The sequence below is a fragment of the Arthrobacter ipis genome (assembly GCF_014694315.1).
GTDB lineage: Bacteria > Actinomycetota > Actinomycetes > Actinomycetales > Micrococcaceae > Arthrobacter > Arthrobacter ipis.
This window is the reverse complement of sequence record NZ_JAAOXD010000004.1, coordinates 57,672-115,342: the sequence shown is the minus strand read 5'-3', so window position 1 is coordinate 115,342 and position 57,671 is coordinate 57,672. Positions and strand designations below refer to the sequence as shown.

The following is a 57,671-nucleotide window of genomic DNA, read 5'->3' as shown; positions in this document are numbered from 1 at the left end:
CCGGCGCCCCCGATCGGTCAGCTCAGCGCCCGGGGATAGGTCTTGGGTCGCGACTGCGACATCGTCCTCGGGCCGCAGTACCAGCGCGACCTCAGTCAGGTCACGGAGGGTGCTGGGAATGCTCGTCATGGCCAAATCCTTCTTCGGTGAGGGAGCGACGGGAATGAAATCGTTTTCATTGTAAACCGGTGAAACCGTTTTCATCAAGGGATGCTGCGTGAGGGTGAGGCTGGGGTGCGCCGGGAAGCTGCAGCCCCAATGACTGGGGCAGAGCTGTGATGGCCCATCGGGCGACCCTGAGTCGCTTCCCGCAGGGAAGAGAGCAGCCAGCGGCTGCGCTTACTCAGCCAGTGCTTGCGCCAGCGGAGCGCGGACCGACGTGCCGCGGAAGATGAATTCCGTCTTCAGTTCAGCCGGCGCCTCTGGGGCGGGGCCGGTCGCCGTCAGCAGTGCGTTGAGGTAGGACATGGCCAGTGCGCCGGCCTCCTCCCGCGGAACCCGGACGGTGGTCAGCGCAGGGTTGGCCATGGCGGCGAATTCGATGTCGTCGTATCCGACGACGGTCATGTCATTTGGGACCGAGACCCCGTACTGGGCGAGCTGGTTGATCAGCCCCAGGGCCATGACGTCGTTGTAAACCATGACGGCTGTGACATTGGCGAGCAGAACCTTCTCCGCCGCGCTGCGGCCGCCTTCAAAGGAGGGGGCGAAACTGCCCACGGCAACCTCCGTCAGACCCGCAGCGGCCAAATGGCTCGTGACTGCGCCTTGCCGCACCCGGCTGGAGTAGCTCGTTCCGGGGCCAGCGACATACCCGATCCGCACGTGCCCCAAGGCTTTCAGGTGCGTCACCTCCTGCGCGATACCAGCAGCATTGTCGAAGGTAACGGCCGGGACCCCCGGGACCTGGCGGTTAATCAGTACCATCGGGCGTTGCCGCCGGTGGGAAAGCAGGTCCTCGTCCGACATGCGCGCCGCGCACAGGACAAGCCCGTCCACCTGGCGGCCCAGCCTTGTGACCAGCTCCGATTCGCGAACCGGATCCTCGCCGCTGTCGACCAGCAGCACGGGGTACCCCAGCTCCTCGGCCCGGTTCTGAATGCCCCTCACTACGCTGGGGAAGAAAGGGTTGGTGAGGTCCGGAACCACGATCCCGATGTTGCCGGTCAGGCCCGTGATGAGGGACTGCGCCGCCCGGTTAGGGCGGTAGTCCAGCCGGGCGGCGGCGCTCAGCACCCGCTCCCGGGTCACCGCATCAACCTTCTCCGGGCGCACGAAAGTCCGCGAGACCGTGGCAGGAGAGACGTCGGCTGCTTTGGCAACGTCCCGGATCGTCACGGGTACGGACATGGGTTCACCTCCCGGTGGCTTTGTTACGGATTTTATCCCCGGAGTCATGAAGTTCCCTTCCCGCCAAAGTTTCTGAAGATATGAGCTTGGTCTCTCTTGGTCTCAGCTTGTCTCCGCGCTACATTGATAATAACGTTTTCATAGCGAGCTCCCCACCCCCTCGGAACTGGCTTCCAAACCCCTCCAAAATTGAGAGAGACATTGATGTCTGCATCCACCCTCCTGAATCTTGACCGCGTACCCTCAGTTGGCGAACGCCGCCTGGAACTGCATCCGGACCGTGCGCTTCCAGCAGATGAGCGCCAGCGCGCCGTGGCACGCGAGATCTACGAGCAGACTGCGCAGTTGCCGCTCATCTGCATGCACGGGCACGTCGAGGCGGACGTTTTCGCCGTGAACGAGCCTTTCGCGGACCCGGCCCAGCTCCTGGTGGTCCCCGACCACTACGTGACCCGCATGATGGTGTCCCAAGGAATTGCTCCTGAGTCCCTGGGCGTGCCGAGGATCGACGGCGGTCCCGTCGAGACTGACTCGCGGGCCATCTGGCGGAGGTTCTGCCAAAACTGGAAGCTGTTCCGCGGCACGCCGTCGCGCTACTGGATGGAGCATGAGCTTGTCGAGGTCTTCGGGGTTGACCTCATGCCCAGCGCCGAGACTGCCGATGCGATCTACGATCAGATCGCATCGCGCATTGCGGAGCCGGACTTCCGGCCCCGGCAACTGCTGGACCGGTTTTCGATTGAGCTGATTTCCACCACCGACCCTGCAACCAGCGACCTGCGCCACCACACACAGCTGGCCAAGCAGGGCCTGGGCGAGCGGATCATACCGACATTCCGCCCGGACGCCGTGTTCCATCCTGACCGCGCGGGGTGGCGGGCTGAGGTCGCCAAACTGGCAGAGGTCTCAACCGTGGACACCTCCACCTATTCCGGGTTCCTCGACGCGCTGAGAGAGCGCCGCCGCGCCTTCGTTGCCGCCGGCGGGCTGGCTACCGACCATGGCCACCTGAGCGCCGACACCACACCCATGACGGAGTCCGCGGCCGCAGAACTGTACTCCCGCGCCCTGGGCGGCACGGTCAGCCCGGCGGAGGCGCAGGCCTTCGCCGCACACATGCTTTTCGTCACCGCGGGCATGGCCTGCGAAGACGGGCTGGTCATGCAAATCCATCCCGGTGTTCTGCGCGATCACCACAAGGGAGTTTTCGAGCGCCACGGCCAGGACAAGGGCTTCGATATCCCGGTGGCCACCGAGTTCACCCGTTCAATGCAGCCGCTGCTGGAGCGCTACGGCCACGATCCGAGGTTCCGCGCCATCCTCTTCACTGTCGACGAGACTCTTTACAGTCGCGAACTCGCCCCCCTCGCCGGCGCCTATCCGTCGCTCCGGTTGGGTGCTCCCTGGTGGTTCCTCGACTCCCCGGAGGGCATGCGGCGTTTCCGCGAGTCCGCGACCGAGACGGCTGGTTTCTACAACACCTCCGGCTTCGTCGACGACACGCGCGCCTTCGCCTCGATTCCCGCCCGCCACGACCTGTTTCGCCGCATCGACGCCGGCTTCCTGGCCCGCCTGGTCCTTGAGCACCGGCTCAGCCAGGACGAGGCCGTCGAAACCGCCGTCGATCTCGCCTACAACCTCCCGAAAACCGCCTACTCCCGGCGTTCCGCCTGACCCTTAATTTGGTTGACCCCTAATCTGCCTGGATGCAAAGGAGCACCCCGATGGCCAACAAAATCACCACGCCCACCAGTTCCCGGGCGACGAAAACAAGTGGCATTGTGTCACTGAAAGAGAAGATCGCCTACGGCATGGGCGATCTGGGCAACGGCTTCATGTTCGACCTCGGCCAGGCCTACCTGCTGAAGTTCTACACGGATGTGGCGGGATTGCCGCCCGCAGCCGCCGCCTCCGTCTTCGTCATCACGAAGCTTTTCGACGCGTTCATGGACCCGCTCGCCGGCACGGTGATCGACGGACGGCGCAATGTGGGCCGCTTCGGCCGCTTCCGGGGGGTCATGTTCTACTCGTCCATTGCGCTGGCAGTGCTGACGGTCTTTACCTTCCTCACCCCCGGCCAGTCCGAGGGCGTGAACCTGGTCTACGCGTACGTCTCCTACATGGCGTGGGGCGTGTTGTACTCGTTCACCAACATCCCCTACGGCTCGCTGGCCTCGGTGATGACCCAGGAACCCATCGAACGGGCCAAGCTCGCCTCCTTCCGCCAGGCCGGCTCTGTCACAGCCCTGCTGGTCACCGGCGTCGCGTTCATGCCGATTGTGCTGGCCTTCGGTTCCGACCGGGTGGGCTACGCCGTCGCCGCCGGGACCATGGCGGTGGTGGGCGTACTCTGCTTCTTCGCCACGTTCAGGTACACCCGGGAGGCCGTCCCCGTGGTCCGTTCCCGCGAGAAGCTGACTGTCCGGAGCTTCGTCACCACCATCGTCACCAATCGGCCCCTGCTGGTCCTGGTCGTCATGACGATCTTTTCGATCTCGGCTTACAACGTGAAGACGTCCATGATCGTCTACTTCACGCAGTACTACCTGGGCGATGTGCGGCTGCTGCCGTACGTGAACGTGATCAGCATCGGCTCCTCGATCATCGGCATCCTGCTCATCCCTGTGCTGACACGCCTCATCGGCAAGAAGCGTACGGCCCTGTGCGGCTTCCTGCTCGCCATCGTCGCGGACGGACTGAACTTCGTGCTGCCGACCAACCCGGTGCTCTTCACCGTCCTGTTCAGCCTCTCCTTCATTGGGGTGGCCCTGCCCAACGGCATCACCTGGGCGCTGGTCTGCGACGTCATCGACTTCGGCCACTGGCGCACCGGAGTTCGCCGCGAAGGCATCACCTACTCCATGTTCAACTTCTCCCGCAAGATCGCCCAGTCTGTTGCCGGCGGCCTCGCCGGGTTCGGACTGAGCGCCATCGGCTACGTACCCAACGTGGCGCAGGCCCCGGAGGTACTGGCCGGAATGAAGGGCCTGCAGACCCTCTATCCCTGCCTGGCGCTGGCCGCGGCCGCTATTGTGCTCGGCATGCTTTATCCCCTGACGGACAAGAAGGTGGGAGAGCTTGTCCTCGAGACGCACGCACGGGAAGGGACTCCGGCCCCCTTGGAACGGAGCCCCCAGGCCGGCACCGAATCGAACCCCACCACCCAGGAGAAACCATGATGACAGTCCCCCGCTCACAGCCCTCCGCAACGCTGCTGGCACACCCGGTGGTCGCTGTCCTGAGGACCTCCCACGCCCGTGAGTACGCCCCGGTTGTCGAGGCACTGATCGCCGGAGGCGTCAGGTCCATCGAACTTACACTCACCACCGAGGGCGTTTTCGAGGAGATCGCCGGACTCAAGGCCCGGTTCGCCGGGTCCGCGGAAATCGGAGTTGGCACCGTCGTCGGCCTCCACGAAGCCCAACAGGCGCTCGACGCCGGCGCTGACTACCTCGTTACCCCGGTGACGGTGCCGGAGGTGATCAGTGCCGCCGTCGACCGCGGCGTCCCCGTCTTCCCCGGCGCCTACTCGCCCACGGAGATCCACACCGCGTGGTCCCTGGGAGCCACGGCCGTCAAGCTGTTCCCCGCCTCTGTGGTGGGGCCCGGGTACATCGGGCAGCTGCGCGGACCTTTCCCCGATCTGCCGATCATCCCCTCCGGCGGAGTGTCCATCCAGGACGCGCCGAAATGGATCGAGGCCGGGGCCCTGGCCGTGAGCCTGGGCGGGCCCCTCCTGGGCGATGCCTTCAAGGGCGGCGACCTCACCGCGCTCACCGAGCGGGCCACCGAGGTCACCCGCCTCGTCGCCCTCGCCCAGAACAGGATGGCCAACGCATGAGCGAGGTGGTCACCATGGGAGAAACGATGGGGCTGATGAAGGCCGACACTCCCGGTCCCTTGGCACACACACGCTCGCTAAGCCTCGGAATGGGCGGAGCAGAGAGCAACTTCGCCATCGCCCTGTCCCGGCTGGGCGTAGCAGTGACCTGGGCCGGGAGGGTGGGCGGCGACAGCATGGGCGAGCTGGTGCTCCGCGAATTGCGCGCCGAGGGCATCGACGTCCACGGCATCGTGGACCCCCAGGCTCCCACCGGGCTGATGATCAAAGAACGGCGCACCTCCGAACAGCTCAAGGTGTGGTACTACCGGTCGGGGAGTGCCGGCTCCCGCCTTGAACCGCAGGACGTCCCGGCGAAGCAGATCCGCGAAGCCCGGCTCCTGCACCTGACCGGGATCACGCCTGCCCTGTCGGCCTCAGCGGCGGCGGCGGCGGACCATGCCATAGCCGTAGCGCGCGACGCCGGAACCCTGGTGTCACTGGACCTGAACTACCGTGCCGCCCTCTGGTCCCCCGAAGAGGCCCGCGAGCTGTACCGGAAACTGCTCCCGCAGGTGGATCTGGTCTTCGCCGGCGATGACGAAGCGATGATCGCCTTGGGGCTGGACAGATCGCAACCGCACGCGCCGCTGGAACTGGCGCACCAGCTGACAGCCGTGGGCCCGCGGCACGCCGTCGTGAAACTCGGGCCACTGGGCGCCGTGGCAGTCGCCGACGGTGCCCAGCTCACCCAGGCGGCCGTGCCGGTCAACGCGGTGGACACGGTCGGAGCCGGGGATGCTTTCGTTGCGGGCTACATCGCCGAGTTCCTGGCTGGAGAGAGCCTGGAACAGCGCTTGAGGACGGCTGTGCGCACGGGAGCCTTCGCCTGCCAGGTACCGGGTGATTGGGAAGGCATGCCGCGCCGAGCCGAACTCGGGCTCCTGGAGTCGAAAGACCCCGTAGCCCGGTAAGCCATGCGATTCATCGTTCGACGGACGACGGCGGCGTGCTGGCCGCCGTCGGACATCTCACCAAAGCGGCGTTTCCGGATCCTGGACCAGCTCCACGCCCCGCTGGTTGAGCCCGTCGAAACCCATCCCCGCTGGTTGAGCTTGTCGAAACCAAGCCTCTGCCGAAACCGAAGCACGATCTCCCTCAGTGAGCAGGACATCGCCTAAAATCACGTCGGCGGAGTCTTATTGGGGAGAGACCACATGTTGGATCTGAAGCGCACCTGTTGGACCCGTCAATCGCTCCGGCTGGCCATGGTCGGCTTGACTGTCTGGATCTTCGCCGCCGCTTTCTTCGCGGTCAGGTCGAATACCCTGAAACCCGCGGTTAGCCCACGGGCCACTACCGTGACCGGGGTATTCAGCCAAATGTTCGACGGCGTCCTGCCCGCGGTCGCGCTTGAGCGCTGTACGCCTCACTTCTCCTGCAACAACAAGGTCGGCACGGCCCCTGGACTGACACCGCTCAGCACGGTTCTGGTTGCTCCGATTGCTACGGAGGCAACTCATGACCACTATCCCCCATCGCGAGCTTCGCAATCAGAGCAACAAGATTCTCGAGCGAGTTAAGAACGGCGAAACGATCGACGTCACTAACAACGGCGAAGTGGCAGCGACATTGATTCCCCCCTGCCGCTTCCCCTTTCGAGCGCCTGCTTCTGGCCGGGAGCGTGCGCCGAGCGAGCGCAAACGTGTCGATTTCCAGATCCTGGCGCGCGTTCAATCTGGTGCCAGTACCGCCGAAATTCTGTCCGACCTGCGCCGCGGCCGTTGATCATTTATGTAGATACGTCCGCACGCAGCTCTCAAGCTGGTGGTGGAGGAACCCGAGTCTGGCGCAGTAGCCGAATATATAGTCACAACGGCTCATGAAGGCGCCACACTGGTCGCCTCCATACTCTTGTACACCGACTGCTATCCGGTTGCAGGCCGATCACGTGATCGCCTACGACGTCGAACTGCTGACGGCTGCAAGGGACGCAGGGCTTGCTGGGCTGTCACCTGGAACATAGCCATTGCCTGGTGAGGCACGCCAGCAAACGGTACTTTTGCAAAGTCTTTGTCCAGATAATGGCTCCCGGAGGTCTCGCAGCGGCCATTATCTGGACAAAAACTCGGGATGGATTTTCGTTTCTTAGACGGCGGGTGTGACTCGTCCTCCACAGTGGATGTCCGTGGCGGCATTTAGAGTGGGTGTGAGCCGCCGCACGAAGGACACGATGGACTACTACGCAATCAACGCGCTGCGTGAGAACCATGCAGGCTGGTCCCTGCTGCGCGCCCAGAACGCCCCGCTCGCCATCTCGTTCTTCATGGCCGCCTTCACGGGGCCCAACCAAAGAAACCTCGGCCGGCAGCAGCTCATCGACAGCCTCGACGACGTCCTCTTCGGCCTGCGGGACGCCCACGGTGAGGACAAGTTCCCCCGCCAGGCGGCCGAATACCTGGACGACTGGGCCGCGCCGGAGAGAGCCTGGCTGCGTAAGTACTACATCCAGGGCCAGGACGAGCCGCGCTACGACCTCACCGCCGCGGCCGAGGACGTGGTCCGCTGGGTGGAGAGCCTGCGCGGCCGGGACTTCGTCGCCACCCAGTCGCGGCTCACCAGCATCTTCGCGGTCCTCGAGCGGCTGGTCCAGCAGTCCGAGACGGACCCCGAAGTACGCCTGAACGAACTCCAAAAACAAAGAGAAAGCATCGACGCCGAAATGCAGCGCATCCGCGACGGCAACATCCGGGTCATGACGGCCCCCGAGGCGCTGGATCACTTCCAACAGCTGCAAGCACTGGCCAAGGACCTCCTCTCGGACTTCCGTGAGGTCGAACAGAACTTCCGCAAGCTGGACCGCCAGGTCCGCGAGCAGATCGCCACCTGGGACGGCACGCAGGGCGAGCTGCTGGAATCGATCTTCGCCAACCAGCAGGACATCAGCAGCTCCCTGCAGGGCCGGACGTTCCAGGGCTTCTGGGACTACCTCATGTCGCCGGAGTTGAGGAGGAAACTGCAGGAGCTTCTCCAGCGCGCCACCCAGATCGAGGCCCTCGCACAAACAGACAACCTGCACGCCATCACCAGCCTCCATCAGGACTGGCTGCCCGCCGTCGAGCAGACCCAGGGCACCGTCCGCCAGCTGTCCCAGCAGATGCGCCGGCTGCTCGATGACAAGGTGTTCCTGGAGAACAAGCGCATCATGCAGCTCATCCGCAGCGTCGAGTCCGGCGCCCTCGCCACCAGGGAGCAGCCCCCGCCAGGGGAGTTCATAGAAATAAGCGGCCCGCACGTGGACATCACCCTCCCCTTCGAACGCCCGCTGTACGAGCCGAGCCGGCGGGTCATGGTGGAGGACCAAATCGAAACCGCCGACGACGCCGACGTGGACGCCGGCGCCCTGTTCAGCCAGTTCCACGTGGACAAGGAACGCCTCAAGGCCAACATCGACGCCGTGCTGGCAGAAGGGGCCGAGCAGGCCACCCTCGCCGAAGTCACAAAGAAGCACCCAGTCGAACAGGGGCTCGCGGAGATCGTGGCCTACTACCAGCTGGCCACGGAGTCGGACTGGGCCACCATCAACCCGGAGGCCGAGCAGCACATAGCCTGGCACCTGGAAGACGGCACCCTCCGCGAAGCCACCCTCGAACAGATCATCTTCGGAAGGCCCGCATGAATCCGGCAGCGAATTTCCCCAGCACAGCGGAAACGGAAAGCCGCACGCCCGAGGAACTTCCCGGCGTCGTCACCCGGCTCTTCAAAGGCGTGCTGTACGCCGAGGGGGACGAGAAGCTCTGGCAGTCGCTGCTGGGCCTGACCTCCCAGGTCCGTGACTACGTCTCTGTGCTGGGCCTGGACCTGATCCTGGACGAATCCGAGGGGTACGCGTTCCTGAAGTCGCGCGAGGACGCGGACGGCACGCTCCCCCGGCTGATCCCGCGGCGCCAGCTCACCTTCCACGTCAGTCTGCTACTGGCCCTTTTGCGCGGCCGGATGCTGGAGTTCGACACCAACAGCAGCGAGCTCCGGCTCATCATGACCGAGCAGGACATCGCGGACATGGTGGCCGTCTTCCTGCCCGAATCCAGCAACGAGGCCCGGATCATGGACCGGCTCGCCACCGACATCAAAAAGGTGGTGGACCTCGGCTTCCTGCGCAGACTCCGCGGCCAGCCCGGCACGTACGAGGTGGCGCGCATCCTGAAAGCGTTCGTGGACGCCCAGTGGCTCGAGGAGTTCGACGCGCGGCTGGCGGACTACCGCGCGACCCTCGCCGGGGCTGGGCCCACCAAAGAGGAGGACGGCAAGTGACCGCGGATCTGCAGGACACGCTGTTCAGCCTGGAGGAAAAGACGGACGACGGCGGGACTCTCCCGGGCTTCCGGCTGCACCGTCTGGAGCTGCTCAACTGGGGCACGTTCCACCAGGGCGTGCGGACGTTCCGGCTGGACGGCGCCAACAGCCTGCTCACCGGGGACATCGGGTCGGGAAAATCGACCGTCGTCGACGCGATCACCACGCTGCTGCTGCCGGCCAACAAAATTGAGTACAACAAGGCGGCCGGCGCGCAGAAGAAGGAACGCTCGCTGATGTCGTACGTGCGCGGGTTCCACAAGAGCACGCGCAGCACCGGCGGCGAGTACTCCAAGCCGGTGGCGCTGCGAAGCACCGGCGCCCTGACCGTGGTGCTCGCCGTCTTCCACAACGCCGTGCTGGGCAAGTCGGTCACGCTGGCCATCACCCTCTGGGCCACGCAGGAGGCGGGACAGCCCAGCCGCTTCTACTCGCTCGCCGAGGCTGACCAGTCCATCGCGGCGGACTTCTCCAACTTCGGCCAGGACCCCGCGAAGCTGAAGAAGAAGCTGCGCGCTGCCGGCGCCGCCGTGCACGACACCTTCGAGCCCTACGCCGCGGCCTTCAAGCGGCAGTTCGGCATCAGCGGCAACCAGGCCATGGAGCTGTTCCACCGCACGGTGTCCATGAAGCAGGTGGAGAACATCACCTCCTTCGTGCGCACCAACATGCTGGAGGAGGACAACGTCGGGGAGCGCATCGGCAACCTCATCCACCACTTCGATGACCTGAAGAAGGCCCACGACGCCGTGCTGCGGGCCAAGGACCAGATCGCCCTGCTGACCCCCATCACGGAGGGCGCCGCCCAGCACGCGAAGCTGGATGGCGAGTACAACCTGGCCAAAAAGCAGCGCGACCAGCTTCACCCGTGGTTCACCGACCGGAAGCTGCAGCTGAGCCTGGAGCATCAGCAGGAGCTGGAACGCACCGGCGAGCGTCTGCAGGAGGACAGCACCAAGCTCCGCACCGACATCACGGAGAAGCGGCACGAGCTGTCCGCCGTGCAGGAGGACATCCGCACCAACGGCGGCGGCCGGCTGGCGGCGATCGACGCCGACATGGCCCGGCTCGCCGTGGAATCACGGACCCAGCGGCAGCGCTTCGACACGTACGCCGCGGCAGCGAAGGACCTGGGGCTCCGGCCGCCCGAGGACAAAGTACTCTTTGACGGCAACCGCGCCCGGCTGGCCGAGGTGGAGGCAGCACTCGGCAAGAGCTCCGATGAGCTGCAGGACCGACGCACCGAGCTAACCATGACGCATACCGTCCTGACCGGCCGGGCGTCGGACATCGGCGCCGAACTGCGCAGCCTGCAGTCCCGACCCAACCTGCTGCCGCTCCCCCAGCTGGAGCTCCGCCGTCGGTTGTGCGACGGAACGGGCATCGCGGAAGCGGCGCTGCCGTACGCCGGCGAACTGCTGCGCGTACGTGACGGCGAGGGCGCGTGGGAGGGTGCTGCGGAACGGACACTGCACGGCTTCGCGCTGTCCCTGCTGGTACCGGCCGAGCACTACCCCGCGGTGAGCAGCTGGGTGGATGCCAACAACTTGCGCGGCCGGCTGGTTTACCTGAGGATCGGCGAATCCCCGGCGGCCAGGACGGCCGAGCCGGGCACGCTGGCCGCGAAGATCGCCATCAAGCCGAACACGCCCTTCCGCAACTTCCTGTTGGACGAGCTCACCACCCGGTTCGACCATGTCTGCTGCGACACCCTCGAGGATTTCCGCCGCTACCCCAAGGCGCTGACCGTCAACGGGCAGCTCAAGGGCGGCCGCGGCCGGCACGAGAAGGACGACCGGCGGGAGCTCACGGACCGGCGCAACTATGTGCTCGGCTGGGACAACCACGACAAGATCAGCCGTTTCCTCGCCGAGCAGGACGAGGTCAGGGGCCAGCTGACGGTCACGGAGGCCCAACTGGCCAAGGTGAACGAGAGCCTCGGCGCGCTGGGCCGGCAGAACCAGCAACTCGGCACCGTCCGCTCGGTGGTTGACTTCGGCGAGATCAGCTGGCAGTTCACGGCCCGGCGGATCGAGGAGCTCAAGGCGGAGAAGCTCGAGCTTGAGACGGCCAGTGACCTGCTGAAGCAGCTGACGGTCAAGGAATCCGCCGTCACGAACGAGCTGGAGCGGCTGGAGGAACGGGCCGGCAAGCTGCGTGAGCGGCTGGGCGCCAACGAGAAGGACGCGAGGGACATCGCGGAGGCGATTGAGGAATGCCGCGGCATTCTCGCCGAGACACCCTTGACGGACGACGGCGGGGTGCTGGCCGCCGTCGAACATCTCACCCAAGCGGCGCTCGGGGACAAAACGCTGACGTACAAGAACACCGGCGCGGCGGAAAGCACCGTCCGCGCGGGGCTGACGGACATGATTGATGCGCTGTCCAAGCGCATCGCCCGGGCGGCGGAGAGCACCGTCCGGCTGATGGCGGACTTCCGCAACAAGTACCCGAACGAGACCACGGACATCGACGCCGCGCTCGAGGCCGCCGCGGACTACAACCGGCTGCTGGAGCAGCTGGTCAGCAACGATCTGCCGCGGTTCGAGGCGCACTTCAAGGAGTCGCTGAACCAGAACACCATCCACGAGGTGGTGGCGTTCAACGCGTTCCTGGACAGCCGGCGGCAGGACATCGTCAACCGGATCGGCGAGATCAACCAGTCGCTGGCCGGGATCGAATACAACCCGGGCCGGCACATCCAGCTGGAGCACCAGAACACGTCGGACCAGGACGTGCGGGAGTTCGGCGTCGACCTGCGGGCCTGCTCGGAGGGAACCATCGGCGACCAGGACCAGTACTCGGAGCAGAAGTACCTGCAGGTGGAGCGGCTGATCGAGCGCTTCCGCGGCCGCGAGGGCCTGACCACGCTGGATGAGCGGTGGACGGCCAAGGTCACGGACGTGCGGAACTGGTTCACGTTCTCGGCGTCGGAGAAGTGGACCGAGACCGGCGAGGAGTTCGAGCACTTCACGGACTCGGGCGGCAAGTCCGGCGGGCAGAAGGAGAAGCTGGCGTACACCATCCTCGCGGCGGCGCTGGCGTTCCAGTTCGGGCTGGGGTCGGGAAACACGGCTTCCAAAAACAAGAACAGCGGCCGGAGTTTCCGGTTCGTGGTGATCGACGAGGCGTTCGGCCGCGGGTCGGACGAGTCCGCGCGCTACGGTCTGCAGCTGTTCCAGCGGATGAAGCTGCAGCTGCTGATCGTCACGCCGCTGCAGAAGATCCACGTGATCGAGCCCTTCGTCTCGCACGTCGGGTTCGTGGCGAATACCAACGGCGACGACTCGCAGCTGCGAAACATGACCATCCAGGAATACCGCGACGAACGGGACCGGCGTGCCTAAGCGGCGTCCCGAGGGCCCCGAACCCAGCTTGCGAGGTTTGGGAAGGGACCTCCGCGCTGAGGCCTGGACCACTGTGGCAGGGCTGCGGGCGCAGTCGCTGAAGGCGTGGACCAGCGGGGCGCTGCTGCGGGAGCTGCTGGAGCCGTCGGGCGCGTATCCGCGCCGCCGCTCACTGAAACGTCCGACGGCGGCAGCCCTGTTGACCGATTATGCTGCGGCCCAGCGGTGGGCGGCTGAGCTGTTCGGCGGGGCTGGCCCGTACGAGCTGGAAACGGCGGAGGTGGGGCGCCGCACCGTGGGTTCCAACCGGATTCCGGCCGCTGCGGTGTTCGCCACTGTGGAGGACGAGATCGGGTTCGTCGGGAAGTCCCGGGAGGCAGCGCGGTTCCGCGAGCTCGCGGCCGCGCTTGCTGGTTTGGATCCATTGCTGCCCGACTGGGCTGCACGGCGCCCGCTGAAGCTACTCGAGCTGGGTCCTGACGCCCTTACGGCAGCACGGGTTGCGCTGTGGCTCCGGGACAATCCGCTGCCTGGAATCTACGTCCGGCAGCTGGGACTGCCCGGCGTGCACACGAAGTTCATCGAGCGGCATCGGCAGGTCATTGACCAGCTGCTGGCCGCTGTCGATCAGCGTGCCGACGTCGTTGATGAGGCGGAGGCCGACGCCGACGGTTCCGTGGATGCTCCTCTGGAAACGGCAGAGCCGGACGTTGCCCTGGACGACGGCGCCGGCCGTACTCCGGCGGCACGGTTTGCCCGCCGGCACGGGTTCCTGCATCCGCCCGAGCTCGTCCGGTTCCGAATCCTCGACCCTGAAATTCCTGCCCTTGGCAACGCCCGGGACATCACCGTGACCGCTGAGGCGTTCAGCACCCTACAGCTGCCGGTGCACACAGTGATTGCGACGGAGAACCAGGTCAATTTCCTTGCGCTTCCGGACCGGCCCGGAACGCTGGCCCTCTATGGGGCCGGCTACGGCTTTTCTTCGCTGCGCGACGCGGCCTGGCTCCGCGATTGCGAGATCCTGTACTGGGGCGACATCGACACCCATGGCTTCCGGATCCTTGACCAACTCCGGGCCGTACACCCGCATGTGGAGAGCGTCCTGATGGATGAGGAAACGCTACTCGCCCACCGCCACGCCTGGGGAACGGAGCCATCACCGTCGCGCGCTACGCTGACGGGGCTGCCCGCGGAAGAGTCGGCGCTTTACGATGCACTGGGCAACGACAAGTACGGCCCATCCGTCCGTCTCGAACAGGAGCTCGTCAATTGGGACTGGGCCCTCGAACGGCTCCGCCCCGGTGGTTGAGCCTGTCGAAACCCGGAAATTAGGCTAGTCAGCGCCCCAGCCCGAGAAAGACAGCAAGCGATTGTTCAACTGCAACCATCGTCGTGGAATCTATCCGGCCTACCCGCTGCCCCAGGTTGGACCGGCGGACTGTTGTGAGCTTGTCCACCATGATCTGGCTTACGCGCTCCAAGCCGGTGAGCTGTCCCGGTTCAACCGTCAGTCTCAGCAATGGGGCGTCCGTGAGGTGGGACGTCAGTGGCAGTAGGGTGACCGACTCCGATGCTGCAAAGCGGTCATCCTGAATGATGAGCGCGGGCGTGGGCTTTTGCGCGTATGTCCCGCCGGACACCGTCCACAGCTCACCGCGATTCACTCCGGCCAGTCTTCCGAGATCTGTTCGATGAAATCCTGGTCGTCGCCTGCACGGTCAGAGTTGGCAACCGCCAGCGCCTGGCGCTCAGCCTCGTACCTGAACTTTTCGGTCCTTGTGTCTGGCACCCACATTTGAATCTGTCGGAACCCGCGCTCGCGCATGGCAAGCCGGTGTCTTGCCACCCGATCCCTAACGCTCATAATTCAACGTTACATGTAACGCGTCCGTTTGTCGCTGACGCTACCAGGCTCGGCGAGCGTCCACCGCGCACTACGAGAGGAGTTTTTGTCCAGATAATGGCTGCTAACGCCCTCGGAGCGGCCATCATCTGGACAAAAACTCGGAATGGATGGGTGTACTGACAGGGACCTCAGGCTTCCAGCCGTCGAAGAGTTTCTGTGGCGCCGCGGTCATGCAGACTGGCCAAGGCTTCTGAGTACGCGGTGACAAAGCGCTCGTCATCAATGAGGTCACCAAAGACTTCCCGGTTTGAAATGAAGGACAGCGGGTCCTGCCGCTGGCGTGTGGCGGCGGCCATGACCGTGTCCTTGAGCCGGTCCACCACGTCGATGGAGTTGCCCTGCTCGTCCACGCCTTCGGCGTAGCGGGCCCAGCTCGCCACGATGGCAGCCGACCGCTTGATCTCTCCCCCGTTCTCGAGGTTGATGCGGACCACGGGCAGGAGCCACTTCGGGATCCGGTCGGAGCTCTCGGCACACAGGCGGGCCAGGGTGTCGCGCACGTGTTCGTTGGAGAAGCGCTCGATCAGCGTGCGCTTGTAGGCGTCAAGGTCGATGCCGGGAACGGGCTGCAGGGTGGGCGTTGCCTCCCTATCCATGTAGTCCAGCAGGAACTGCGCGAACAGCGGGTCCTGCGCCACCTCGTGCGCGTAGCGGTAGCCGGCGAGGTAGCCCAAGTAGCACATGCCCTGGTGGCTCGCGTTGAGCAGCCGCAGCTTCATCAGCTCGTAAGGCTCCACATCCTCCACCAACTGCACGCCGGCCTTTTCAAACGGCGGGCGCCCCAGGCTGAAGTGGTCCTCGAGCACCCACTGTTCAAAGGGTTCGCAGACCACGGGCCAGCCGTCCTCCACACCGAACTCCCCGCCAATGGCTTGGCGGTCCTCGTCGGTGGTGACGGGGGTGATCCGGTCCACCATGCTGTTGGGAAAGGGCACGTTCTCCGTGACCCAGGCACCCAGAGCTGCGTCCTTGAGCGAAGCAAAAGCGGTGAACATCTCACGCGCCACATCGCCGTTACCCTGGATGTTGTCGCAGGACATCACCGTGAACGGCGCCAGTCCCCGTTCACGACGGCGGCGCAGGGCTTCGGTGACCAGACCGAAAGTTGTGCGCGGCGCGGCACTCGGCCGGAGGTCGTGGACCACGCCGGGATTCCCGGCGTCGAACTTGCCCGTGACGTGGTGGAAGTTGTACCCGCCCTCCGTCACGGTCAACGAAACGATCCGGACGGCGTCGGACGCCATTTTTTCGATCACGGCTTCCGGGTCGTCGGGGGCGAAGAGATACTCGATGATCGAGCCGATGACCCGTCCTTCCCGGGTGCCGTCGGGATTCTTCACAACAAGCGTGTACAGGCAGTCCTGCTTGTCCATGACCTGCTTCATGCGGGCATCGCCGGGCAGGACGCCCACTCCGCAGATGGCCCAGTCGTGGGCGAGGCCGGCGTTCATCAGCTGGTCCAGGTACATGGCCTGGTGCGCGCGGTGGAAGCCGCCGACGCCGAAGTGGACGATCCCCGCCGTCAAAGCCGAGCGGTCGTAGGACGGCGTGCGCAAGGTATCCGGGAGGGCCGTCAGTGTCGCGTTGCTGAGCTGTTCCATGTGCTTTTCCTTTCCGGGCTGGCTGTCAGCGGCCCGGGTAGACGACGGCCTTGAGCTGGCCGGGCTGTTTGCCGGCCTTGAGTGCTTCCTCTGATTCGGCGAGGGCGAACCTGCCGGTGACCAGGATGTCCAGGTCCACCTTTCCGTCGGCGATGAGCTGGATCGCCAGCGGCCAGGTGTTGGTGTAGCGGAAGACTCCGGAGAGCCAGATCTCCCGGTTCTGGATGAACGAGACGGGGAGTTCGACGTCGTCCGCCCCAAGACCGACCAGGATCACCCGGCCGGCTGGGCCTACGGCCCTGATTCCGGAACGGACCGCCTGAGGCGCGCCGGAAGCGTCAATGAAGGCGTCGACGTCGAGCCCTTCCACGCTGTCTGTGTTCGCGTTGGTCGCATGGGTTGCGCCGTGCTCCAGGGCGAAGGCCAGCCGGTCCTCGGCGATGTCGCTGATGTAGATTTCGGTGGCGCCGAAGGCGCGGGCAGCCTGGGCGGCGATGATGCCGATGGGCCCGGCGCCGGCAATCAGCACCCGGCTGCCGGGGCGGATTCCGGCGCGTTCGCAGGCCCAAAGCCCCACGCTGAGCGGTTCGATGAGGGCGGCGGCTTCGTCGCTGACGCTGTCCGGGATGTCGTAGGCGAAGTCGCTCTGGATGGTCACGTATTCGGCGAAGGCGCCGTCGATCGGCGGCGTCGCGTAGAACTCGATGTCGGGGCAGAGGTTGTAACGGCCTGCTTTGCACTGCTTGCACTTACGGCAGGGGCGCTGGGGTTCGACGGCGACGCGCTGTCCCAGACGGGCAGGGTCAACGGCGCTTCCGACGGCGGCGATCCGGCCGGAGAGTTCGTGGCCGAGGATCAGCGGGTGGTCCACCACGTAGTCGCCGATGCGGCCGTGCTCGAAGTAGTGGACGTCGCTGCCGCAGACGCCGACGGCGGCCACCTGCACCAGGACCTGGTCGGGCTCGAGGTCCGGGACGGGCAGCGTCTTCAGGGCCATGTCACCCTGGCTTTTCAGGACGGCGGCGCGCATGGTGGCGGGCAGGTCGGGCTGTGTTTGCTGTTCACGCTGGCCGGAGGCCGGGGACGGTGCGGTTGATGTGGTCATCAAAGTGTTCCTCTGAAAAGTCGGGATAAGGGGTGCGGGGCTACTTGACGGCGCTGGTTATTTCACGGCCCCGAGCGAGAGGCCCTGGACGAGTTTGTCCTGGGCGGCGAAGCCGGCGAACAGCACCGGGAGCGAGATGACGACGGCGGCCGCGCAGACTTTCGCGAGGAACAGGCCCTGGCCCGAGACGAAACCGGTCAGGAACACCGGGGCGGTGCCGGCGACGACGCCGGTGAGGACCCGGGCCAGGAGCAGTTCGTTCCAGCTGAAGATGAAGCAGATCAGCGCTGTGGCGGCGATGCCGGGCATGGCCACGGGGGCGACGATCTTGCGAAGGGTCAAGAGAAGCCCAGCGCCGTCGATCTGGGCGGCTTCCAGCATTTCCTCCGGAACCTCGGCGAGGAAGGAGCGCATCATCCACACCGCGATGGGCAGGTTCATGGAGGTGTACATCAGGATCAGGAACCAGATGTTGTCCAGAGCTCCGACGGTCCGGGCGAAGAGGTAGAGCGGCAGGATCGCGGCGACCACGGGCATCATCTTGGTGGAGAGGAAGAAGAACATCACGTCGGTCCACTTCTTCACCGGCCGGATGGACAGCGCGTAGGCGGCCGGGATGGCCAGGACCAGCACCAGGACCGTGGACAGGATCGAGGCAGTGGCGGAGTTGATCATGGGCGGCCACGGGCTCACCCCGGAGCTCGCGCCGAAGAACTCCTTGTAGGCGTCCAGGGTGAGGTTGGCCGCGATGGAGGGCGGGTTGGTGGCGGCGTCGGTTTCGGAGTGGAAGGAGGTCAGGATCATCCACAGGACCGGTGTGGCGAAGAGCAGGGCCAGCAGCCAGGCGGCGATGCCGGCCGCGGTGTTGTTCCGGGTGGGGTCCATCCGGGACTTGCCGCCAAACTTTCCGATACTGCGGCGGGGACTGCCGGTGTTCAGGGCAGTGGGGCCGGAGGGTGTGCTTTGGGCTGCGGCCGGGGTGATGGTGCTCATCGTGCTGCCTCCTTCTTGAAGAGCGAGAAAACGGTGCGCAGGGCGAAGGTCGCCACGATGATGGTGCCGATGACCACCACGACGCCGGCGGCGGAGGCCAGGCCGTATTCGTTGGCGAAGTAGAACGTCTGGTAGATCGCGTAGGGCAGGTTGGCGGTACCCAGTCCGCCGGCGGTGAGGGTGAAGACGGAGTCGAAGTTCTGCACGATGTAGATGGCTCCGAGCAGGCCGCCGAGTTCCAGGTACTGGCGCAGGTGCGGCAGGGTCAGGTGCCGGAAGATGCCCCAGCGCGTGGCGCCGTCCATCTGGGCAGCTTCCACGGTATCCATCGGACGCGACTGCAGGCCTGCGAGCAGGATCAGCATCATGAAGGGGGTCCACTGCCAGACCAGCGACACGATGACCGCCATCAGGGGCGCCTGGGACAGCAGGTCCAGTTGCGGCGCGGTGCCGCTGCCGAAGAGCGACCAGACCCAGGTGAGGATGCCGTTGATCAGCCCGTACGTGGGGTTGAGCAGGGCGTGCTTCCAGATCAGGGCCGCGGCCACGGGAACCACCAGGAACGGTGCGATCAGCAGGGTGCGTGCCAGCCCGCGGCCGATGAACTTCTTGTCCAGCAGCAGGGCCAGGCCCAGGCCGATGAGCAGGCTGAACAGGACCACCGAGACCGTGAGCAGGATGGTGGTGAAGATGGCCTGGCGCAGGTCAGGGTCGGTGAGGACCGTGACGTAGTTCTCCAGGCCGGCGAAGGCGGTCTTGTCAGGGCTGAGACTGTTCCAGTTCAGGAACGAGATGATCAGTGTCACCACGAACGGGAGCTGGGTGACGATGATGAGGAAGATCAGGGCCGGGAGCAGCGGCGCGCGCCGTGCCCAGGCCAGGGCGCGTTCCCGCGACCGGGCGCTTCGTGAAGGAGTGGCTGCGTGGTGTCCCGGGCGGGAGATGCGCGCCGTTGCGGTAGTCATGGGATTCTCCTGCGGTTCAGTGGTGGTCACTTGTACTTGTTGCCGATTTTTTGCGCGGCGTCCTGGCCCTTGGCCAGCGCGTCAGCCACGGAGCCCTGGCCCGCGATGGCCGAGCTGACCCCCTGGGAGACGCTGGTGCCCAGGGCAGCGAACTCGGGAATGCCGACGAACTGGATGCCGACGGCGGGGCGAGCCTGGGCGCCGGGGTTTTTCGGGTCGGCGTTCTCAATGGCGAAGCGTTCAGCCTTGAAGAACGGCGCCGCCTGCTGGAACTCGGCGTTCTCGTAGGTGGAGATGCGCTTGCCGGAGGGAACCTTCGCCCAGCCAAGCTTGGAGGCAACGAGTTCCTCGTAGTCCTTCGAGCTGGCCCAGGCAATGAACTTCGCGGCGGCATCCTGCTTCTTCGACGCCGCCTGCATGGCCCAGGACCAGGTCCACAGCCAGCCCGAGGACTTCGTGTTCTTCACCGGCGCCTGGGCGTAGCCGATCTTCCCCTTTACCGGTGACGCGTCAGCTTCCAGGGCGCCGGCTGCGGAGGTGGCGTCGTACCACATGGCCACCTTGCCCTGGCTCATGTTGTTCAGGCACTCGGTGAACCCGGCCTGCGCGGCCCCGGCCTCGCCGTGCTCGCGGACCAGCTTCGTGTAAAACTCGGTGGCCGCGGTGAATTCCGGGCCGCTGACCTGCGCGTTCCAGTCCTTGTCGAACCAGGTCCCGCCGAAGGTGTTCACCACGGTGGTCAGCGGCGCGAAGACCTGGCCCCAGCCCGGCTGGCCGCGCAGGCAGATGCCCTTCATCCCGGGAGCTGCGCCGTCCACCTTCGCCGCGATATCGGCGACTTCATCCCAGGTGGGCTTCTCCGGCATGGTCAGGCCCTTGGCCTCCAGGATGTCCTTGCGGTACATCAGGAAGGACGACTCCCCGTAGAAGGGTTCGCCGTAGAGTTTGCCGTCCGTGCCGGTGAGGGATGCCGTGTAGGCGGGCAGGATGTCCGCCTGGTTGAACTTGGGATCCTCGGCCACGTTATCCAGAGGTGCCAGCCACTTGTTGGCGGCGAAGAAGGGGATCTCGTAGTTCGACAGGGACGCGACGTCATACTGGCCGGCCTGGCTCGAGAACTCCTGGCTGATCTTCGCCCGGACATCGTTCTCCGGCAGGACCGTGTAGTTGACCCTGATCCCGGTTTCCTTGGTGAACTTGTCCGCGGTCAGCTTCTGCAGGTCCTCCATCTGCGGGTTGTTCACCATCAGGACGTTGATGCTGTTCGGGTCACCCGCGGTGTTGCCACCGCCGGCTCCCGCGCAGGCTGAGGCGGACAGGGCGATGCAAAGGGCACCTGCGGCCAGTGAGGCCGCCCGCATGTTCGGACGCATAAGAACTCCTTTGTGCTCAAAAGTCAGGACGCCAGACCGGGGAAGTCACCGGGCCGGAATCAAGGGCCGCTCGGCCCATGTACAGATTCAGTTCTCATCTGAGCTTGCTCATATGAGCGAACTAATACTGCTCATCTGTCATGTGACTCTAGTCATATATACTCATTTGAGCAAGAGGCAATTCTCAAATGATCAGATGTGGGAGAGGTGACCAGCATGACGGAGCAGTCCCATGACGAGCTTCTTGCGCGCGTCAGCAGCGAGTACTACCTGGAAAACCGCTCCAAGGTGGAGATCGGCGCTAGCTACAAGATCTCGCGGTTCCAGGTTGCCCGTCTGCTAACCGAGGCATTCGAGAAGGGCATCGTGGAGATCAAGGTGCATTTCCCCTCCCGCGTCTCCGCTGCTGATATCCGCCGCATCGAGTCCGCACTGGGGATTAGCGAGGTAATCGTCGCGGAGACCACCGGGGACGTAATCCAGGCGCGCGGCATCCTGGCCAGGGCGGCCGCCGTCGAAATCTCCCGGCAGGCACCCGCCGGCGGGACCATCGGCATCTCGTGGTCCCGCACCCTGGACGTGGCCTCGCGGCTGGTCCGTGAGCTTCCCCGGTGCGACGTCGTCCAACTTGCCGGTGCCCTTCCCACGGAAGGCGAGAGCAATCCCCTGGAGCTGATCCAGCGGCTGGGACATGTGAGCGGGGGGCTCACCTGGCCGCTGTGGGCACCTTTGGTGGTGGAAGATCCGACGACGGCGGCCGGCTTGCGCCGCCAGCCGGAGATCGCCGGGGCCCTGGCAAAGGCGGATTCACTCGACCTGGCCGTCGTGGCAATCGGTGCCTGGAAGCCGGGCACATCCACCATCTGGGACAGGGCCGACGCCGAGGTGAGGCAGACGGCAGTGGAGGCAGGCGCCGTCGGGGAATGCTCCGGCCGGCTCGTGAACGCCAAAGGCGTTGCCGTGGAATCAGGGCTGGACGAACAAATCATCGCCGTCACCATCAAGCAGCTGCAGCGGACCCCGAAGGTGATTGCCGTGGCCCAGGGGGAAGCACGGGCTGACGCGGTGCTGGCTGTGGCCAAGGCCGGCTTTGTCACCACGCTGATCATTGATACGCCGCTGGCCCAGGCACTGACTGACCTGATCGACGGGGAGAAGAGTCTATGAGCATTGTTGTCGGGGTGGATTCCTCCACCCAGTCCTGCAAGGTCCTTGCCGTGGACGCCGAAACCGGTGGCGTGATTACGTCCGGTGCGGCGGCCCACCCTGACCTCACCGCCGTGGACCCGTCCGTGTGGACCTCCGCGCTGCGGGAAGCATGGCATTCCGCCGGCGCTGACGGGCTGGGCGGTTCCGTCTCCGCTGCCGGCATCGCCGCCCAGCAGCACGGGATGGTGGCCCTCGACAGTTCCGGGACGCCCGTGCACGACGCACTGCTGTGGAACGACACCCGCAGCGCGCCGGACGCGGCGAGGCTGCGGGACGAACTTGGGCCAGAAGAGTGGGTGGACGCCGTCAACCTTGTCCCGGTCGCTTCGTTCACCATCTCCAAGCTGGCGTGGCTGGCGCGGAACGAACCGGACGCCGCGAGCCGCGTCGACCAGGTGGTCCTGCCCCATGACTGGCTCAACGGTGCCTTGTGCGGGGAGTTCACCACGGACCGGAGCGACGCCTCCGGCACCGGCTACTTCTCCCCCGTCACCAACAGCTACCGGACCGACCTGCTGGAACGCTTCTTCGGGCGCGTTCCGCGCCTTCCGCGCGTGGTGGCGTCGAACGAGCAGGCCGGCATCGTGCAAAACGGCTGGGGCATCGACGGCGCCGTCCTCGCCGCCGGCGCCGGGGACAATGCCGCAGCAGCGCTGGGGCTGGGCCTGCGCCCGGGCGAGGTGGTGGTCTCGATCGGCACCTCAGGTACCGTCTTCACCAGCTCACCCTCCCCCATGCCGGATCCCTCCGGCGCAGTCGCGGGATTCGCGGACGCATCGGGCGGCCACCTGCCCCTGCTGGCCATGCTGAATTCCGCCCGGGTCCTGGCCGCGACGGCAGCCATGCTCGGCGTCGACCTGGCGAAACTGGACGCCTTGGCACTGGCCGCCGGGAAGGACGCCGGCGGGCTCACCTTCCTTCCCTATCTGGACGGCGAGCGCAGCCCCAACCTGCCGCACGCCAGCGGCAGCCTGGCCGGCCTCACCAGAAGCAACATGACCCCGGAGAATCTGGCCCGCGCCTCCGTTCTGGGCGTGCTGAACTCACTGGCCGATGCCATCGACGTCCTGCGGCAGTCCGGCGGCACGCCCGACAAGATTCTCCTGATCGGCGGAGGCTCCAAGTCGCAGGCCCTGCGCCAGGCGGCAGCAAGCATCTTCAACCTGCCCGTCGAGGTGCCGGCAAGCAGAGAATACGTTGCGCTCGGGGCAGCGAAACAGGCCGCATGGGCCGCCAACGGAGAGCTTCCCGACTGGAAGCGCAGCATCGAGGCTGCCTACGAACCCGAAGGCGACTGGGGCATCGGCGTCCGGGAACGCTATGCCGAGGCGCGAAAGAGCTTCTACGGGGTGTGAGCTGAGGACGAGCCTCCGGGACTTCTCCGCATACCTATGGAGGCAACCGGGCCGAACTTTGGGATGGCTCCGCGAGTGCGAAGTTCTCTACTGCGGCCACATCGACACCCACGGCTTCCGGATCCTGGAGCAGCTACGCGCGGCGCACCCGCATGTTGAGAGCGTGATGGACGAGCAGACGCTACTCGTAGGCCGGGATGTCTGGAGGCACCAAGTCAGGCCCTTGATTCCGGGAAATTCACGGAATCAAGGGCCCACCGGCATTCGACGAAACCTCGAAGACAAGTGGAGAGCCAGGATGTTCACTCCTTCTTACTCTGACCTGATACTGAACCCGTTCCGGCAAGATCGGCGAAAGTTTTAGGCAAGATCGGCGAAGGTGTTGCCGGCGGGCAGCTTTGGCTGGAGTCCCGAGCAAGAATGGCCCGGCCGCAAGCGGCTGGGACATTCTCGTTGCCTTGGAGCTGCACTTTTCAATCAGGGCTATAGGTCCCACAGGGACAAATCAGCCCCGTGTAGCCTTGGCGGCTCACCCGTTCGGGCCTGCGTCGAGCCCCCGTGTGCCTCAGATCAGGCCGCCGCACAGCTCAGTCCCTGTGGCGCGGCCGCTGCGCTACCGTCACAGAGAAGACTGCGACAGTTGCTAGAGGCCCGTTTTGCTCACTCCGTACTCGGCCTCGGCCGGGGTGAAGCCGTCGAAAGTCAGCTGGTCTATCAGCCCGGAACGCGAAAAGGATGTGAATTCCAGGTAGTCCTTGGCTTTCTTGGCCGCCTGCTCGTTCCAGTTGGCCTTGACCCGGTCTACAGCCCAGGTGGCGTCGGGTGTCGAAAATTTGTCGAACGCCAGCTGCTTGATCAGACCCGTGCGCGAGAAGGCCGTGAAGTCGAGGTAGTCGGCAGCTTTGCGCAGTGCGTTCTGCTGACTGATTGTCCCAGCTTCAGCTGCAGCCTTAGCAGCAGCGGCAGCCTCAGCCTTAGCCTTGGCAGCAGCGTCAGCCTTTGCCTTTGCGTCCGCCTCGGCCTTGGCCTTGGCCTCAGCGTCAGCCTTGGCCTTAGCCTCCTTGGCAGCAGCGTCAGCCTCAGCCTTGGCAACGGCGGGATCCTGTGCTGCGGTCTCTGCCGGAGCAGCCGTAGTGGAAGCGGCAGCGGAGTCATTCGAAGTGGAAACGGCTGGGCTGGACGTTGGGGCAGACCCGCCGCGGCTGGCGTTGAAGATAATGCTCAGCAGGATGAAAACGCCTGTGACAATCAAGGCCACTTTCTTGTGCTTGTCGTAGCCCTCCAGCGGAAGGCCTTGCTTGTCGCGGGTTTTGTTTGCCAGTACAAGGATGAGGTCGATCAGGGCCCATATGCCCAAACCACCGAAGGTGACTAGCTTGAGGATGCCGGTTCCGACTTTGCCCAAATAGAAGCGGTCCACGCCTAGGACACCGAGGAGGAGGGAGAGCAGCCATGTCACGAGGAAAGACTTGTTGCTCTGCTGCGCCTGTCCGTAGCCGTGGGCTATGGGAGAGGGGGCGAAGTTCGGGGGTTGGCTCATGAGAGTCCTTTCATAGGACACCTGACCGACGTGTAATGCGAAGCGTGCGGGGTGGGTGCGGTGATGGACGCACATGGAGGAAGCCCGGCGTGGAGCGCGGGCCGCAGAGGCGTACATCGCGTCGGCCAACACTTACAGGCATGCTCGCTTCCCCCAATAGCGTCACGGGCGTCAACGCCCGCAAAACGGATGCTACACCTAATATGCGACATTGAATTCAACCGCCTTGAAAATGACATATAAACGTCAGAAATGAGGAACCGACAGCACTCCAAGCTGAAGGACCGGGTCACGGCACCCCGCTGCTACCCCCAGTAATCCGAGCCCCACGGATGAGCCTGTCAACCCCATCCAGTGAACGGGGTGGAAGCGAACAGGAACATAGCGCCCGGGCTGCGGAGCGCTGGTATCACTAGCAGCAAGAACAGAGAGACGATTAGTGCGGTCAGCAATGAAACGAAAAAGACTGTGAAGATCGGAGTCCGGCCACGCCACCTGTGCCACGTTCATTACGCCGCTTCTCATAGCTGCTCAACTTTCAGCGGAAGAGTCGTTCTTATGCCGTTTTCTTGAGCAAATCAATCGCACGGTACTTGACTTAACCGGCGATACGACGCATCAACTGTCCCCCCAAACCTTGAAAAACCTGATGGCGGGCGGACAGCCCCTACCGCTGCTGGTTAGTGGGGTTCCTGGACTCGAACTCCGCGCCATTCCCGGCAAGCAAGCTCACGTTCAAGCGTCCAAAGGTGAAAGAGCGAGCCGCACGCCGACGGTCGATCAACGCCGAGCCAGATTGGAAGATGGTGTTGGACCTTGGCTAATCGATACCGGCTGGCGCGCATCCCGCTTGTTTGGCTCCGCCCCTCAGGTCTTCCTCGGCGGGCTCAAGGAGAACGCGTCTCCCGGCGGGGCCGGTCAGGCAGCCATGTTGACCCTGCTGGTCGTCACAGTCGCAGCCCCGGGGTACGGTACCGAGAGCTTCGACAACCTCTTGGCCGCTGCCCAACAGAAGGAAAACCAGTCAACCTCAACCTGATGCTCCCGAACTGGCAACCCTTGCTCCGAGTTCAAGACAACGTCCGTCTGACAGCGGCCTTCACCCGGCTACCGTTCGGGTGCGAGGTGAGTGGCGCATGCAGCCATGTGCCACTTGGCGGATTTCCCAAGATGGGTTCCGAGTTTCGAGCCCACTTGTAAGGTGACCTCACGCGACCGGTTGTCCAACAAACACGTACCACTTGCTAGGCTGGATTCCCCAGAACAAAACACAAGCGAGGCATAACGTGCACGAGGACGCCGTCCGGTTCCTGTCCCAGCCGGTGGAGGCCCAGCCCGGCTCACCGCTCCGGGTTGCCATCTACTCCCGGATCGCCGAAGCCATCCGCAACAACCTGCTGCAGCCCGGCTCCATGCTCCCCACCGAGACCGAGCTCGGCACCGACATGAAGGTCAGCCGCACCGTGGTCCGCGAGGCCCTCATGCTGCTCGAGGAGGACGGCCTCATCCGCGCCCGCCGCGGCGTCGGCCGGTTCGTTTCCGACACCCTCCCCCGCATCGGCATCGAACGCATCCGCCCCTTCGAGGAAGTCCTCGGCGGCCCCGGACACCAGGTCGAGATCAAGCGCATCCAGGTGGAGAAGCAGCCGGCCTCAGAATTCGTTGCCCCCGGTGTCGGCGTCGACCCCGGCAGCGACGTCTGGCTCTGGGAGTCCGTCCTGATCCGCGACGGCGAGCCCATCGCACACCTGCAGGAAAACATCTCCGCCCAGCCGGTCAGTTTCGCCGGCAGCGCCGCCGCGCCCCTGGACATTAAGGACGACGGCGGCGCCACCTTGCTCACGGCGCTCAACAAAGCGGCCGGCAGGGGGCTCGGCCCCGGCGAGTGCCAGATCGGGCTCAGCCAGGTAGGCCCCAGCCGCGCCAAGCTGCTGGACCTACGCGCCTCGGACCCGGTCCTCGTGCTCACACAGTACGTCCGGCAAGCCAACCGGCCCTTCTACCTGGCCAAGTGCCTCATCGCCGACCGCGCCGGCCACCTCTCCGTGATGCAGTCCCTCCAGTCTTAAACGAAAAGACTCTGCCGGCCGAAGCCAGCAGAGTCCTTTCCCGTATCGCTAAAGCTAGCGAACGGCGCTGTCCGCGTTCACCCGGCCGTGTGCCCAGAAGGTGCCAGTGCCAGGAATGTTGTCGGCGGTAGATTCTACGTCTGCGCGGATCGACGTGTTGGTAGCGCCAGGGTGGGAGCTCCACGCGAGTGCAGCCGTCGCGGCGACGATCGCCGAGGACATCGAGGTCCCGTTGCCGACGTCGTAACCGAAGGAGCGGTTGTTCTGGGTGGCGAGGACAAACGGGTGGTTCGGGAACGTTGAGTAGACGTTAACGCCGGGCGCCGCGATATCCACCCAGCTGGCGCCGTAGGTTGAGAACGATGCCTTGGCGTCTTTGTTGTCGGTGGCGGCCACGGCAATGACGTTCGGGTATGCGCCAGGATAGATCTTGCTCTGGTTCCCGCCATTGCCGGCCGCGGCGACGAGCACCACACCCTTGCTCCAGGCGTTGTTGACGGCAGTCTCCAGGGTGCGCGACGCCCGTACTCCAATGCTCATGTTGATGACCTTCGCGCCGTTGCTGACAGCCCAGTTGATGCCGTTCACCACGGCCGAGGTCGACCCAACGCCATTGTCGTCGAGCACCTTCCCAGCCAGGATGGTACAGCCCGGACACGTTCCGGCGACACCGATCGTGTTGTTGGAGCTGGCGGCGACGATGCCCGCCACGTGCGTGCCGTGGCCATAGTTGTCCTCATTCGTTGCCGCAGTGCTGAAGTTGGCCCGCAGCACGACCTTCGGGTTGATGTCGGGGTTGTCGCTGGCGACACCCGAATCGAGAACTGCCACTTTGATGCCGCTACCGGTCTTTACGCTCCACGCTTCGACGGCGTCCACATCGGCGTCCGCGGTTCCAGCGGGCACGGTGAGCGTGCCGACGGTATTGGTATAGGACTGGCCAGTGTTCTGCAGGGCATACTGGCGGGGGAAATACTGGTCAGATGTGGCTGCGGTAACCACCTCGTCCGGCTCGGCGTACTCGACGGCGGGATTGCGGCTCAGCGCTGCGATGAGTGAGGATTCCTGATTCGCCGGTACTTTGACCACGTGGGCGCCGGTGCTTCCGATACCAGCGCCCTCGCTGAGGGCGTGCTGGCGGAGGACGCCGGCTGCCGCGCCGTTGTCGCGGAACTTGACGATGATCTGGCCCGTGACCTGCGGCGGCTGCGTTGCCGCGTTGGTCGGGCCCGCTGCGGTTACGGCACCAAACCCGAGGAGAACAGCGGCGAGGCCGGCAATAGCAACTTTTTTCATACCGAGCATCTTGCTCCAATCTGCCCATGCTAGATAGCGTCTGCGGGAAAGTTACCCGCTTTGCCCCCTAGATGCAGCTTGGCTGGTAGGCGGGATCAGCAGGTCCGGAAGCCTGTCCCAGGGCGTGGGCCACGATCTGGTGCACCACGGGGTCGTTCGGCGTCTGGTCGTGTTCGAAGACATCGGCCGGGCACTTGTCCTGGACGGTGATGTTCGTGACTTGCCGCGCCGGGCCAGCAAGGAACTGGCTGTTGTAGGGAATGACCACTTCGTCGTGCACTGTGGAAATGACGGTGTAGGACGAACCGGCAACGGTGTCACCGATGGAGTTGAGCTTCAGCATGAAAGCCGATCCTGCCTGCTGGTCGGCGCACGCAGCACAGCCAAGGCCGGTGTAGTCCGGATCCGGGACGACACTCGGCGGCCGGATGATCACACCTTCCGTGCCGTGGTTGGAGGGAGCGATGCCAATGAGCTGGTGGACGTACTTGGCTCCGCCGAGAAAGCCCATGTAGTAGCGGGGCATCATCCCGCCCTGGCTGTGGCCCACGAGGTCAACTTTCTTCGTCCCGGTGTCAGCACGAACCGCATCCACGAATGAGGCGAGTTCCTGCGCGGATTCGGCCACCGGTGCAGTGGCATACACTCCGCTGGTTTCGCCGTAGTTGAGAGCGAAAACGCAATACCCGGCACGCTTGAGGTAAGGCGACAGGGTGGACCAGTTCTTCTCCATGCTCTCGAACGTTCCCGGCACCAGAATGACCGGATAAGGGTGCTCGGCGGTCGGTTTGCAGGACCAGTCGTTAGCTCCTGGCGGTGAAATTTCTGTGCCAGCCGCCTGGGCGGGCGCCACGGCCAGGCAGCTTGCAAGCACGGCGAGGACGGCGATGGACAAGGTCTTGGCAAGCAGTGACATGGAAACCTCTTTGTTCGTGTGTCAGCGATTGGGCCCGCGGCCGGCCTGGTCGTCGCGGCGACCAGACGCTGGCTGGGTATTGAAATGCTAGGCAGCCGGCACGTCCGTGCGGCCTTGACTGCACAGACGTGCGTGAATCCCGGTTGCGCGGCGCAGCGTACCGGCGCGGAAGCCCACCGCGTTTGCCACGTACTTACTGGCCAGTAGATTTACCCACAAGGATGCCGCCGGCGAAACATCGCAGATGTGCCTGCACAAACGTTCATTGCCGCGACAGCGTGAGTCCGGCGAAAATCACGGGACGTCGGATGCTGCAGCTGAAGAGTTCTCCGGCGAGACCAGGAATCCGTGGAGCAGTGACGCCGTTCCCTGCAGGTGATCCTGGGTTGCCCGGTACGCTCCGTCGGCATCCCCGCGGAGTATCGCGTCGATAATCTCCTGGTGCTGCCGGTTGGAATGCTCAAGGTTGGGCTCCAGGAATGGGATGCGATCAAGAAGATCACTGACCCTGGCGCGGGTATCCGCAACAGCGGCGACGAGGCTTGGAGATCCACTGACTTCCGCGATGGCCACATGGAACCGTGCGTCCTTCGGCCTGTACAACTCCACTGGGGCTGCTGCGACATCAGCCAGGGCATCCAGCAGGTGGCGCCGCTGCCGTGGCGACAGCGCGGCCTTGGCGGCAAGGGAAGAGGCCGCCGGTTCCAGTACGGCACGAAAGGTGAGAACGTCGTTCACTTCGGCAGGGTCAAGATCGGCGGAACCCGCAAGTCCGCCGAGCCTTCCTTCAGAGACGTAGGTGCCGCCGGACCTGCCGCGGCGGACTTCCACGTACCCGGCCTTTTGAAGCTCCGCCAGGGCATCTCGCAGCGTTGCACGTGACACGCCCAGCAGCTCTGAGAGCTCTCGTTCGGCGGGTAACTTCTCGCCGACGCCAAAAAGCCCCAGCTTGATGTGCTGGAGCAGCCGTTCGATGGTTTCCTCGAAGGCGTTTCCGTGCCGTACTGGACGTATAAGCCTCGCGGGAACCCCAAGTGCCTCTTCCATGACCCCATCCTAATCCGGTCTGAAAAAATGCCTATGGTCGGCGAGGGATCGAGTCCAAACCGAGGCTGTTCTTCAAAGAGGAACCGGCGATCGCTTGACGCAACACGGTGACGTACCCCACACTGGCTAGAGACTTTTGGACTAATTACAGACCATTAAGACCCTTGAAAGAAGGGATATCTCATGTCATCACGTCCTTCAGAGCACCTCGTCAACGACGACGAGGGCTACCTCCATCACCGTCAACTCAAACGTGGAGCGGCTGGCTGGGTCCTGCTGGCGGGGCTCGGCGTTGCCTATGTCATCTCCGGTGACTTCGCCGGCTGGAACCTGGGCCTCGCCCAGGGCGGCTGGGGCGGACTCCTCATCGCTTTCATTCTGATGGGCATCATGTACACGTGCATGGTGTTCGGACTGGCCGAACTGTCCTCAGCGCTTCCGGCCACGGGTGCCGGCTACGGTTTTGCCCGCAGGGCGCTCGGCCCACTTGGAGGCTTTGCCACCGGCGTAGCCGTACTGATCGAGTACGCCGTCGCACCCGCGGCCATCGCGACCTTCATCGGCGGCTACATAGAGGCCCTGGGCTTGTTCGGCCTCACCAACTCCTGGCCCGTTTACCTGGTGACCTTCGCCGTCTTCATTGGAATCCATCTGCGCGGAGTAGGTGAAGCGCTGAAACTGATCTTTGCGATCACGGCAATCGCCGTCATCGCCTTGGCCGCCGTCGTCATCGGGCTCGTACCGCATTTCAACGCGGCAAACCTCTTCGACGTCGTGCCGGACGGTTCCCCGACCTCCAGCGCCTTCCTCCCCATGGGCATCGGCGGTGCGGTCGCAGCCCTCGTCTACGCCATCTGGTTTTTCTTGGCAGTCGAAGGTGTTCCGCTGGCTGCCGAAGAGACAGCGGACCCCAAGAAAGACATGCCCCGCGGCATCATCGTGGCCGTTGTGGTTCTGGTGGTCTTCGGAGCACTGATGCTAGTCCTGGTTCCCGGCGCAGCAGGGTCCGAGGCGATGGGCGTCTCCAATAACCCACTTCCGGAAGCGCTCCGCCTGGCGTACGGAGGCAATACAGTCCTTGCTGACTTTGTGAACTATGCAGGTTTGGCGGGGCTGGTGGCCAGCTTCTTCTCCATCATCTATGCCTACTCCCGGCAGCTCTTCGCCCTGTCCCGAGCCGGGTACCTTCCCAAGTGGTTGTCATTGACGGGCAAGAGGCGTACCCCGTACTGGGCGCTCATCGTCCCCGGCGCCCTCGGATTCGTCCTTGCGGCCACCACGGGCAACGGCGCCCTGCTCATCAATATCGCGGTCTTCGGAGCGACAGTCTCGTACGTGCTGCTGAATCTCTCTCACATAGTCCTGCGGGTAAGGGAACCGGACCTTCCCCGGGGATACAGGACCCCTGGAGGTGCGGTCACCACAACCATCGCCCTGCTTCTGGCTGCTGTTGCCGTCGTTGCCACCTTCGTCGTCGACGTGATGGCGGCGTCCATCACCGCCGCAGTGTTCGCCGCCGCACTCCTTTATTACTGGTTCTACAGCCGCCACCGGATTGTGGCAGGGGCGCCCGAAGAGGAATTTGCACAACTCGCGGCAGCCGAAGCCGAACTCAGCAACTGAACTGAACTCTCCGTCTCAACACGGCGAAGAGCACGGATTACGTCCAACACCAGATCGAAGTTACGGAAATCAAAATGACCAATGAAATCGCAGGGAAAGCCTCCCAGGCACAGCTGACTGTCGAGGAGCTGAAGCAGAAGGTTGCGGCAGGTGAAATCGACACCGTCGTCGTAGCCATCACCGACGCTCTGGGCCGGCTCCAGGGCAAGCGCTGCGGCGCAAGGTCCTTCCTGGAGGACGTCCTCGGACATGGCGCCGAAGGCTGCAACTACCTCCTCGCCGTCGACGTCGAAATGAACACCATCGACGGATACGCCATGTCGTCCTGGGCAAACGGCTACGGGGACATGGTCATGCGGCCCGATGTCAGCACGCTGCGGCTGGTGCCGTGGCTCCAGGGCACCGCGTTGGTCCAGTGCGACGTCCTCTGGCTTGACGGCCGTCCCGTTACCCAGTCCCCGCGGCAGATACTGCGCGCCCAGATCGAACGCCTCGAAAAGCTCGGATACCGCGCCCACATCGGCACGGAACTCGAGTTCATCATGTTCGACGACAGTTACGAGCAGGCATGGGACAAACAGTATGTGGGACTGAAACCGTCCACCCGCTACAACGTCGATTACTCCCTCCTTGCGACGGCCGGCCTCGAACCGGTCATCCGGGACATCCGCAACAGCATGGAAAGCGCCGGGCTCGTCGTCGAATCCTCAAAGGGCGAGTGCAACCACGGCCAGCAGGAAATCACCTTCAGGTACGCCGAAGCGCTCCAGGCCTGCGACGGCCACGCGTTCTACAAGAACGGTGCCAAGGAGATCGCGGGCAAGCACGGCAAGAGCATCACGTTCATGGCCAAGTACAACGAGCGGGAAGGCAGTTCCTGCCATATCCATTTCAGCCTGACGGACCTGGACGGCAATCCGGTGCTTGCAGGTGACGGTGAGCACGGCTTCAGCCCCCTGATGGAGCATTTCGTCGCCGGCCAACTGGGAGCCATGCAGGAACTCTCGTACTTCCTGGCGCCCAACATCAACTCATACAAGCGCTTCGTTGAGGGCAGCTTCGCACCAACCGCCATCGCGTGGGGCCTGGACAACCGCAGCTGTGCGCTGCGCATCGTTGGGCGCGGGCCCGGCCTCCGCGTGGAAAACCGGGTGGGCGGTGGCGACGTCAACCCATACCTCGCCGCGGCAGCCCTCATCGCAGCAGCCATACACGGCATCGAGAACGAACTCCCTCTGGAACCCATCATGGTCGGCAACGCCTACGAGTCCACTGCGGACCGGATTCCGACGACGCTCCGGGACTCGCGCGCCCTGCTCGCCACCAGTGAAATCGCCCGCAAGTCCTTCGGCGACGAAGTGGTGGACCACTACGTGCACGCGGCCGACGTCGAACTCAAGGCATACGACAGTGCGGTGACAGATTGGGAGCGCAAGCGTGGCTTTGAACGTCTCTGATACCTACCGGCCGCGGATCGGCCTCACCACCTACTACCAGGAGGCATCCTGGGGCGTCTGGCAGGCCGACGCCGCCATCCTTCCCGGCACCTATGTACAAGCAGTGGTCGCAGCCGGCGGCACGCCGGTCCTGCTGCCGCCGGTGGGGACCGACCCCACCGTCGTCGAGCTTCTGGACGGGCTCATCATCGCCGGCGGAACCGACGTCGACCCGGCACACTACGGTGCGGAGCCCCATGAGCTGACGCGGTCCCAACCGGCACGGGACACTCACGACATCGCCCTCACCAGGGCGGCGCTGGCCACGGGGCTTCCGCTGTTTTCCATCTGCCGCGGCGCCCAGATCCTCAACGTGGCACTGGGTGGATCGCTGATCCAGCACATTCCGGACGTCAACCCGGGTGCGGCCCAGTACCAGCCGGCGCCCGGGGTGTTCGGGAGCGTCGAATTCACCACCGCACCGGGCAGCATCAGCGATGAGCTGCTCGGGCCTCAGGCCAGCGCCCCCTGCTACCACCACCAGGCCGTGGAGAGGATCGCGGACGGACTGCGGGTGACTGCGGCAGCGCAGGACGGAACCGTACAGGCGCTCGAGACGGCGGCCGGCGGATGGGTGCTGGGAGTCCAATACCACCCCGAACAAAACCCGGACGACCTGCGGCTCTTCAAGGGATTCATTGAAGCAGCCCGCAACTACCGCCAAGAACGAACGGAGAACCTAGTCGATGTCCACCAGCACGTTTGATGTCCTGAACCCGGCCACGGAAGAGGTCGTTGAGACGGTTCCCCTCGCCACACTGGAGGATACGGACCGCGCCATCGAAAAGGCGGCAGCCGCCTTTGAGACGTGGCGTCACGTGTCACCCGCGGACCGGTCAATGCTGTTGCGCCGCTTCGCCGCCGCTGTGGATGCCGACGTCGAAAACCTCGCCCACCTTGAAGTGGTCAACGCCGGCCACACGATCGGCAACGCCCGGTGGGAGGCAGGAAACGTCCGGGACGTCCTCGCCTACTATTCCGGCGCCCCGGAACGGCACATGGGCCAGCAGATCCCCGTTGCCGGCGGCGTCAACGTCACCTTCAACGAACCCCTCGGCGTTGTGGGAGTGATCGTCCCGTGGAACTTCCCGATGCCCATCGCCGCATGGGGATTCGCTCCGGCGCTGGCAGCAGGCAACACGGTGGTCCTCAAGCCTGCCGAGCTGACGCCGCTGACCGCACTGCGCCTCGGGCAGCTTGCCAAGGAAGCTGGCCTGCCGGACGGTGTGCTCCAGATCATTCCCGGCAAGGGATCCGTCGTCGGGGAACGCTTCGTCACCCACCCGGCTGTGCGCAAGGTGGTTTTCACCGGCTCAACGGGCGTGGGCAAGCGGATCATGGCCGGCTGCGCCGAGCAGGTGAAGCCGGTGACTTTGGAACTGGGGGGCAAGAGTGCCAACATCATCTTCTCCGACGCCGATCTTGAGGCGGCCGCCGCAGCAGCCCCGGGCGGAGCCTTTGACAATGCCGGGCAGGACTGCTGCTCCCGTTCCCGCATCCTCGTCCAACGTGAGGTGTTCGAAAAGTTCCTCGGACTGCTGGAACCTGCCGTTAAGGCGCTGAAGGTCGGGGACCCCCGGGACGAGGACTCGTTCATGGGGCCGCTGATTTCCGCCGCGCAGCACCGCACGGTGGCGGGCTTCGTGCCTGACGGAGCACCCATCGCGTTTCAGGGATCGGCGCCGGACGGCAAGGGTTTCTGGTTCCCGCCCACCGTCCTGACGCCGTCCCGCGAGGACCGGGTGATGCGCGATGAAATCTTCGGCCCGGTGGTGGCAGTAGTGCCCTTCACGGACGAGGCAGACGCGATCCGCCTGGCCAACGACACCATCTATGGCCTCTCCGGTTCCATCTGGACCAGGGACGTGGGGCGGGCCCTGCGGGTTGCCCGCGGACTGGAATCCGGCAACCTTTCGGTGAACTCGCATTCCTCCGTCAGGTACTCCACGCCGTTTGGCGGATTCAAGCAGTCCGGCCTGGGCCGCGAGCTGGGACCTGACGCCCTGAACGCCTTCACCGAAACCAAGAACGTTTTCATCTCCACCACCGCCTGAACACAAGACGAGGAAAAGCAAAAATGATTGAAGTCATCTCCAACCGCCTCAAGGGCCGCAGCGCAGTCATCACCGGCGGTGCCAGCGGAATTGGCCTTGCAACTGCCCGCCGGTTCGCCTCGGAAGGAGCACACGTTGTTATCGCCGATCTCGATCCGACCGCCGGACAGCGTGCCGCTGAAGAGATTGACGGCCTGTTCGTCAAGGTGGACGTCACCAGCGAGGAAGAGGTCAAGAACCTCTACGCCGTGACCAACGAAACCTACGGAAGCGTGGACATCTCGTTCAACAATGCCGGGATCTCCCCGCCTGACGACGCCTCCATCATCGATACGGGAATTGATGCTTGGCGGCGAGTGCAGGAGGTCAACCTCACCTCCGTGTTCTACTGCTGCAAGTACGCTCTGCCGTACATGCAGGCGCAGGGCAAGGGGTCCATCATCAACACGGCATCCTTCGTGGCAGTGATGGGCGCCGCCACTTCCCAGATCTCATACAGCGCCTCAAAGGGCGGCGTCCTGTCGATGAGCCGTGAGCTGGGTGTGCAGTTCGCCCGCGAGGGCATCCGCGTGAACGCCCTGTGCCCCGGCCCGGTCAACACGCCGCTGCTGAAGGAGCTCTTTGCCAAGGACCCCGAGAAGGCCGCCCGCCGACTGATCCACGTTCCGCTCGGCAGGTTCGCCGAACCTGAGGAACTGGCCGCTGCCGTTGCATTCCTTGCCAGCGACGATGCGTCCTTCATCACCGCCTCCACCTTCCTGGTCGACGGCGGCATCGCCGGAGCCTACGTAACGCCGGAGTAGGAGGCGAATTCACGCTGAGGGCCACGATGGGCGTGGCCCTCAGCGCTTTAATGGCGCGCGGGTGCCGCCGATGGGTGAAGACCCCCCGCTCACCTGGAGTTCAGTTCTAGCATCCCGTCTATTGAAGTCTTCGAAAAGCACGACGGCGGCAGTCGCCGCGGTGCGCCGGTCGCCCTGAATGACAGCAGCTTCTCCACTAGGTGCGGCGCGAAGTCGCCGTCGATCGAAAATACCACTGGCCAGCGGGCGCTGGTCTGCTCCGGTAGTCCTTGCACAGTCAGCAAAGGTCGCAGACAGTCTGGCCGCGGCTGGGAGCGGACTTAGTGTCGGCGTCGACGTTCACCATCCCCATGACTGCTGCAGTGAATCCGGCTACGAGGAGTTTTTTCAGAGCGTCATCTCGCGCCTGCATGCACCGGTTGGGGAGGGTAGAGGCCCGCAAGAGCGTCTGCAGCGGGCGGGCCCGCGGGCTTCCAATGCGTCCCCTGAACCCGTCAGCGAGCAAGCAGCCCGTCCGCGACGATCGCAAGCATCGATGCCACTGCGTCGGCAGGAAGCTCGCTGTTGTCTGCGACTGCGGCCGCCCCGCCAACAAGCCGGCTGATTTGCATTGCCTCCACGCCGGGGCGCAGGGCCGAGTCCAACGCGTCAATCACGCGCTGGTTCGCGTTGATATAAGTCGTGCATTTCGCCGCAAATGGCGACTCAGGGTCGCCCAGCGCAGCAGTAATCCTGGCGGCTGCACCTTTGTGCTCTGTCAGCATCGCTGCGTAGTCGCTCAGCCACGTCAACAGCTGCTCCCGCGCCGGCGCGTCGAGCGAAAGCGCCCGGTCCACTGCCTCGTTGACCTTCTCTGCCCAGGCCTCGAGGACCGCGTCGTACAGGGACTCTTTGGTAGGAAAGTGCCGGTATAGCGTACCGGTGCCCACCCCGGCGCCTTTGGCGACCTCGTCCATTGAGACGGCGTCGAAGCCTTTGGCGCGGAAGAACGCACGTGCAACCTCCACGATGCGGTCGCGGTTGCGTTGGGCGTCAGCGCGCACAGAAACACCTTTCAAAACGTTGTTGCCAAAACGGAGAGTGTCTCCGTATAGTTCTAACCGGAGCATCTCTCCCCTTAGTGTACGTCAGCCCTCTGGCTAGAACAGGACACCTCCCCATGACATCCACAATCGCCGCAGGCGGGCCCGCCGGGACCGTCCGGAGAAGCGGTAATTCACGCGGCCGCGCCGGCAGCATTGGCCTCTGGCTGGTCATGCTTGCCCAGCTCATGCTTGTCCTCGACGCGACCGTCGTCAACGTCGCACTCCCCCACATCGCCACCGACCTCGATTTCACCCGCGCCCAGCTCAGCTGGGTCTTGAACGGCTACGCCGTTTCCTTCGGCGGCCTCCTGCTGCTCGGCGGACGGATCGGAGACGTCTTCGGCCGTCGCCGCACGTTCCTGCTGGGCGTCGCAGTCTTCACGGTCTTCTCGCTGCTCGGCGGCCTGGCCACCTCACCTCTTCTCCTCGTCATCGCACGCGCACTCCAAGGCCTCGGTGCCGCGTTCGCCGCCCCAAGCGTGCTCGCGCTCATCACTACGAGCGCACGGGACGACGGCGCACGGAACCGGGCGCTTGCATTGTTCTCCGCCGTCGCCTCGATGGGTGGCGCGCTCGGGCTCATTCTTGGCGGCCTGCTCACCGACATGGCCAACTGGCGGTGGACCCTCTTCATCAATGTGCCGATCGGCGTCGCGGTCCTCATTGCCGTGCCGCGCCTCGTCGCCGAAACTCCCCGCAGGCCCGGCCGCTTCGACATTCTCGGGGCGGTGAGCGCAACGGGCGGCGCCGTCGCCATCGTGTGGGCTCTCATCCAGGCGGGCGACGACGGCTGGTCCAGTCCCCGCACGATCGGCGGGTTCGTGGTCGGCGCAGCGCTGATCACCGTGCTCGCCTTCACCGAGCGGAGAGTTGCCCACCCTCTGCTCCACCCGCAGTTGCTCCGCAGCCCGAGCCGGGTGGCGGCGCTGGCGGCCATGGCGGCCACCTACGGCGGGATGCTGGCGATGTTCTTCCTCATGGTCCAATACCTCGAAAATGATCTGCACCTCACGCCACTGTTGACGGGGCTGGCGTTCCTGCCGATGCCCCTGAGCATCTTCGCGATGTCACGGATCGTCCCGCGCCTGGTCGAGCGCTTCGGGGCCGTCCGCCTGGTCATGCTCGGCGCTGCCCTTCGCGTCGTCGCCTTCCTGCCGCTGACGCAGCTGAGTGCCAACACGCCCTTCGCGATCGTGATGGTTGCCCTGCTGCTTACGGGAATCTCAGCCGGCATGACGTTCATGCCGCTCACGACGCTCGCGCTTCGCAACGTCGAACCCGGGCACGCAGGGTCCGCCTCAGGGCTTTTCCAGACAATGCAGCAACTTGGCGGCGCCGTTGGACTGGCCATCGTGGCTTCGACCTACGCGGCCTTCGCCACCCCTGGCGACTTCCTGACCGGCGGGCGCGCCGGGTTCTGGTCGGCGACCATCCTCTCCGCCCTCGCGCTGGCAGCCGTCGTCGGGCTGGTCATCAGGCCTCGGAAGGTGGGATGACGGCACCAGTTCGGGTGGCTGATTACTCACGGATCGCCGAAGCCACTCGCAACAACCTGTTGCAGCCCGGCTCCGTGCTCGCGCCGGCCACCTCTCCGTGATGCAGTCGCTCCAGTCCTGACGCCACACCTGGGTCGTGGCCACGCCACCGGTTTGCGCTTCAAGGCGGCGAAGTTCTATAGCGCGCACTTTTGCTAGTGCAGTCAAAGGAATACTTCGAAGAGAGATGCCCCGGCCGCAAACGGCCGGGGCATCCCTTGCGCCTTGAAGCTGAGCGCTCCAATCAGGGCCACATGTTCGTCATAGTCACTAGAGACCGGTCTTGCTCACACCGTACGCAGCCTGCGCCGGGGTGAATCCCTCAAAGAGCAGCTGGTCAATCAACCCGGCTCGAGAGAAGGACGTGTATTCGAGGTAGTCCTTGGCTTTTTTGGCTGCCTGCTCGTTCCAGTTGACGCTCACGCGGTCCACGGCCCAAGTCGCATCCGGTGTCGAATACTTCTCGAAGACCAACTGTTTGACGAGACCGGTGCGCGAGAACGCGGTGTAATCGAGATAATCAGCAGCTTTCTGCAGGGCATTCTGCTGACTGATTGTTCCAGCTTCTGCGGCAGCCTTAGCAGCAGCGGCAGCTTCAGCCTTTGCCTTGGCAGCAGCGTCCGCCTTTGCCTTAGCCTCCGCGTCAGCCTTGGCCTTCGCCTCTTTGGCAGCAGCGTCCGCTTTAGCCTTAGCCTCCGCGTCAGCCTTAGCCTTCGCCTCCTTGGCAGCAGCATCAGCCGCGGCCTTAGCTTCCGCATCAGCCTTAGCCTTTGCGTCAGCCTCAGCCTTGGCGACTGCCGGATCCTGCGTTGCGGTCTCTACCGGAGCAGCAGAAGCGGGAGCAACCGAGGAGTCATTGGCAGTGGAAACAGCCGGCGCGGACGTCGGTGCAGCTTCGCCGCGGCTGGCGTTGACGATGATGCTGAGGAGGATGAAAGCGCCCGTGACTATCAAGGCCACTTTCTTATGCCTGTCGTAACCCTCCAACGGAAGCCCCCGCTTGTCGCGGGTCTTGTTCACAAGTATGAGGATGAGGTCGATCAGGGCCCATATACCCAGACCACCGAAGGTGACCAGCTTGAGTACGCCGGTGCCGACTTTGCCCAGATAGAACCGATCGACGCCTAAAACGCCGAGGAGGAGGGAGAGTAACCACGTGACGAGGAAAGACTTATTGCTCTGCTGGGCCTGTCCTTTGTGCGGGTACCCGTACGCGGCGCCCGGCATTGGCGGCTGCTGGGGCATTTGAGGGTGCGGCTGCTGGTTCAGGACGTGCCCGGGGTACGGCGGTTGGGCGGACTGCCCAGGGTACGAAGCCGTCGGCTGCTGCGCCATGGCCGGCTGCCACTCAGGCTGACCGGGGGCGGAAGCCGCCCGAGCTGTCGGTGGCTGTTCCGGATAGGACTGGGGCATGCTGTTCCCTTCGATGGTGTCGTGCGATTCATCTCGTCTTGAGGGCATCTGGATTTCCCATCGAAAGCCGGCTTCCCCCAAGCCATGTATTCCGCCCTCCACTCTTATTCCACATCCTCAAGCTCTGCGTGGGTTTGGCCATGCTGAACGCAAGGTTCTGCACAGGATTACGCAAAGGTGTGGTCCGAGCCCGCGAAACTACCGGACCCATCCGCATCCGACCCTGGCACTGATGGGCGCCGCCACTTCCCAGATCTCATACAGCGCCTCCAAGGGCGACGTCCTGTCGATGAGCCGTGAGCTGGGGAGTCCAGTTCGCCCGCGAGGGCATCCGCGTGAATGCTTTGTGCCCCGGCCCGGTCAATACGCTGCCGGCCCGTGCACCTCTCCTATTGCAGTCGCTCCGGCCCTGAACCGCACGCCTGCTCGGATTTCCAAAAGCCGTGCACGGAGAGTCAAGCAACCAAGAGCCCGCCAATTTAGTGTTGTGACACAACACACCTTTAGGGACTGAGGTTGTGAACAACACAGCTGACCTTCTTCTGATCAACGGTCTCATCGACACCCTGCACGATGAACACCCTCGTGTCACGGCACTCGCCGTCAAGGCCGGGAAGGTCCTCGCCGTCGGTTCGTCTGCCGAGGATGCAGCCGGACCGGGCACGGACATCATCGACCTCAAGGGCGCCTATGTAATGCCCGGACTGCTGGACGTCCACAACCACCACATGCTTGCGGGGCAAATGGATTTGTTCGAGCTCAACGAGGCGCCCAACAAATCGCTTGATGATCTCCTCACCGCCGTTGCGAGCTACGCCAAAAGGCTTGGCCCGGAGGAGTGGCTGATCGGCGGAAGCTGGGGTTCCGGTCTCCTTGCCGAACTCAACTCCGTGGAAACGCTGGCTCGCTTTGATGCCGCGACCGGCGGACGGCCCGCCATCCTGAAAGACGACAGCAAGCATAACAGGTGGGTAAATTCCCGAGGCTTGGAATTGGCCGGAATCGACGAACGGGCGCCGGATCCCGAGGGCGGCCAGATTATGCGGGACGCTTCGGGGCGTGCCACTGGTGTCCTCATCGAGGCCGGGGGCGTCCTTGTGGAACAGACAGTGGCGCGGCTGCAGCCCCGGTCCAGGCAGGACATGGCCCGGGCCGCAGCGCGCGGTATCGAGATTCTGCATTCCTACGGCATCACGGGGTTCCAGGACGCGGCCTCGTCACTCCAGCTGCTGCAGGCATTGAAAGAGCTCGACTACTCCGGTGAACTCTCTGCATGGGTGGTGACCTCCATGCAGGCCAATGACTTTATCTTCGGTACCACTCCACTCGGCGAGGGCATCATCGCCCACCGCGAGGACACACGGTCCGAACACCACCGGCCGGACTTCATCAAGATCTTCCTTGACGGGGTTCCCCCGGCGGGGACTGCTGCGTTCATAGAACCCTATCTGTCCGGCGTCGGCTTTCCTGAGTGCCACTGCGGAGGCACAACCATGCCCGCAGCGGAACTTGAGCGCTGGCTTATGGGCACAGCCGAACGAGGCATTTCCGCAAAGATCCACTGCACGGGGGATGCGTCGGTCCGGCTGGTGCTGGACACCGTCGCCAAGGTCCGTTCAGCCGGATACACAAAACCGAGGTACCACGTCGCCCACGGCCAGTTTGTCCAGGAACAGGACATCCCCCGGTTTGCCGAACTCGATGTCACCGCCGACATCTCCCCCTCGTTGTGGTTCCCGGGCGTCATCTCCGAGGCCATCGCTACGGTACTCCCCGCGCAAAGGGCGTCAAGGATGCAGCCCAACCGTTCACTGCTGGATGCCGGCGTCCGCATCGCCGGCGGCTCGGACTGGCCGGTCAGCGTGTCGCCCAACGCCTGGGAAGGGATTTACGGCCTGGTCACCCGGCAGGACCCAACGGGACAATTCCCGGGCGCGCTCTGGCCCGAACAGGCCATTTCACTTCCGGAAGCCATCAGGGTCTACACCACGAACTCCGCGGAGGCGATGGGCATTGATGACGTCACCGGCGCCCTGGCCCCGGGAAAGTCCGCAGACTTCATCGTCCTGACTGACAATCCGCACGGGATCGACATCGAACAGATTCCGCACATCAAAACCCGGCAGACCTGGTTCGCGGGCCGCAAGGTCTTCGATGCCGAGTCCACGGAACCCGCAGCCACCCCGGCCGAAGGACGCGCAACACAGCGAGCCTGACGGTTCCGCAGCACCCCCTGCTGCTTACATCCCGCAGGGTTCATCACCCCAATCTCACGCCGACGGCGGCCCCGCCGCTTCGTCCTGCCCGAAAGGCAATGACCATGACCGCCACCGCACAAGCTGCTCCGGCAGCCGCCTCCTCGGACAAGGGGACGTACACCTATATCGCTGTTTTCAGTGCCGTCCTATACACCGTCCTGCTGATTGCCCCTGTCATCGCAGGCAAACTGATCGAACAGTCCGGGCTGTCCCCGGTCCAGGTAGGGACGCTCTTCTCGTTGGAGCTTGGAGCCTTCAGTCTTGCCACGGTGCCGGCGTACTTGTGGCTCCGCCGGATGAACCTGAGGACGGCCAGCTACATCTTCACGGCCGTCGCCATTGCAGGCAACGTCGTCTCGGGATTTGTGGACGACTTTGGCCTGTTGATGATCGCCAGGGTGGTGACCAGCCTTGCGGCCGGCTCCATCACGGTGATCATCCTGACCCTTAGCGGTAAAACCGCCAACCCCAGCCGAGCCTTCGGAATATTCGTCGTTTTCCAACTGGCCATGGGAGCACTCATTCTGGCGGTCTTCCCGTCATTGTTTGCGGGAGCGGGAGTGTCCGCAATTTACTGGACACTTGCCGGGCTCGCGGTACTGTGCCTTTTCGTAGTCAACCGCATCGACGGCGAAGTACTGCGGACCGCTGTTCCTGTTGCTGCCGAGGCACCGCAGCGGGTCCCTGTTCTCAAGGCAGCCGCGGGGATGGCCGCGGTGCTGCTCTTCTACATTGCCCTCAGCGGTATCTGGTCATTCATAGCCCAGATCTCGGCCGGCTCCGGAATCGACCTTTCCGCCAGCAGCCTAGTTCTTTCCCTGGCCACTGTCGCCGGGATACTGTCGGCCCTCGTTGCAACCGCCCTTGGTGAGACGCCGCATCGAAAGCTGTACCTGGCGGCAGGTTATACAGGAATGGCGGCCAGCATCGCGTTGCTCTTCGGCTCACCGGCCCTGATCCAGTTTGCCGTCGCCGCGGTGATCTTCAAGTTCGCCTGGACCTTCATCCTGCCGTATCTGCTGTCCACGTTGTCCTCACTTTCCAGCGGCGCACATCTGATGAACACAACAAACCTGATGATCGGAACCGGCTTCTCCATCGGTCCGATCGTCAGCGGAGCATTGATCCAGTCAGGCGGGGGCTCATTCACGGGCATGCTCGTCTTCGCCCTCGCCGGAGTGCTGGCGTCGTGCGCGCTCGTCCTCATCGCACAGCGCCGTTAGCGACGTCCAAGCGTTGGCCCCACCCCCGGAGTTTTTTGTCCTGCAATGCTGGCGTGAATCGTTCGCAGGCCTGCATGTCTGGGCAAAAACCCCAAGGGGTGGGGTGGACGTTAGGTGAGTGAGCCCGCCCCGGCGAGGCCCGCCGTCGAACTTTCCGAAGAAAACGACAGCAGCGTCTCCACCAGGTGCGGCGCGAAGTCGTCCTCAAGCGACAGCACCACGCGGCAGCGGGCGCCGGGCTGCTCCGGGTAGTCCATGTAGAGCCCGCGGAGGTCGCAGACGGTCTGTCCTCGGCCCGGCCCGGAAGTGGTGTCGACGTCGACATGCACCACCGGCGCAACCGCGGCGGTAACGGCCTCCACCGCGAGCGCCGCCGCCAGGGGATCGTGCATGGCGGAGCAAGCGCGGCCGAAGATGCCCTCGTAGAATCTGAAGTAGTAGCCCAGCATCTCCCCCAGCGCCCGCGGCACGGGACCCGAAGAAGCCAGCAGCTCCTGCCGGTGGTTCTCCTCCAGCACGTTGGTCATGGTCACGTCCAGCGGCACCAGGGTCACGTTCCAGCCGGCGGCCAGCACCAGCGCGGCGGCCTCGGGGTCATTGGCGATGTTCGCCTCCGCCACGGGTGTGAGGTTGCCCGGGGCCAGGGCGGCGCCACCCATGATGGTGATCTCCGCGACCAGCTCCGGCAAGGAAGGCTCCAGCCGCAGCGCCTCGGCGATGTTGGTCAGCGGGCCGATGGCCAGGACCCGCAGCGTGCCGGGGTACTCATGCGCGAGCCGCACCAGCATCTCCGCCGCCGTCTCCGGTGCAAGAGAAACAGAGGACGCAGAAAGCGCAACCTCCCCGATCCCGTTCTCGCCGTGCACCCACGGCGCCCCGCCGCCGAAGGAACCGGCGAGGGGGTGGTGCGCGCCGAGGGCGACGGGAATGTGCGCGTGCCCGGCGAGCTCGAGCAGGTCCAGGGTGTTGCGGGCGCCGACGGCGGCACTGACGTTGCCGCTCACGGCGCCGATCCCCCGCACGTCCGCCTGGGGCGAGGCGAGCAGGTAGGCCAGGGCGAGGGCGTCGTCGATGCCGGTGTCGCAGTCGAGGTAGAACGGGTGGCTGGTCATGGGTGTGGTCCTTCTTTCAGTCAGGGACAAGGGTTCAGAGGGTCTCGCCCTTGGGGGCGGCGACGAAGAGGCTGACGATGAACGCGGCGGCGGTGATGGCCACCGAGATCCAGAGGGCGGTGGCGTAGCCGGCGGAGGTCGCCTGGGCGGCGAACGGGGCAACAATTACGACGCCGAGGCTCGCCCCGATGCCGAAGGAGGCGCCGTTGATGCTTGGCAGGGAAGCGGGTGCTTCCTTGGGGGAAAGCAGGACGGAGAGTCCGTTGATGGCAGTGAGGAACAGGCCGTTGTAGAAGATGCCGAGGGCCGCGACGGCGATCATCACCGCCACTTGGTTGCCGGAAAACAAGGCGGCAGCCACGGCGCAGGCCAGGCTCAGGGCGGTGCCGGTGCGGAGGGTCTTGATCCAGCCGCGGCGGCCGGCGAGCCAGCCGGCGAGCGGGGCCGCGAAGACGCCGATGAGCGCGGCCGGGGTGAGGAACAGCAGGGCGGACAGGGACGGGCTGAGCCCGAAGCCGGAGCGGTTGTCCTGGCTGAGCAGCACCACGGTGAAGTTCATGACGGCGAAGATGCCGGCGAGGGTCAGCACGGTGGTGGCGATGACGGGCCAGACCTGGCGTGAGCGCAGGTGGTGGACCGCGATGAGCGGGTGGCTGCGCCGTTTCTCGATCATCCAGAAGGCGGCGAAGGACGCGACGGTGCCGGCCAGCAGGGCCAGGGTGCCGGGCGCGGTCCAGCCGGCGGCCGACCCGCCGGAGACGAAGTACGTGATGAACACCAGGAACACCGAGAGCGAGCCCGCTCCCCACCAGTCCATGGCGCCGCGGACGTGCTGCGGCCGTCCCTTCGGGACCGTCTTGAGGATGCAGCCGGCGGCGACGGCGGTGAGCACCAGGACGACGGCGAAGATGGACCGGAAGCCGAGGGTCTCGGACATCAGGCCGCCGACGTAGCCGTCCACTCCCCCGATGCCGCCGTTGATGGCGGCGATGATGCCCACGGACGTGCCGAAGACGCGCGGCTGCAGATTTTCGCTGAGCACGATGTAGGACAGGGCGAAGACGGCGCTGGACACGCCCTGCAGGAAGCGGCCGGTGATGAGCAGCGGCAGCGTGGGCGCCGCGATGCAGAGGATGGTGCCGGCGCTCATGATGGCCAGCACCAGCAGGAGCGCCGCACGGCGGCCGATGAAGTCGCTCCACCGTCCGATTACGGGGCCGGCGATGGCGCCGGCGAGGAAGAACATGGACTGCACGGGGGCGGCCGCGTCGGGGGCCTGGCCGAAGCTGGCGGCGATCCGCGGCAGGGCCGGGGTGACCATGCTGGCGTTGAGCTGGAAGGACAGCACGCCGAGCAGCAGGGTGGAAATGAGCAGGGCGGCGGGACGGCCGCCAAGTCTGTTCACATCGGTTTCGCTTTCGACGGCGGTGGGCGGCGAGGCGGTGGCGCTGGCTGGGGTGTTCACATCAAACTCCATTGTTCTCTGCAGGGGGTCCTGCGGATGGGAAATCAGTTGTTATACAACCATGTATGACGAACAAGTACAACCATGCCGTACACTATTTCCTAATTCAGCCGCCCCTGGCTCGACCTGATAGGACTTCCTTATGAGCACTCAGCTTCCTGCCGTCACCGTCGTCGGCAGCATCAACCTGGACATCATTGCCACCACCGATCGGCTTCCCACTGCCGGGGAAACCATCGGCGGCGGCGTGCTGCAGCAGCAGCCGGGCGGCAAGGGAGCCAACCAGGCCGTTGCAGCTGCACGTCTGGGCGGGAGCGCGCGGATGATCGGCGCGGTGGGCGACGACGCCCAGGGCCGGCGGATGTTGGAGGCCCTTTCCGGAGCGGGCGTGGACACCGCTGATGTGGCGGTGCTCGACGGCGACGCGACCGGCACCGCGCTGATCGTGGTGGACCGCGACGGCGAGAACCAGATTGTGGTGTGCCCGGGGGCCAACGCTGCGTTTTCCTTGGAGGGCGTGGAGTTTGGGCCGGACGAGACGGTGCTGTGCCAGCTCGAGGTCGGCCTGCCGGTGGTGCTGGAGGCCGCCCGGAGGTCCACCGGGTTCTTCGTGCTGAACGCCGCGCCTGCTATGGACCTGCCGGCGGAGCTGCTGGAGCGGTGCGACCTGGTGATCGTCAACGAGACGGAGTACGAGCTGATTCCTGCACTGGCTTCCGTGAAGCTCGTGGCCGTGACGTACGGGAAGGACGGCTCGGCGATGTTCGAGCGCGGACGCAAAGTGGCCGAGGCGCCGGCCTCGTCGGTGGCGGTGGCCAACACCATCGGTGCGGGAGATGCCTTCTGCGCGGCGCTTGTTCTGGCGCTTCGTTCAGGGCTTTCCTATGAGCGTGCGCTGGCGGTGGCCAATGCCGTAGGGGCAGACGCAGTGGGTGATGAGTCCTCGCAGCCGGTGCTGGCGCGACTCGAGGAGTACGTTGAGCGGGTGGCTGGGACCGGGGTTGCTGCGCCGTGACTGTGGTTTTCAGGCTGGCAACGGCCGCCGACTATCCAGAGGTCCAGAGAATCACGCGAGAGGCGTACCTCCACGCCGGGCACTTCGCTGCCGACCACCCATACATGAGTGCGCTGGATGACGTGGAACACCGGGCGAAGCATGCCGAGGTGTGGGTCGCCGAATCATCGGGCGCAGTCGTGGCGGCAGTGACGCTCACCTTCGCAGGGCAACCGTACAGCGAGATCGCAATGGAAAATGAGCTCGAGTTCCGCATGCTCGCGGTTGATCCTGCCGTTCAAGGCGGCGGCGTTGGGCGTGCCGTTGTCCGGCGGGTCATCGAACACGCGGAGTCGTTGCCGAATATCAGGGCGATCAGCATAACGAGCGCGACGTTCATGGAACGGGCGCATGCTCTTTACGAATCCCTGGGCTTCCGGAGGGTCCCGGCCCGCGACTGGTACGTGCCGGGTGAGGATGTGCTGCTGTGGGTGTTCCGGTTGGAGTTGGCGGTGGTCGAGCTTGTCGAAAACGGCGCCCGACTCGGCCGGGGTTGATCCTGCCGAACCCCAAAGAGCAGAGGCATTGCCCGCAACAACGACGGCGCCAAGGTCCTGGGCGCGCACCCGGAGACGTCACTGCGGCAGCATACTCTCGGGCTCATGCGGCGAGGACGGAGCGCCGCCGGCATCTATCCTGCGAACGCAAAGTCGATGGTGATTTCGGGATCAACGCTTGCGATGAGCCCGGAGTAGAAAACCCTGGCCTGCTCCTTCAGCGCTGCTTCGTTTTGGGAGATGTACTTCTGCTTGTTCTCGTCACTGAGGATGTTGTTCACCATGCGAGTTTGAACGGCTGGCGTTGCCAGCCAGCCAAGCGCGTTGCTGCTTTCGAGGGGGTCCTCGAACACGGGATCGTCAAAGCCGATGCCAATGAATTGAGGGACAGTCACCCGAAACGACTCTGGGCCGGTGGGTTCGATCGTCACCTGTGACCCATCGATGCCTAATTTTGCGTCGAACTTGTACTGGATCAGCGTCGTCTTCTCGCTCGCGGGTACGGCCACGCCGAAAATCTCTCCGCTGCTTTCGTTCCTCGAGACACCCTCGATGTGAAGACTTAGCAAGGCGACCTCTTGCACGCGCGTGACAGCCTGAATCACCTGCGAATCGCGTTCGTTCGCGCTGCTGGTGAACAGCGAACTGAGAGCGAGAGCGTTGAGTCCACCGAATGCGAAAGCGGCGCCCGTTCCCGCAACAACTAGCACGATGATCAGCAGAACAGGCCAAAGCAGAACCCGCGCTTTGAGCAACTTTATGAGCATTGAGTCTCCATCTTCATTCGACGTCGAAACGCCCTCGGGTGGTCACAGTACGGAACGGCCGGCTGAAACAGATCGCCGGGCCAAGTCCCCTCAAACCATTTGTAAGATCAAGAACTGGCCGATTATGACGCGCCCACCGGCCCTGGGCATAAGGCTGCGAGCCGTGCGTTCCCAACCTCGGTGAACAGTACGCCTAGCTAAGTGGTGAGGGCTGGCGCGCAGCAGTGTCCTGGCTCTCCGCCAGGTCCTCTGCATCTTCCGCTAGATCTTCAACCAGCTTCGGCTCAAGGCCGTTCTCGGACAAGTACTTCATTGCCCTTCCAATTGTCTCAAGCTTCTTCTTCAGTTCTCTCAGTGCCTGAGCGGACTCATCGGAGAACTCGTCCAGCCGCTCATATTCGCGGCGGACTGTTATCTCATTTGAAGTTAGGATGCTCCACAACGCGTAGTCCGGTTCAAGGTTTTGCCGCCGGCGCAGTATTGCGGCCGCCAAGCGGCGCTGAATCACTGCTTCGACGGTTTCGGCTGAAGTGCCGGGGCTGGCAAGGCTAAAGGCGATGCCACCACCACCCGCACCCACCAGCGTTCCCGCAGTTAGAAGTCCACCAATCATCCCTCCAGGACCGAATCCGGCCAGGGCACTCGTGATGACTGCGGCCCCGACTACCCCAGGTGCCGCAGCCAGGGCCAGGCCGCCGGTAGCAACGACTAGTGCAACGGCACCCGCGCCGAGTGCTCCCCATTTCTTCCAATCAATTACGAGCGCTCCACTGAGCACATCTTGGGCCTCTTTGGCAGCCTCAAAAACGTGAGTACCGTACTGGCTACCCAACCCCATCTCCGAGGTAAGCTCCCGCATTGCGCCGAGCCATTTACCGCGGTCTACATTGATATCAAACGGCCGGATCACATTTTCGGATGCCAGAACTGTCAGTAGCGTTACCGCGTCCTCTTTGGTGAGATGACGGCTCGGCAGGGGCTCAGGGACGTTCGCATTCGAGTCTGATGCGTCGAAGGCCAGCCTTGCAACTTGAGAGGGCAGCGGCCTCCCCGCTTCCTTATTCCTTTGACGAATTTCATCGACGACTGTGGCCTGCACTTGCCGCAACGCTCCAGCAAATCGAATACCCTGTTCGCCGTCAAGCCGTTCCTTGAGCAGATGGGCATAACGCAGTGCCACCAAGGCAGTCAGTTCAGACGCATCCAGTGGAATATCGAGACCTCGCTCCGCTAGGACGATTTCCTTGGACTTGGATCCGAAGAGCCCAAACCCCACGGCTTCGGCGACGGCATCGTGTGAAAGGTACGTTTCGGCGTCGTGTACGTGGTGGTTGAATCCGGTTCCAATTCGGAAGTCAAGCATCCAGTTGTACACCGACGACAGGCCCCTGTGGGCCGCTACTGGGTCCAGCACGTTCCAGAAATTTGCCCACCAAGCCAAGTTGGTGGGTGGCTCCTGCATATTTTCGCGCAGTTTGTCGACATTGAATCTGCCGCTCGCCAGTGGGCTGCCGATGGTGACCAAGCCGACCACCACGAGCTCTTTTGGTAACCGCTGAATCAGGTCTGCAGCAATTACTGAACCTAGGCTATGACCAACAATTACTATCCGGCCGGCGCCGGGCAGTTTGCTAAGGATGAGCCGCAGAACCTGTGCTCTGACGTCAGCGTCACCGAGGTACTTTCGGACTTGCGCGAAACCGGGAAGGTTCGCCGCCCCGTTAACCACTAGTTCGGCGCCACCCCAGCCGGTTCCCTGGTCATGTCTTCCTAACCGAAACTCCAGCGCAGCTGTGCGTCGCTCAAAATCCCGGCGATTCTGGCGGACCTTATCCCTCGCAGGCTGCTTGACGTTAATCTTCGGAAGAGGGAAGGATTCATCACTGTCCCTGAGTGCGTGAGCATACCTGGGTGCAAGTATGCGTTCAGGGTTTATGCCCGGATACCCCAGGCGCGATAACGCCGCCTCAAGGCCAGTCAGCCAGGCACGGTCTCTGTTTCCGTCTCCGACGCCGTGCAGAAAGAGCAGTGTGGGTTCTTGGGACATGGGAACTCCGATCAAAATTTGAATCAATTTGTTTAGGGTGCGAGCGCCAGCTAGCTAACGGCATCTGCAGGCCCGCTTGCTATGCCTTCTGGGAAAAATCAATGATTGCCTAAATGCCTTATTCGCCTAGCTAGCCAGCTGCACGAATGCACCTCGAAGCTCAAGCCTCTTCGTGTCGACGCCATACTGCAGTCCTTCGTTCAGGCGGGCTGTCACACCTGCCGTCAAACGCTTACCACCGAAAGTCCTGATGGTTTCTCGGTGGAGCTCGTCCACTGCGATGCCACCGGAGAGCCGCACGATGTCGACCATCGCGTTCCGAATTTCGACAACGCTGATGTGCTCAGGCTTCCTCGTGATGTCAGCGCTGTTCGGGCGGAACTGCTCCCACATCTCCCGGTCAACCGAGGCGTCCCAGATAAAACCGTCGGCGTCGCAGTAGTGGAGCGATTCGTCCAAAACATCGAGTACGGAATTTGCCCTTTGCGAGTTCACCTTGTTGAGTTCAAAAGCAGCGCAGACGAGCTTGGCGAGCCGCTCCTGGTGGATAGGTCCTTCTGCTGCGATCACATCTTGGATAGCTTCACGTACGGCTGTTACGGAGCGGCGGGAGCGAAGCGTGTCCAGTACTTCAAGGCCGCCGAAGCGCCGGACAGTCCAAGGCTCGTAGCTGGACTGGGCGGATACGGTTACAAGCGTGGCTGGCCTAGGGTTCGCTTGAAAGGCCTCCAGGAGGGTTCCCTGGCCAAGAGGCGAAGTGTCCTTGCCTGCGACCAGAACGAACTCCTGCTCAGGTGCGGCCGCTTCTGCCGCCCGTCGTCCGGAGCGCGTCACCGCGGGAGTTCCGCCAGTCAACGCATCCTGAGGTTCTGAAGCAGGAGCCGCCGCCTCGTACGCTTCCTCCAGAGCAGCTTCAAGCTTGTCCAGCACGGCGTCCCGGTCGGCCAGCCAGGCCGGTAGCCAGACCCGCTGCACTGAGGGCCAGCGCATCATGCGGGTAAGAACATCCCCGGGAAGCCCGTCCCGGTCGCCCGCCGTCCGGCGGGCAGCCCACGCGGGGCTGTCCAGAAGGACGGCCATCAACGGGCGGTTGGGGTTGTCGGGAACGGCAACGCTGATATCAACTTTGAAGTCGGACAGCCCCACGTCTGTTGCAATGACAAAGCCTCGGTCCCGCAGCGCATCGGCAATCTCTTCCCGGTGCAGGTCAATACTGGCGGCGCGGCGCCCATCGTAAGGTAGCGCGGCAGTCCCCTGTTCGGCGAGATCAAGGTAGGACCGCAAGTGCTTGATGCCAACGGAGCTGGTTTCCTCCGAGCGCAGATCGGCCGGGTTGAAGCTGGAAAAAACAACAACTTGCCGGCGTGCACGGGTGACAGCAACGTTAAGGCGCCGCTCCCCACCAGACCGGTTCAAGGGACCAAAGTTCAACGGCAGATATCCCTTGTCATTCTTGCTGAACCCGGTCGAGAACAGGATGACGTCCCGCTCATCGCCCTGCACGTTCTCAAGGTTTTTGACGAAAAGCCCTTCTGAATCCTCGTCCAGGGCAGCGACAATGCGCGGCTCTTCCGTGTCGCGCAGCAGCCCTTCAATCAGGGCACGCTGCTGCAGGTTGAACGTCACCACACCGATGGAGGGAGTCCCCGCCGGATCAGCATCAAACCTGCGACGGATCTCGGCCACCACCGCAGCAGCCTCCACAGGATTGGTACGGAGGACCTTGGACGGCCCCGAGCGGTGGAACTGGCCGTCAACCCGGACAAAGTTCACCCCGTGCCCGCGGACACCCGAATTCGCAGCCCCGTGGGACGGGCCCGGGAACGAGGAAAGCTTGCTGTCGTAGTACTGCTGGTTACTGAAAGCAATCAGCGATTCGTCCTGGCTCCGGTAGTGCCAGGACAGCCACTGCCGCGGCACCCGCGCTTCCACGCACTCGGAAAGGATCGACTCCATATCCTCCACCACGGAGATCTCGGCGTCGCCGTCGCTGCCGGCGTCGGAGGAAATCTCGGCGAACGACGTGGGCGGCATCTGCTTGCTGTCACCCACCACTACCACTGACGCACCGCGGCCCATGGCACCCACCGCGTCGGCAACCCGGATTTGTGAGGCTTCATCGAACACCACGATGTCAAACAGACCGGCCTTGGCAGGGAAGAACCGCGCCACCGAATCCGGGCTGACCAGCGTGCAGGGCATGATCCCCGTGATGAGGTCTGCATAGTGTTCCATCAGTTTTCGAACGGACAACCCACCTCGTTGCCTGGTCAGTTGCCGTTGCAGCTCGCCCATGCGCCCGGAGGTCGACGACGAGACCGTCCGGGAGCGCAGAACCCCGGCGGCAAGGTTGGTTTTGAGCAGCTCGCGTACCGCTTCCGCGCGCGTGGTGAACCGCTCGATGGTGCGCTCGTGCACCGCGGCATCAAAGTCGCCCAACCCGGTAGCGATCCGGCGTTCGGCCAGCGACCCTTCAGCCAAGCCGCGTTCAAAGGCTGCTGCTGCGTCATCGGCTTCCAGCTCGCCGTCGAGGATGGCAATACGGGCGTCCACCAGCCCCGCGGCACGCAACGGTTCGACATGACGGATCAGCTCGAGCCACCGCGTCAGCGGTACCGACCCTGCCGCGTCCAGTCGCCGCGGCACGGACGTTTCCCACCATCGGGCCAGGAAGCCCAGCACACCGGTCCACGCACGCAGGTCATCGCTACCCACACCTTGAATCTTCAGGAATTCTTCCCAGGCATGGGAAAGCTCCCGCAGCCAGCCGACAACGTTCTGGTGGACGTCAGGGGCATCCTTCAGGAACGTACGGAGCTCGCTCTGGAAGCTCGCGACGGCGGGCTTCGAAGCCGGCTGCACCGCCTGCGCGGCCCAGCGCAGCCAGGATATGCGGTGCCGCAGGTCGGCTTGGGCGTCCGGCGTCAGAGGGTTCCATTGCTGGTCTGCAGGCAGCCCAGGCAAAGAGCCCCGCGTTGCCCGCAGGCCGGAGACCTCGTGCTGGACCGCCACCAGTTTCTCCAGCAGCGGCACCAGCTCCTTGTGGCGGATCTCAGCTCCAGGAGCAAGCACGGAAGACAGTTCGGCGGCCACTGCCAACAACCGCTTTTTGCGTCCCCAGAACCCGGAAGCTGCGGCCTGCTGTGCGCGGCCGAGGATTTCTGGCAGAGGAAGGTCCATAGCCGCCGGCGCTACCTGCTCAAGGCCCGGATGCTGGACGGACGCAAAGGCCGTAACCAGGTTCTCCAGCTGTTCAGCATTAAGTGACCAGTCGCTGGAGCGGACCGCATCCAGCGTTCCCAACGGGACGTCCCGGTCCTGCAGCAGTGTGGCGAGCGTTGCGACGTCGGCCGGCGTCTGCGCTGCGTCCAGAACCGACGGCAGTCCAGGCGTTGGCCGCAAGGCATTCAGCGCCTCGTTGAGGCGACATCCCAGAGCCAGCAGTTGCTGCTCCTGCTGCCCACCGCCGGCGACAGAGGCAAACCGCCATGGGTGATCAGGTCCAGGACGGACGGGGTCCGTGAACTCTGGAAGTTCCCTGAACACCTGCCGGATCGAGTCCAGGGTGGAATCATTCAAGGACGCGGTCAGCTCCGGACTGAGCTGAACCGTCGCGTGATCAGGTTCATAGGTCAGCGCCTTGGTCCGCGCGCTGTAGAGGGACAGCTGCGCGCCGTTCTCCTCATGGACGTTGGTGGCGTAGCGGACCAGTCCACGCCGGGCTGAGGCAAGGTCGGTGGAGGCGGTCTCAAGCTGCTGCTGATTCGCAGACAAGCGCAGTTCCAGGGCGTGTTTGATCTGCGCCCTGACTACCGCCGGCTTGCTGCCCTTGTCATGCAGGTCAAGGGAGAACGGCCCCATCCCGACGTCGTCGAGCCGCCTCTGAACAACATCGAGTGCTGCCCGCTTCTCGGCAACGAACAAAACGCGTTTGCCGTCAACAATGGCGCGCGTTAAGAGGTTAGTGATGGTCTGTGACTTTCCGGTGCCCGGAGGGCCTTCCAAGACGAACGTCTGGCCGGAGACTGCAGACGCGACTGCCTCCAGCTGCGACGAATCCGCGGGTATTGGACAATGCGCCGCAAGGGCGTCCAGGTCAACGTCCGGCGTGACGGGAACACTGTCTGAATACAGTTCTGTGGGGGTGTTGATCAGGTGATTGACCAGGCTGTTGGCCGTAAACTCCCTCCAGTTCTCGTCAAGGTCCTTCCACAGCCGGAACTTGGCGAACTGCAACATGGACAGGTCCACGGTGTTTTCCACCCTGAAGGCGAGGCCCTTGGCCGAAACGGCGGCCCGGACTGCATCAAAGGCAGCGTCCAGATCGATCCCAAAACCGTCTTCCTCCGGCTCGGCAAGGCCGGGGATGCGCAGGTCGTGAGACTGGGCCAGCTTCTCGAGGAGGCAATAGTTTGGCGTCGACTGGCCGGTCTCATCCAGAGTGACCCGGTACAGACCGTTTTTTCCTGCGGAAGTCAGTTTCACCGGGACCAGAACCAGCGGGGACCGAAGCGCCCGGCCGTCCAGCTCCCACATCAGGCTGCCGAGGGCCAGGTAGAGGTTGTTGGCTCCGGTTTCCTCTGACTGGGTCTTCGCCTTGTAGGCGAGGCCGCGCATCTTGGCGTTGTAGCCGTCTTCGCTGACCTCGGCAAACACCGACTTTTTGGAGCTGAGCAGGTCCGCGAGTTCGTCTTGGGGAAGGTCCTTGCCGAAGCGGACGCCGCGCTCCTGGTGGATGGCGCTGATCTGGTTGGACGGTAGCAGGCTGACGGACGTGCCCTTGCTGATGAGGTCCTCGAACGCGCCCATCCATGCCGTGGGCACTGCCAGTGGGAACCGGGCCGTATCAGTGAAGTTGATGAGCCTGTTCCGCAGGCTCAGGTCCAGCAGGGCGTTCTTCCATTGGACCACCCGGGGTGGAACATCGGTTGTGGTCCTGACCGTTCCTCCGCTTGAGGCTGCCTTCTTCGGCAGCGCCGGCGCAGTCTTGGTTTCCGGGACGTAGTTGACCACGGTGTGGGTTCCGGCGTCGGAGGTGGTGCGGGCAGGCAGCGGGTAGATGCCATCGAGGCGGGCGCGCCTAATGTCAGTCACCGCGTTGATCTCGTTATTGCCGCTTTCCACATAACGGTTCAGCGGGCTGTTGCGGAGTGCGGCCGCCGAGATCGGCTGACTGCCGGTGAGGAGCGTGGTTTCCACGAGGCCGATGAAGCCCCGCTGTACAAGGCTGACCAGCTCGGGCACGTCGTCGGACGCGGCAGTGCTGAGGCTGCCTTCCTCGCGCCAGTAGCCAAGGAAGGCGTGGCCGTCCACTAGCCAGAGCAGAGGCCTGATGCCGCAGAATTCCAATGCGGCGGCGAGGACCAGCGTGGTGTCGAGGCACGTGCCCAGACGGTCGTCAAGGACCTGCGCCGGCGTACGGACCTGCTGGCCTTCCAGTCCCCAGCTGGCGGGTGGCATGCTGTAGCGGATGTCGCGGGCGCTCATGGCCTGGGCGATGGCGAACACGATCTGGTCAACCCGGTCCGCGTCTTCGAGGTACCCGTCGAAGCTGCCGCTGCCCGTTGTTTGCATGAGGATGTCGGCGGCCTCGGACATAAGCTTGGCAATGCTGGGATGGTGCGGTTGCACGTACGCGGCCAGGAACTCGTAGGAGACGAGTCCCCGCCCGGCGATCCACAACTGGGCGGGCAGGAGCGTCAGGTCCGTCTCTGAGCGGCCCAGCTCAGTCACGGCGGCATCCGCGCCTGCCGATTGGACGGTCACCAGCACCTTTCCCATCTGCCGGTCCGCCAGTTCATACATGGTGGCGGCCTGAACTGGGACGTTGAGGTCATCGAGCGTGATGGTCTGGCCTGCGGCCAGGTCCACGTACTGCTGGAAGTCGCCGGAGATCCGCCCCGACTGCCCGGAGGCCTCCACATGGACAACGGCACCACGAATTTCCGCGCCAACGTTGGTGATCTTGACCTGCCTGACGAAGCGGAAGCCGTTATGCGCCATCGCATAGCTCAGTGCATCTGCTGTGGTCACCTCAACCACAACGTGGGCAGCCGATGCCGCCGGTTCATGGGCTACAGGTTCAACTGAGGAGTTTGCCCCCGGGAGGTCCGGCTGCACGACGGCGGCGGGCAGAGCCTGCTGGTCTTCTTCCGGCTGTTCGTGGTTCGGAGAAGACCGGTCCTGGTACTCGGTGAGAAGCGCAGCCAACTCGCTGTGAGTTTGGTCCAGCCCGATCACCTTGGCCAGCCGACCTGCGGTGTCCAGCGTACGGAAGGTATCGGGGTCGTCGAAGGACTCGTTGTGTGCCCAAAGGTTGCGTGCCTGGCGCAGCTCGGAGGTGTGGCTACGCGCATCGTGCGGAAGGTTGAAGGGGTACCCGAGTGAGCCCATGGATTCAGTCATGATGCGCAGCTGCAGGCTGAGATCCGTGGGCGCGTATGTCTGCGCAGCGCGTCCGGCGTTCTCGTCCTTGTGCTGGATGATCTTGGTCCAGGCCACCCCAGGGGCCACCTCACCAAGCACTCCTGCGATGTACGGCTCAAGGCCAACCGCCAAGGCCTCAAGCGCCCGGCCCACATACTCGCGGTTGGACAGACTCATCAAATTCCCCCATCTACGGCACTCGCATTAACGCCGTCACTCAATCAATGCCACCCATAATGGCATCCGGCACTGACAATCCTGCATGTTTTGCTGGTTCTGCCCCGCTCAGGGGTCAGCAAGCCCGTAAGTTACGGCTCGAACCAAGGTTTGACGCCCTTACGGCCCTCCGAAGGACTTCCCGTTTATCGTGCAATCCGGCCTTCAAGCTTCGTCGATCCTTCGATTGCGGGCGGAGACGAATGCGTTGCTGAGCCGTAGATACTCGAGGTATTCGTCACGGTTTTTTGGAACGGCTGGTGTGCTGAAGTCGGCGAACGAGTGGAAGAACCGGATGGCCTTGCCGTCATCCTCCACGAGGTCTTCCAGTAAAAAGAACTTGACG

At 64.2% G+C, this 57,671-nt stretch carries 44 protein-coding genes and 2 pseudogenes (2 of these 46 cut by a window edge); 25 read left to right on the top strand and 21 right to left on the bottom strand.

Annotated elements, in window-relative coordinates:
- Positions 1 to 129: the 5' portion of a UxaA family hydrolase gene (locus G9E11_RS12490; protein ID WP_190606206.1), read on the bottom strand. The gene continues 1,425 nt to the left of window position 1, outside the view; 129 of the gene's 1,554 nt are visible here — the first part of the coding sequence; its start codon is at positions 127 to 129; its stop codon lies off the left edge, out of view.
- Positions 130 to 339: 210 nt separating this feature from the next.
- Entirely contained in the window at positions 340 to 1,350 is a 1,011-nt protein-coding gene (locus tag G9E11_RS12485) for a LacI family DNA-binding transcriptional regulator (protein ID WP_190606203.1), read from the bottom strand.
- Positions 1,351 to 1,554: 204 nt separating this feature from the next.
- On the opposite strand from G9E11_RS12485, the gene uxaC reads away from it, so the two are divergent.
- The 9 genes from uxaC (at position 1,555) to G9E11_RS12440 (ending at position 14,185) form a co-directional block, all read left to right on the top strand.
- Positions 1,555 to 3,024 (top strand): glucuronate isomerase, encoded by a 1,470-nt coding sequence (gene uxaC / locus G9E11_RS12480; protein WP_190606201.1) that lies wholly within the window; start codon positions 1,555 to 1,557, stop codon positions 3,022 to 3,024.
- Positions 3,025 to 3,074: 50 nt separating this feature from the next.
- Positions 3,075 to 4,529, top strand: coding sequence for a glycoside-pentoside-hexuronide (GPH):cation symporter (locus tag G9E11_RS12475; protein ID WP_190606199.1), 1,455 nt, complete (start codon positions 3,075 to 3,077; stop codon positions 4,527 to 4,529).
- Complete coding sequence (locus G9E11_RS12470; RefSeq protein WP_203219252.1) at positions 4,526 to 5,191, top strand: bifunctional 4-hydroxy-2-oxoglutarate aldolase/2-dehydro-3-deoxy-phosphogluconate aldolase; 666 nt, start codon at positions 4,526 to 4,528, stop codon at positions 5,189 to 5,191. The genes G9E11_RS12475 and G9E11_RS12470 overlap by 4 nt, the downstream gene beginning before the upstream one ends.
- Positions 5,188 to 6,144, top strand: coding sequence for a sugar kinase (locus G9E11_RS12465; protein WP_190606197.1), 957 nt, complete (start codon positions 5,188 to 5,190; stop codon positions 6,142 to 6,144). The genes G9E11_RS12470 and G9E11_RS12465 overlap by 4 nt, the downstream gene beginning before the upstream one ends.
- Before the next feature lie 547 nt (positions 6,145 to 6,691).
- Positions 6,692 to 6,958 (top strand): type II toxin-antitoxin system Phd/YefM family antitoxin, encoded by a 267-nt coding sequence (locus G9E11_RS12460; RefSeq protein WP_190606195.1) that lies wholly within the window; start codon positions 6,692 to 6,694, stop codon positions 6,956 to 6,958.
- Positions 6,959 to 7,403: 445 nt separating this feature from the next.
- Complete coding sequence (locus G9E11_RS12455; RefSeq protein WP_190606193.1) at positions 7,404 to 8,849, top strand: DUF3375 domain-containing protein; 1,446 nt, start codon at positions 7,404 to 7,406, stop codon at positions 8,847 to 8,849.
- Entirely contained in the window at positions 8,846 to 9,484 is a 639-nt protein-coding gene (locus tag G9E11_RS12450) for a DUF4194 domain-containing protein (protein ID WP_190606191.1), read from the top strand. Before G9E11_RS12455 ends, G9E11_RS12450 begins: the two co-directional genes overlap by 4 nt.
- Positions 9,481 to 12,873, top strand: a complete 3,393-nt coding sequence (locus G9E11_RS12445; protein ID WP_190606189.1) for an ATP-binding protein — start codon at positions 9,481 to 9,483, stop codon at positions 12,871 to 12,873. Before G9E11_RS12450 ends, G9E11_RS12445 begins: the two co-directional genes overlap by 4 nt.
- Positions 12,874 to 12,910: 37 nt before the next feature.
- On the top strand, positions 12,911 to 14,185 hold the full coding sequence (locus G9E11_RS12440; protein WP_190606187.1) for a Wadjet anti-phage system protein JetD domain-containing protein: 1,275 nt from the start codon (positions 12,911 to 12,913) through the stop codon (positions 14,183 to 14,185).
- Between the two features lie 28 nt (positions 14,186 to 14,213).
- On the opposite strand, the gene G9E11_RS12435 is transcribed toward G9E11_RS12440, so the two are convergent.
- The 7 genes from G9E11_RS12435 to G9E11_RS12405 all read right to left on the bottom strand — a co-directional run bounded on the left by G9E11_RS12435 (position 14,214) and on the right by G9E11_RS12405 (position 20,819).
- Positions 14,214 to 14,540: a type II toxin-antitoxin system PemK/MazF family toxin gene (locus G9E11_RS12435; protein ID WP_190606185.1), complete on the bottom strand. Its 327-nt coding sequence runs from the start codon at positions 14,538 to 14,540 to the stop codon at positions 14,214 to 14,216.
- A complete protein-coding gene (locus tag G9E11_RS12430; RefSeq protein ID WP_190606183.1) occupies positions 14,537 to 14,740 on the bottom strand; it encodes an antitoxin MazE family protein in 204 nt (67 codons plus the stop codon). The genes G9E11_RS12435 and G9E11_RS12430 overlap by 4 nt, the downstream gene beginning before the upstream one ends.
- Positions 14,741 to 14,910: 170 nt before the next feature.
- Entirely contained in the window at positions 14,911 to 16,383 is a 1,473-nt protein-coding gene (locus G9E11_RS12425) for a mannitol dehydrogenase family protein (protein WP_190606181.1), read from the bottom strand.
- 25 nt (positions 16,384 to 16,408) lie between these two features.
- The gene (locus G9E11_RS12420) at positions 16,409 to 17,488 is read right to left on the bottom strand and encodes an NAD(P)-dependent alcohol dehydrogenase (RefSeq protein ID WP_190606179.1); all 1,080 of its coding nucleotides are present in this window, start codon (positions 17,486 to 17,488) and stop codon (positions 16,409 to 16,411) included.
- A gap of 57 nt (positions 17,489 to 17,545) precedes the next feature.
- Positions 17,546 to 18,481 carry a carbohydrate ABC transporter permease gene (locus G9E11_RS12415; protein ID WP_190606176.1) on the bottom strand — a complete coding sequence of 312 codons (936 nt, stop codon included), beginning with the start codon at positions 18,479 to 18,481 and terminating at the stop codon, positions 17,546 to 17,548.
- Positions 18,478 to 19,446 carry a carbohydrate ABC transporter permease gene (locus tag G9E11_RS12410; RefSeq protein WP_190606174.1) on the bottom strand — a complete coding sequence of 323 codons (969 nt, stop codon included), beginning with the start codon at positions 19,444 to 19,446 and terminating at the stop codon, positions 18,478 to 18,480. Before G9E11_RS12410 ends, G9E11_RS12415 begins: the two co-directional genes overlap by 4 nt.
- A gap of 26 nt (positions 19,447 to 19,472) precedes the next feature.
- A complete protein-coding gene (locus tag G9E11_RS12405; RefSeq protein WP_190606172.1) occupies positions 19,473 to 20,819 on the bottom strand; it encodes an ABC transporter substrate-binding protein in 1,347 nt (448 codons plus the stop codon).
- Positions 20,820 to 21,035: 216 nt separating this feature from the next.
- On the opposite strand from G9E11_RS12405, the gene G9E11_RS12400 reads away from it, so the two are divergent.
- The 3 genes from G9E11_RS12400 to G9E11_RS21640 are packed head-to-tail and all read left to right on the top strand — an operon-like array spanning position 21,036 to position 23,747.
- Positions 21,036 to 21,986 (top strand): sugar-binding transcriptional regulator, encoded by a 951-nt coding sequence (locus G9E11_RS12400; RefSeq protein WP_190606170.1) that lies wholly within the window; start codon positions 21,036 to 21,038, stop codon positions 21,984 to 21,986.
- Entirely contained in the window at positions 21,983 to 23,383 is a 1,401-nt protein-coding gene (gene xylB, locus G9E11_RS12395; protein WP_190606167.1) for a xylulokinase, read from the top strand. The genes G9E11_RS12400 and xylB overlap by 4 nt, the downstream gene beginning before the upstream one ends.
- A complete protein-coding gene (locus G9E11_RS21640) occupies positions 23,349 to 23,747 on the top strand; it encodes a Wadjet anti-phage system protein JetD domain-containing protein (protein WP_190606165.1) in 399 nt (132 codons plus the stop codon). The genes xylB and G9E11_RS21640 overlap by 35 nt, the downstream gene beginning before the upstream one ends.
- A 279-nt stretch (positions 23,748 to 24,026) precedes the next feature.
- Here the strand turns inward: G9E11_RS21640 and G9E11_RS12385 are convergent, their stop codons facing one another.
- A complete protein-coding gene (locus G9E11_RS12385) occupies positions 24,027 to 24,923 on the bottom strand; it encodes an Ltp family lipoprotein (protein ID WP_190606163.1) in 897 nt (298 codons plus the stop codon).
- Positions 24,924 to 25,560: 637 nt separating this feature from the next.
- On the opposite strand from G9E11_RS12385, the gene G9E11_RS20860 reads away from it, so the two are divergent.
- Both G9E11_RS20860 and G9E11_RS12380 read left to right on the top strand, forming a co-directional pair.
- Positions 25,561 to 25,962, top strand: coding sequence for a hypothetical protein (locus G9E11_RS20860; protein WP_218625940.1), 402 nt, complete (start codon positions 25,561 to 25,563; stop codon positions 25,960 to 25,962).
- A 247-nt stretch (positions 25,963 to 26,209) separates the two neighbouring features.
- Positions 26,210 to 26,992, top strand: a complete 783-nt coding sequence (locus G9E11_RS12380) for a GntR family transcriptional regulator (protein WP_190606161.1) — start codon at positions 26,210 to 26,212, stop codon at positions 26,990 to 26,992.
- A 54-nt stretch (positions 26,993 to 27,046) separates the two neighbouring features.
- On the opposite strand, the gene G9E11_RS12375 is transcribed toward G9E11_RS12380, so the two are convergent.
- The 3 genes from G9E11_RS12375 to G9E11_RS12365 all read right to left on the bottom strand — a co-directional run bounded on the left by G9E11_RS12375 (position 27,047) and on the right by G9E11_RS12365 (position 30,251).
- Positions 27,047 to 28,288, bottom strand: a complete 1,242-nt coding sequence (locus G9E11_RS12375) for a S8 family serine peptidase (protein WP_190606159.1) — start codon at positions 28,286 to 28,288, stop codon at positions 27,047 to 27,049.
- A gap of 67 nt (positions 28,289 to 28,355) precedes the next feature.
- Complete coding sequence (locus G9E11_RS12370; RefSeq protein WP_190606157.1) at positions 28,356 to 29,204, bottom strand: esterase/lipase family protein; 849 nt, start codon at positions 29,202 to 29,204, stop codon at positions 28,356 to 28,358.
- Positions 29,205 to 29,498: 294 nt separating this feature from the next.
- On the bottom strand, positions 29,499 to 30,251 hold the full coding sequence (locus G9E11_RS12365; RefSeq protein WP_190606155.1) for a FadR/GntR family transcriptional regulator: 753 nt from the start codon (positions 30,249 to 30,251) through the stop codon (positions 29,499 to 29,501).
- A gap of 183 nt (positions 30,252 to 30,434) precedes the next feature.
- On the opposite strand from G9E11_RS12365, the gene eat reads away from it, so the two are divergent.
- From eat to G9E11_RS12340, 5 genes are all read left to right on the top strand, one after another.
- Entirely contained in the window at positions 30,435 to 31,874 is a 1,440-nt protein-coding gene (gene eat, locus G9E11_RS12360) for an ethanolamine permease (protein WP_190606153.1), read from the top strand.
- Positions 31,875 to 31,948: 74 nt separating this feature from the next.
- Positions 31,949 to 33,331: a glutamine synthetase family protein gene (locus G9E11_RS12355; protein ID WP_190606151.1), complete on the top strand. Its 1,383-nt coding sequence runs from the start codon at positions 31,949 to 31,951 to the stop codon at positions 33,329 to 33,331.
- Positions 33,312 to 34,076 (top strand): gamma-glutamyl-gamma-aminobutyrate hydrolase family protein, encoded by a 765-nt coding sequence (locus tag G9E11_RS12350; RefSeq protein ID WP_190606149.1) that lies wholly within the window; start codon positions 33,312 to 33,314, stop codon positions 34,074 to 34,076. Before G9E11_RS12355 ends, G9E11_RS12350 begins: the two co-directional genes overlap by 20 nt.
- Positions 34,057 to 35,424 (top strand): aldehyde dehydrogenase family protein, encoded by a 1,368-nt coding sequence (locus G9E11_RS12345; RefSeq protein ID WP_190606148.1) that lies wholly within the window; start codon positions 34,057 to 34,059, stop codon positions 35,422 to 35,424. The genes G9E11_RS12350 and G9E11_RS12345 overlap by 20 nt, the downstream gene beginning before the upstream one ends.
- A 23-nt stretch (positions 35,425 to 35,447) precedes the next feature.
- Complete coding sequence (locus G9E11_RS12340) at positions 35,448 to 36,227, top strand: 3-oxoacyl-ACP reductase (protein WP_190606147.1); 780 nt, start codon at positions 35,448 to 35,450, stop codon at positions 36,225 to 36,227.
- A 494-nt stretch (positions 36,228 to 36,721) separates the two neighbouring features.
- Here the strand turns inward: G9E11_RS12340 and G9E11_RS12335 are convergent, their stop codons facing one another.
- Entirely contained in the window at positions 36,722 to 37,270 is a 549-nt protein-coding gene (locus G9E11_RS12335) for a TetR/AcrR family transcriptional regulator (RefSeq protein WP_190606146.1), read from the bottom strand.
- A gap of 116 nt (positions 37,271 to 37,386) precedes the next feature.
- Between G9E11_RS12335 and G9E11_RS12330 the strand changes: the two genes are divergently transcribed.
- Positions 37,387 to 38,808, top strand: coding sequence for an MFS transporter (locus G9E11_RS12330; RefSeq protein WP_190606145.1), 1,422 nt, complete (start codon positions 37,387 to 37,389; stop codon positions 38,806 to 38,808).
- A gap of 309 nt (positions 38,809 to 39,117) precedes the next feature.
- Here G9E11_RS12330 and G9E11_RS12325 read toward each other — a convergent pair whose 3' ends face one another.
- Positions 39,118 to 40,092, bottom strand: a complete 975-nt coding sequence (locus G9E11_RS12325; protein WP_246468922.1) for an Ltp family lipoprotein — start codon at positions 40,090 to 40,092, stop codon at positions 39,118 to 39,120.
- A 391-nt stretch (positions 40,093 to 40,483) separates the two neighbouring features.
- Between G9E11_RS12325 and G9E11_RS21120 the strand changes: the two are divergent.
- The 3 genes and pseudogenes from G9E11_RS21120 to G9E11_RS12310 form a co-directional block, all read left to right on the top strand.
- Positions 40,484 to 40,628: pseudogene (locus tag G9E11_RS21120) on the top strand (SDR family oxidoreductase); the annotation flags it as partial.
- A gap of 150 nt (positions 40,629 to 40,778) precedes the next feature.
- Complete coding sequence (locus tag G9E11_RS12315) at positions 40,779 to 42,476, top strand: amidohydrolase (RefSeq protein WP_190606144.1); 1,698 nt, start codon at positions 40,779 to 40,781, stop codon at positions 42,474 to 42,476.
- A gap of 104 nt (positions 42,477 to 42,580) precedes the next feature.
- Positions 42,581 to 43,741: an MFS transporter gene (locus tag G9E11_RS12310; protein WP_190606143.1), complete on the top strand. Its 1,161-nt coding sequence runs from the start codon at positions 42,581 to 42,583 to the stop codon at positions 43,739 to 43,741.
- A 110-nt stretch (positions 43,742 to 43,851) separates the two neighbouring features.
- Here the strand turns inward: G9E11_RS12310 and G9E11_RS12305 are convergent, their stop codons facing one another.
- Positions 43,852 to 44,853, bottom strand: coding sequence for a nucleoside hydrolase (locus tag G9E11_RS12305; RefSeq protein ID WP_190606141.1), 1,002 nt, complete (start codon positions 44,851 to 44,853; stop codon positions 43,852 to 43,854).
- A gap of 34 nt (positions 44,854 to 44,887) precedes the next feature.
- The gene (locus G9E11_RS12300) at positions 44,888 to 46,318 is read right to left on the bottom strand and encodes an MFS transporter (protein ID WP_190606139.1); all 1,431 of its coding nucleotides are present in this window, start codon (positions 46,316 to 46,318) and stop codon (positions 44,888 to 44,890) included.
- A gap of 142 nt (positions 46,319 to 46,460) precedes the next feature.
- Between G9E11_RS12300 and G9E11_RS12295 the strand changes: the two genes are divergently transcribed.
- Together G9E11_RS12295 and G9E11_RS12290 are read left to right on the top strand one after the other, a co-directional pair.
- A complete protein-coding gene (locus tag G9E11_RS12295; protein ID WP_190606137.1) occupies positions 46,461 to 47,333 on the top strand; it encodes a ribokinase in 873 nt (290 codons plus the stop codon).
- Complete coding sequence (locus tag G9E11_RS12290) at positions 47,330 to 47,869, top strand: GNAT family N-acetyltransferase (RefSeq protein WP_190606135.1); 540 nt, start codon at positions 47,330 to 47,332, stop codon at positions 47,867 to 47,869. The genes G9E11_RS12295 and G9E11_RS12290 overlap by 4 nt, the downstream gene beginning before the upstream one ends.
- Positions 47,870 to 48,003: 134 nt before the next feature.
- Here G9E11_RS12290 and G9E11_RS12285 read toward each other — a convergent pair whose 3' ends face one another.
- The 4 genes and pseudogenes from G9E11_RS12285 to G9E11_RS12270 form a co-directional block, all read right to left on the bottom strand.
- Complete coding sequence (locus tag G9E11_RS12285) at positions 48,004 to 48,636, bottom strand: hypothetical protein (protein ID WP_190606133.1); 633 nt, start codon at positions 48,634 to 48,636, stop codon at positions 48,004 to 48,006.
- A 193-nt stretch (positions 48,637 to 48,829) separates the two neighbouring features.
- Complete coding sequence (locus G9E11_RS12280) at positions 48,830 to 50,683, bottom strand: alpha/beta hydrolase (protein ID WP_190606131.1); 1,854 nt, start codon at positions 50,681 to 50,683, stop codon at positions 48,830 to 48,832.
- Between the two features lie 126 nt (positions 50,684 to 50,809).
- Positions 50,810 to 57,286 (bottom strand): DUF3320 domain-containing protein, encoded by a 6,477-nt coding sequence (locus G9E11_RS12275; protein WP_190606128.1) that lies wholly within the window; start codon positions 57,284 to 57,286, stop codon positions 50,810 to 50,812.
- A 204-nt stretch (positions 57,287 to 57,490) separates the two neighbouring features.
- Positions 57,491 to 57,671, bottom strand: a pseudogene (locus G9E11_RS12270) (DUF6994 family protein); it runs 487 nt beyond the window's last position.

Coding starts and splice junctions, on each gene's coding strand:
- G9E11_RS12405 (WP_190606172.1), bottom strand. CDS start 20,819: ATGCGTCCGAACATGCGGGCGGCCTCACTGGCCGCAGGTGCCCTTTGC.
- G9E11_RS12470 (WP_203219252.1), top strand. CDS start 4,526: ATGATGACAGTCCCCCGCTCACAGCCCTCCGCAACGCTGCTGGCACAC.
- G9E11_RS12410 (WP_190606174.1), bottom strand. CDS start 19,446: ATGACTACCGCAACGGCGCGCATCTCCCGCCCGGGACACCACGCAGCC.
- G9E11_RS12465 (WP_190606197.1), top strand. CDS start 5,188: ATGAGCGAGGTGGTCACCATGGGAGAAACGATGGGGCTGATGAAGGCC.
- G9E11_RS12280 (WP_190606131.1), bottom strand. CDS start 50,683: ATGTCCCAAGAACCCACACTGCTCTTTCTGCACGGCGTCGGAGACGGA.
- G9E11_RS12425 (WP_190606181.1), bottom strand. CDS start 16,383: ATGGAACAGCTCAGCAACGCGACACTGACGGCCCTCCCGGATACCTTG.
- eat (WP_190606153.1), top strand. CDS start 30,435: ATGTCATCACGTCCTTCAGAGCACCTCGTCAACGACGACGAGGGCTAC.
- G9E11_RS12305 (WP_190606141.1), bottom strand. CDS start 44,853: ATGACCAGCCACCCGTTCTACCTCGACTGCGACACCGGCATCGACGAC.
- G9E11_RS12450 (WP_190606191.1), top strand. CDS start 8,846: ATGAATCCGGCAGCGAATTTCCCCAGCACAGCGGAAACGGAAAGCCGC.
- G9E11_RS12455 (WP_190606193.1), top strand. CDS start 7,404: ATGGACTACTACGCAATCAACGCGCTGCGTGAGAACCATGCAGGCTGG.
- G9E11_RS12345 (WP_190606148.1), top strand. CDS start 34,057: ATGTCCACCAGCACGTTTGATGTCCTGAACCCGGCCACGGAAGAGGTC.
- G9E11_RS12275 (WP_190606128.1), bottom strand. CDS start 57,286: ATGAGTCTGTCCAACCGCGAGTATGTGGGCCGGGCGCTTGAGGCCTTG.
- G9E11_RS12365 (WP_190606155.1), bottom strand. CDS start 30,251: ATGGAAGAGGCACTTGGGGTTCCCGCGAGGCTTATACGTCCAGTACGG.
- uxaC (WP_190606201.1), top strand. CDS start 1,555: ATGTCTGCATCCACCCTCCTGAATCTTGACCGCGTACCCTCAGTTGGC.
- G9E11_RS12485 (WP_190606203.1), bottom strand. CDS start 1,350: ATGTCCGTACCCGTGACGATCCGGGACGTTGCCAAAGCAGCCGACGTC.
- G9E11_RS12355 (WP_190606151.1), top strand. CDS start 31,949: ATGACCAATGAAATCGCAGGGAAAGCCTCCCAGGCACAGCTGACTGTC.
- xylB (WP_190606167.1), top strand. CDS start 21,983: ATGAGCATTGTTGTCGGGGTGGATTCCTCCACCCAGTCCTGCAAGGTC.
- G9E11_RS12385 (WP_190606163.1), bottom strand. CDS start 24,923: ATGAGCCAACCCCCGAACTTCGCCCCCTCTCCCATAGCCCACGGCTAC.
- G9E11_RS12310 (WP_190606143.1), top strand. CDS start 42,581: ATGACCGCCACCGCACAAGCTGCTCCGGCAGCCGCCTCCTCGGACAAG.
- G9E11_RS12475 (WP_190606199.1), top strand. CDS start 3,075: ATGGCCAACAAAATCACCACGCCCACCAGTTCCCGGGCGACGAAAACA.
- G9E11_RS12370 (WP_190606157.1), bottom strand. CDS start 29,204: ATGTCACTGCTTGCCAAGACCTTGTCCATCGCCGTCCTCGCCGTGCTT.
- G9E11_RS12460 (WP_190606195.1), top strand. CDS start 6,692: ATGACCACTATCCCCCATCGCGAGCTTCGCAATCAGAGCAACAAGATT.
- G9E11_RS12430 (WP_190606183.1), bottom strand. CDS start 14,740: ATGAGCGTTAGGGATCGGGTGGCAAGACACCGGCTTGCCATGCGCGAG.
- G9E11_RS12375 (WP_190606159.1), bottom strand. CDS start 28,288: ATGAAAAAAGTTGCTATTGCCGGCCTCGCCGCTGTTCTCCTCGGGTTT.
- G9E11_RS12415 (WP_190606176.1), bottom strand. CDS start 18,481: ATGAGCACCATCACCCCGGCCGCAGCCCAAAGCACACCCTCCGGCCCC.
- G9E11_RS21640 (WP_190606165.1), top strand. CDS start 23,349: ATGCCGAGGCGCGAAAGAGCTTCTACGGGGTGTGAGCTGAGGACGAGC.
- G9E11_RS12325 (WP_246468922.1), bottom strand. CDS start 40,092: ATGCCCCAGCAGCCGCCAATGCCGGGCGCCGCGTACGGGTACCCGCAC.
- G9E11_RS12340 (WP_190606147.1), top strand. CDS start 35,448: ATGATTGAAGTCATCTCCAACCGCCTCAAGGGCCGCAGCGCAGTCATC.
- G9E11_RS12420 (WP_190606179.1), bottom strand. CDS start 17,488: ATGACCACATCAACCGCACCGTCCCCGGCCTCCGGCCAGCGTGAACAG.
- G9E11_RS12295 (WP_190606137.1), top strand. CDS start 46,461: ATGAGCACTCAGCTTCCTGCCGTCACCGTCGTCGGCAGCATCAACCTG.
- G9E11_RS12330 (WP_190606145.1), top strand. CDS start 37,387: ATGACATCCACAATCGCCGCAGGCGGGCCCGCCGGGACCGTCCGGAGA.
- G9E11_RS12285 (WP_190606133.1), bottom strand. CDS start 48,636: ATGCTCATAAAGTTGCTCAAAGCGCGGGTTCTGCTTTGGCCTGTTCTG.
- G9E11_RS12400 (WP_190606170.1), top strand. CDS start 21,036: ATGACGGAGCAGTCCCATGACGAGCTTCTTGCGCGCGTCAGCAGCGAG.